The 56115-nt window shown below is 65.8% G+C and carries 54 protein-coding genes (2 of these 54 only partly in view); 25 read left to right on the top strand and 29 right to left on the bottom strand.

Annotation, left to right across the window (positions count from 1 at the left end; translation table 11 throughout):
• A protein-coding gene (locus AC13F7_RS15505; RefSeq protein ID WP_483001932.1) for an oxygenase MpaB family protein crosses the window boundary here: on the bottom strand, positions 1 to 534 show its 5' portion. 384 nt of this gene lie to the left of the window's left edge; only the first 534 of its 918 coding nucleotides appear in the window; the start codon lies at positions 532 to 534; its stop codon lies beyond the left edge, outside the window.
• Between the two features lie 317 nt (positions 535 to 851).
• Here AC13F7_RS15505 and AC13F7_RS15500 point away from each other — a divergent pair, with 317 nt between their 5' ends.
• On the top strand, positions 852 to 1466 hold the full coding sequence (locus AC13F7_RS15500; protein WP_183073795.1) for a hypothetical protein: 615 nt from the start codon (positions 852 to 854) through the stop codon (positions 1464 to 1466).
• Positions 1467 to 1505: 39 nt separating this feature from the next.
• On the opposite strand, the gene AC13F7_RS15495 is transcribed toward AC13F7_RS15500, so the two are convergent.
• The 11 genes from AC13F7_RS15495 to AC13F7_RS15445 form a co-directional block, all read right to left on the bottom strand.
• Positions 1506 to 1850, bottom strand: coding sequence for a hypothetical protein (locus AC13F7_RS15495; protein ID WP_483001930.1), 345 nt, complete (start codon positions 1848 to 1850; stop codon positions 1506 to 1508).
• Positions 1851 to 1878: 28 nt separating this feature from the next.
• Positions 1879 to 2652 carry a LytR/AlgR family response regulator transcription factor gene (locus tag AC13F7_RS15490; protein ID WP_483001928.1) on the bottom strand — a complete coding sequence of 258 codons (774 nt, stop codon included), beginning with the start codon at positions 2650 to 2652 and terminating at the stop codon, positions 1879 to 1881.
• Positions 2642 to 3901 carry a sensor histidine kinase gene (locus AC13F7_RS15485; protein ID WP_483001926.1) on the bottom strand — a complete coding sequence of 420 codons (1260 nt, stop codon included), beginning with the start codon at positions 3899 to 3901 and terminating at the stop codon, positions 2642 to 2644. The genes AC13F7_RS15490 and AC13F7_RS15485 overlap by 11 nt, the downstream gene beginning before the upstream one ends.
• A 111-nt stretch (positions 3902 to 4012) precedes the next feature.
• Positions 4013 to 5662: a M28 family metallopeptidase gene (locus AC13F7_RS15480; RefSeq protein WP_483001924.1), complete on the bottom strand. Its 1650-nt coding sequence runs from the start codon at positions 5660 to 5662 to the stop codon at positions 4013 to 4015.
• 91 nt (positions 5663 to 5753) lie between these two features.
• Complete coding sequence (locus AC13F7_RS15475) at positions 5754 to 7406, bottom strand: CsgG/HfaB family protein (RefSeq protein WP_483001922.1); 1653 nt, start codon at positions 7404 to 7406, stop codon at positions 5754 to 5756.
• 16 nt (positions 7407 to 7422) lie between these two features.
• Entirely contained in the window at positions 7423 to 8091 is a 669-nt protein-coding gene (locus tag AC13F7_RS15470; RefSeq protein WP_481469995.1) for a hypothetical protein, read from the bottom strand.
• A gap of 64 nt (positions 8092 to 8155) precedes the next feature.
• A complete protein-coding gene (locus AC13F7_RS15465; RefSeq protein WP_123731311.1) occupies positions 8156 to 9256 on the bottom strand; it encodes a hypothetical protein in 1101 nt (366 codons plus the stop codon).
• Positions 9247 to 10404 carry a hypothetical protein gene (locus tag AC13F7_RS15460; RefSeq protein WP_483002321.1) on the bottom strand — a complete coding sequence of 386 codons (1158 nt, stop codon included), beginning with the start codon at positions 10402 to 10404 and terminating at the stop codon, positions 9247 to 9249. Before AC13F7_RS15460 ends, AC13F7_RS15465 begins: the two co-directional genes overlap by 10 nt.
• A 133-nt stretch (positions 10405 to 10537) precedes the next feature.
• Positions 10538 to 11800 (bottom strand): RNA polymerase sigma factor, encoded by a 1263-nt coding sequence (locus AC13F7_RS15455; RefSeq protein WP_483001920.1) that lies wholly within the window; start codon positions 11798 to 11800, stop codon positions 10538 to 10540.
• 71 nt (positions 11801 to 11871) lie between these two features.
• A complete protein-coding gene (locus tag AC13F7_RS15450; protein ID WP_483001918.1) occupies positions 11872 to 12294 on the bottom strand; it encodes a VOC family protein in 423 nt (140 codons plus the stop codon).
• Between the two features lie 27 nt (positions 12295 to 12321).
• Entirely contained in the window at positions 12322 to 12741 is a 420-nt protein-coding gene (locus AC13F7_RS15445) for a YciI family protein (RefSeq protein ID WP_483001916.1), read from the bottom strand.
• 189 nt (positions 12742 to 12930) lie between these two features.
• Here AC13F7_RS15445 and AC13F7_RS15440 point away from each other — a divergent pair, with 189 nt between their 5' ends.
• Positions 12931 to 13305, top strand: a complete 375-nt coding sequence (locus tag AC13F7_RS15440) for a YciI family protein (protein ID WP_346472880.1) — start codon at positions 12931 to 12933, stop codon at positions 13303 to 13305.
• A gap of 6 nt (positions 13306 to 13311) precedes the next feature.
• On the opposite strand, the gene AC13F7_RS15435 is transcribed toward AC13F7_RS15440, so the two are convergent.
• Positions 13312 to 15390 carry an SMP-30/gluconolactonase/LRE family protein gene (locus AC13F7_RS15435; protein ID WP_483001914.1) on the bottom strand — a complete coding sequence of 693 codons (2079 nt, stop codon included), beginning with the start codon at positions 15388 to 15390 and terminating at the stop codon, positions 13312 to 13314.
• Between the two features lie 160 nt (positions 15391 to 15550).
• A complete protein-coding gene (locus AC13F7_RS15430; RefSeq protein WP_483001912.1) occupies positions 15551 to 16324 on the bottom strand; it encodes a lytic transglycosylase domain-containing protein in 774 nt (257 codons plus the stop codon).
• Between the two features lie 280 nt (positions 16325 to 16604).
• Here AC13F7_RS15430 and AC13F7_RS15425 point away from each other — a divergent pair, with 280 nt between their 5' ends.
• A complete protein-coding gene (locus tag AC13F7_RS15425; RefSeq protein ID WP_483001910.1) occupies positions 16605 to 18209 on the top strand; it encodes an EAL domain-containing protein in 1605 nt (534 codons plus the stop codon).
• Between the two features lie 9 nt (positions 18210 to 18218).
• Here the strand turns inward: AC13F7_RS15425 and AC13F7_RS15420 are convergent, their stop codons facing one another.
• Positions 18219 to 19193 (bottom strand): polysaccharide deacetylase family protein, encoded by a 975-nt coding sequence (locus AC13F7_RS15420; protein ID WP_483001908.1) that lies wholly within the window; start codon positions 19191 to 19193, stop codon positions 18219 to 18221.
• Positions 19194 to 19272: 79 nt separating this feature from the next.
• Complete coding sequence (locus tag AC13F7_RS15415; protein ID WP_483001906.1) at positions 19273 to 20475, bottom strand: MFS transporter; 1203 nt, start codon at positions 20473 to 20475, stop codon at positions 19273 to 19275.
• A gap of 307 nt (positions 20476 to 20782) precedes the next feature.
• On the opposite strand from AC13F7_RS15415, the gene AC13F7_RS15410 reads away from it, so the two are divergent.
• The 4 genes from AC13F7_RS15410 to AC13F7_RS15395 all read left to right on the top strand — a co-directional run bounded on the left by AC13F7_RS15410 (position 20783) and on the right by AC13F7_RS15395 (position 25235).
• Positions 20783 to 21685, top strand: coding sequence for a LysR family transcriptional regulator (locus AC13F7_RS15410; protein WP_483001904.1), 903 nt, complete (start codon positions 20783 to 20785; stop codon positions 21683 to 21685).
• 175 nt (positions 21686 to 21860) lie between these two features.
• Entirely contained in the window at positions 21861 to 23483 is a 1623-nt protein-coding gene (locus tag AC13F7_RS15405; RefSeq protein WP_483001902.1) for an ABC-F family ATP-binding cassette domain-containing protein, read from the top strand.
• A 115-nt stretch (positions 23484 to 23598) separates the two neighbouring features.
• The gene (locus tag AC13F7_RS15400) at positions 23599 to 23868 is read left to right on the top strand and encodes a helix-turn-helix domain-containing protein (RefSeq protein WP_123731323.1); all 270 of its coding nucleotides are present in this window, start codon (positions 23599 to 23601) and stop codon (positions 23866 to 23868) included.
• Positions 23865 to 25235, top strand: coding sequence for a HipA domain-containing protein (locus tag AC13F7_RS15395; RefSeq protein ID WP_483001900.1), 1371 nt, complete (start codon positions 23865 to 23867; stop codon positions 25233 to 25235). Before AC13F7_RS15400 ends, AC13F7_RS15395 begins: the two co-directional genes overlap by 4 nt.
• An 18-nt stretch (positions 25236 to 25253) precedes the next feature.
• Here AC13F7_RS15395 and AC13F7_RS15390 read toward each other — a convergent pair whose 3' ends face one another.
• The gene (locus AC13F7_RS15390; RefSeq protein ID WP_483001898.1) at positions 25254 to 26585 is read right to left on the bottom strand and encodes a GTP-binding protein; all 1332 of its coding nucleotides are present in this window, start codon (positions 26583 to 26585) and stop codon (positions 25254 to 25256) included.
• 70 nt (positions 26586 to 26655) lie between these two features.
• On the opposite strand from AC13F7_RS15390, the gene AC13F7_RS15385 reads away from it, so the two are divergent.
• Positions 26656 to 27027 carry a MerC domain-containing protein gene (locus AC13F7_RS15385; protein ID WP_483001896.1) on the top strand — a complete coding sequence of 124 codons (372 nt, stop codon included), beginning with the start codon at positions 26656 to 26658 and terminating at the stop codon, positions 27025 to 27027.
• A gap of 9 nt (positions 27028 to 27036) precedes the next feature.
• Here AC13F7_RS15385 and AC13F7_RS15380 read toward each other — a convergent pair whose 3' ends face one another.
• Positions 27037 to 27369: a hypothetical protein gene (locus tag AC13F7_RS15380; RefSeq protein ID WP_483001894.1), complete on the bottom strand. Its 333-nt coding sequence runs from the start codon at positions 27367 to 27369 to the stop codon at positions 27037 to 27039.
• 113 nt (positions 27370 to 27482) lie between these two features.
• Here AC13F7_RS15380 and AC13F7_RS15375 point away from each other — a divergent pair, with 113 nt between their 5' ends.
• Complete coding sequence (locus tag AC13F7_RS15375; RefSeq protein WP_346472892.1) at positions 27483 to 27914, top strand: hypothetical protein; 432 nt, start codon at positions 27483 to 27485, stop codon at positions 27912 to 27914.
• A 146-nt stretch (positions 27915 to 28060) separates the two neighbouring features.
• Here AC13F7_RS15375 and AC13F7_RS15370 read toward each other — a convergent pair whose 3' ends face one another.
• Complete coding sequence (locus tag AC13F7_RS15370; protein WP_483001892.1) at positions 28061 to 28546, bottom strand: REP-associated tyrosine transposase; 486 nt, start codon at positions 28544 to 28546, stop codon at positions 28061 to 28063.
• Between the two features lie 192 nt (positions 28547 to 28738).
• Between AC13F7_RS15370 and AC13F7_RS15365 the strand changes: the two genes are divergently transcribed.
• Positions 28739 to 29581, top strand: coding sequence for a class I SAM-dependent methyltransferase (locus AC13F7_RS15365; RefSeq protein ID WP_483001890.1), 843 nt, complete (start codon positions 28739 to 28741; stop codon positions 29579 to 29581).
• Positions 29582 to 29593: 12 nt separating this feature from the next.
• Here the strand turns inward: AC13F7_RS15365 and AC13F7_RS15360 are convergent, their stop codons facing one another.
• Positions 29594 to 29770, bottom strand: a complete 177-nt coding sequence (locus tag AC13F7_RS15360; RefSeq protein WP_483001888.1) for a hypothetical protein — start codon at positions 29768 to 29770, stop codon at positions 29594 to 29596.
• Between the two features lie 114 nt (positions 29771 to 29884).
• Entirely contained in the window at positions 29885 to 30697 is an 813-nt protein-coding gene (locus AC13F7_RS15355; RefSeq protein ID WP_483001886.1) for an alpha/beta fold hydrolase, read from the bottom strand.
• Positions 30698 to 31267: 570 nt separating this feature from the next.
• Here AC13F7_RS15355 and AC13F7_RS15350 point away from each other — a divergent pair.
• From AC13F7_RS15350 to AC13F7_RS15335, 4 genes are all read left to right on the top strand, one after another.
• A complete protein-coding gene (locus AC13F7_RS15350) occupies positions 31268 to 31663 on the top strand; it encodes a BlaI/MecI/CopY family transcriptional regulator (RefSeq protein ID WP_070426511.1) in 396 nt (131 codons plus the stop codon).
• Positions 31660 to 33216, top strand: coding sequence for an ankyrin repeat domain-containing protein (locus tag AC13F7_RS15345; RefSeq protein WP_483001884.1), 1557 nt, complete (start codon positions 31660 to 31662; stop codon positions 33214 to 33216). The genes AC13F7_RS15350 and AC13F7_RS15345 overlap by 4 nt, the downstream gene beginning before the upstream one ends.
• Positions 33217 to 33373: 157 nt before the next feature.
• Positions 33374 to 34954, top strand: coding sequence for a serine hydrolase domain-containing protein (locus AC13F7_RS15340; protein ID WP_483001882.1), 1581 nt, complete (start codon positions 33374 to 33376; stop codon positions 34952 to 34954).
• 155 nt (positions 34955 to 35109) lie between these two features.
• On the top strand, positions 35110 to 35829 hold the full coding sequence (locus AC13F7_RS15335) for an HNH endonuclease (RefSeq protein WP_483001880.1): 720 nt from the start codon (positions 35110 to 35112) through the stop codon (positions 35827 to 35829).
• Positions 35830 to 35912: 83 nt separating this feature from the next.
• On the opposite strand, the gene AC13F7_RS15330 is transcribed toward AC13F7_RS15335, so the two are convergent.
• A complete protein-coding gene (locus AC13F7_RS15330) occupies positions 35913 to 37052 on the bottom strand; it encodes a YncE family protein (protein WP_483001879.1) in 1140 nt (379 codons plus the stop codon).
• Between the two features lie 479 nt (positions 37053 to 37531).
• On the opposite strand from AC13F7_RS15330, the gene AC13F7_RS15325 reads away from it, so the two are divergent.
• Both AC13F7_RS15325 and AC13F7_RS15320 read left to right on the top strand, forming a co-directional pair.
• The gene (locus AC13F7_RS15325; RefSeq protein WP_483002319.1) at positions 37532 to 37873 is read left to right on the top strand and encodes an HNH endonuclease; all 342 of its coding nucleotides are present in this window, start codon (positions 37532 to 37534) and stop codon (positions 37871 to 37873) included.
• Positions 37874 to 38295: 422 nt separating this feature from the next.
• Positions 38296 to 38964 carry a sce7726 family protein gene (locus AC13F7_RS15320; RefSeq protein WP_483001877.1) on the top strand — a complete coding sequence of 223 codons (669 nt, stop codon included), beginning with the start codon at positions 38296 to 38298 and terminating at the stop codon, positions 38962 to 38964.
• On the opposite strand, the gene AC13F7_RS15315 is transcribed toward AC13F7_RS15320, so the two are convergent.
• From AC13F7_RS15315 to aceE, 4 genes are all read right to left on the bottom strand, one after another.
• Positions 38961 to 40025 (bottom strand): beta family protein, encoded by a 1065-nt coding sequence (locus AC13F7_RS15315; RefSeq protein ID WP_483001875.1) that lies wholly within the window; start codon positions 40023 to 40025, stop codon positions 38961 to 38963. The genes AC13F7_RS15320 and AC13F7_RS15315 overlap by 4 nt on opposite strands.
• 29 nt (positions 40026 to 40054) lie before the next feature.
• Entirely contained in the window at positions 40055 to 40471 is a 417-nt protein-coding gene (locus tag AC13F7_RS15310; RefSeq protein WP_483001873.1) for an ImmA/IrrE family metallo-endopeptidase, read from the bottom strand.
• Positions 40472 to 40561: 90 nt separating this feature from the next.
• Positions 40562 to 41158 (bottom strand): hypothetical protein, encoded by a 597-nt coding sequence (locus AC13F7_RS15305; protein ID WP_483001871.1) that lies wholly within the window; start codon positions 41156 to 41158, stop codon positions 40562 to 40564.
• A 381-nt stretch (positions 41159 to 41539) separates the two neighbouring features.
• A complete protein-coding gene (aceE, locus tag AC13F7_RS15300; protein WP_483001869.1) occupies positions 41540 to 44227 on the bottom strand; it encodes a pyruvate dehydrogenase (acetyl-transferring), homodimeric type in 2688 nt (895 codons plus the stop codon).
• Between the two features lie 469 nt (positions 44228 to 44696).
• On the opposite strand from aceE, the gene AC13F7_RS15295 reads away from it, so the two are divergent.
• The 3 genes from AC13F7_RS15295 to AC13F7_RS15285 all read left to right on the top strand — a co-directional run bounded on the left by AC13F7_RS15295 (position 44697) and on the right by AC13F7_RS15285 (position 46583).
• A complete protein-coding gene (locus tag AC13F7_RS15295) occupies positions 44697 to 45200 on the top strand; it encodes a PadR family transcriptional regulator (RefSeq protein ID WP_483001867.1) in 504 nt (167 codons plus the stop codon).
• Positions 45201 to 45290: 90 nt separating this feature from the next.
• The gene (locus tag AC13F7_RS15290) at positions 45291 to 46088 is read left to right on the top strand and encodes a siderophore-interacting protein (RefSeq protein WP_483001865.1); all 798 of its coding nucleotides are present in this window, start codon (positions 45291 to 45293) and stop codon (positions 46086 to 46088) included.
• Between the two features lie 57 nt (positions 46089 to 46145).
• The gene (locus AC13F7_RS15285) at positions 46146 to 46583 is read left to right on the top strand and encodes a hypothetical protein (RefSeq protein ID WP_483001863.1); all 438 of its coding nucleotides are present in this window, start codon (positions 46146 to 46148) and stop codon (positions 46581 to 46583) included.
• A 96-nt stretch (positions 46584 to 46679) separates the two neighbouring features.
• Here AC13F7_RS15285 and AC13F7_RS15280 read toward each other — a convergent pair whose 3' ends face one another.
• Together AC13F7_RS15280 and AC13F7_RS15275 are read right to left on the bottom strand one after the other, a co-directional pair.
• Positions 46680 to 47381, bottom strand: a complete 702-nt coding sequence (locus tag AC13F7_RS15280; protein ID WP_121042323.1) for a YceI family protein — start codon at positions 47379 to 47381, stop codon at positions 46680 to 46682.
• 85 nt (positions 47382 to 47466) lie between these two features.
• Entirely contained in the window at positions 47467 to 48057 is a 591-nt protein-coding gene (locus tag AC13F7_RS15275) for a malonic semialdehyde reductase (protein ID WP_319624238.1), read from the bottom strand.
• A 129-nt stretch (positions 48058 to 48186) separates the two neighbouring features.
• Here AC13F7_RS15275 and AC13F7_RS15270 point away from each other — a divergent pair, with 129 nt between their 5' ends.
• From AC13F7_RS15270 to AC13F7_RS15250, 5 genes are all read left to right on the top strand, one after another.
• Positions 48187 to 49158: a mitochondrial fission ELM1 family protein gene (locus AC13F7_RS15270; protein WP_483001861.1), complete on the top strand. Its 972-nt coding sequence runs from the start codon at positions 48187 to 48189 to the stop codon at positions 49156 to 49158.
• Positions 49159 to 49215: 57 nt separating this feature from the next.
• Entirely contained in the window at positions 49216 to 50079 is an 864-nt protein-coding gene (locus AC13F7_RS15265) for a DUF2145 domain-containing protein (protein ID WP_483001859.1), read from the top strand.
• A 35-nt stretch (positions 50080 to 50114) separates the two neighbouring features.
• Positions 50115 to 50618: a hypothetical protein gene (locus AC13F7_RS15260; protein ID WP_146027599.1), complete on the top strand. Its 504-nt coding sequence runs from the start codon at positions 50115 to 50117 to the stop codon at positions 50616 to 50618.
• A 42-nt stretch (positions 50619 to 50660) separates the two neighbouring features.
• On the top strand, positions 50661 to 51185 hold the full coding sequence (locus AC13F7_RS15255) for a hypothetical protein (protein ID WP_483001857.1): 525 nt from the start codon (positions 50661 to 50663) through the stop codon (positions 51183 to 51185).
• 76 nt (positions 51186 to 51261) lie between these two features.
• Complete coding sequence (locus AC13F7_RS15250) at positions 51262 to 51816, top strand: queuosine precursor transporter (RefSeq protein WP_483001855.1); 555 nt, start codon at positions 51262 to 51264, stop codon at positions 51814 to 51816.
• Between the two features lie 66 nt (positions 51817 to 51882).
• On the opposite strand, the gene glnE is transcribed toward AC13F7_RS15250, so the two are convergent.
• Positions 51883 to 54723, bottom strand: coding sequence for a bifunctional [glutamate--ammonia ligase]-adenylyl-L-tyrosine phosphorylase/[glutamate--ammonia-ligase] adenylyltransferase (glnE, locus tag AC13F7_RS15245; protein ID WP_483001853.1), 2841 nt, complete (start codon positions 54721 to 54723; stop codon positions 51883 to 51885).
• A 313-nt stretch (positions 54724 to 55036) separates the two neighbouring features.
• Between glnE and AC13F7_RS15240 the strand changes: the two genes are divergently transcribed.
• Positions 55037 to 56115, top strand: partial view of an acetyl-CoA hydrolase/transferase family protein gene (locus tag AC13F7_RS15240; RefSeq protein ID WP_070471520.1) — the 5' portion only. 436 nt of this gene lie beyond the right edge of the window; 1079 of the gene's 1515 nt are visible here — the first part of the coding sequence; its start codon is at positions 55037 to 55039; its stop codon lies beyond the right edge, outside the window.

Raw genomic sequence — 56115 nt, 5'->3', positions numbered from 1 at the left:
GTACTCGCGGTAATACTGATCGGCGACCGCCGTGGGCACATCGCGGCAATACCGCCGGCAGCCTTGCAGGAAGCCGTAGGCCTCGGTGACATGCACCCAGGTCAGCAGCGCGGGATCGTCGGCGGAATACGCGCGGCCGTCGGCTGTGTGCCCCCGCACCTGGGCGTGGATGCGGGTCACCTTGGCGATCAGCGCCTCGACTTCCGCCGTCGGTGCATAGGTAGTGCCGGCGACAAACGCGGTGGTGCGGCGCAGGCGGCCGACCAGGTCAGCACGGAAGTTGGAATGGTCGTATACACCGGCCAAAGCCAGGGGATGCAGGGTCTGCAGCATCAGGGCGCACAGGCCGCCGGCGAGCATCCCGGGGAATTCGGAGTGCACGCGCCAGGTGATGCTGTCCGGGCCGAACCAGCCGGGGTCGCCCAAAGGATGGTCGTAATCGATCCCGCTCTGGCCGCGGGGAAAAGCACCCAGCACCCAGCGGCGGATCGGGGCGGTGGCGGGGCGGGCAAGCGAACGCAACAGGGAGGACATCAGCAGTACCGAGGCGGAGCGGACCGGCGTTTCGCGCGGATGCGTCAATTCTGCGTGATACCTGCAGGGCTGGCGAGGACCTTGCCCAACAGGGGGCCGGCGATGTGCATGTGCAGCATGGAAAGGACCGTCTGGCGCCTATTTACCCCGCCATTTACGTGCCGCAGTGCGCAAATCCGCTGCGAGTTTGCCCATTCAGGCAGGAATGACGCCGGATCTTTGCGCTTTGCCCATTGCCAAGCGCGGTGAAAGTGCTAGAACTGGACGTGCCACAACGTCGTCCAATGCGCTGCCGCACGTTCCAGAAGGAGCTCGTCATGATCGCTTTGTTCAAAGGTTTGGGTCTGCTGTTGCAGGACAACGAGCTGTACAGCAGCCCGTTCGAAAAACAGGTCGCGCATTGGCGTAACAAGAGTGAACAGCAGATCCGCGAGGAAGTCGCGGTGCTCGCCAAGGCCAAAGGCCAGTGGTTGATGGCCTCGATCGTCGGCTGGCAGGCGTCCTCGCTGCTCATCCTCGGCCTGATCAGCAATTATCTGTGGAAGGATGACTTCCATATCACCTTCACCCGCGTGGTGATCGTGTTCGGCTCATGGGTGTCGATCCTGTTCGTGATCTGGTTCATGGCCAACATGTTCGATCACACCGCCGGCTTCGAGCGCTGGATGAAGGCCTTCAACAGCCGCGCCCGTATCACCTCCGATGCAGACACGGTGGAGTGTGTCGCCGAAGCGCTGGACATGGCCCATCACTACCCGGAGGTGCTGGACTACAAGCAGGCGGTGAGCGCCAAACGCGAGCTGCGCCACGAGGACATCCGCATCATGCGCGAGATCGGCCGGATGAAACAGCACACCGAACTGGTCGGCCAGCTCAACCATGTCGGCGAGCAGCCCAACGGTACCAACCTGCATCTGCAACCGGCGTTCTGACCCTATCGAAATGAGGGGGGAGCCACGATGCCACCGTGATCACTCACGGTGGCATTGTTCTTTCTGGACCGCGCTGACGCAGTGCTTGAAGCCGGCTGGCAGCCCGGCCATCTGCTCGGTCTTGCCCACCGCCACCGCCAACCGGTGCAGCGGGGGATAGGGGCAGTCGGTGTCCTTCTTGCAGCGCGCATCCAGCACCAGGTAATGGCAGTGGCCGCTGCTGCTGGCGATGCAGTCGAAGTTGGCCACGCCGTTGTCGACCGTGGTTTTGCTGTACAGCGTATCCACGCCGTTGGCGCGGATGCGAGTGACGGAGGTGTTGCTCGATTGCTGGCACGCCGCCAGCATCAACACGCAGACACTGGCGACAACGGTGATACGCATGGCAGGCTCCAGACGAAAAGAAGGTGTGTTACATCCCGCGGAACAGGCTCATGAAGGGCTGGCTGACGTTGAGCACTTCGGTGCGATGCTTCAATCGCAGCTGGCCGCGGCCGGTGTCATCGCGGGTGACCGCGGCGACTGCCTTCATGTTCACGATGGTGGAGCGGTGGATCTGGCGGAACCGTTGTGGATCGAGTGCGTCGAGCAGCTCGCGCAGCGAGGTCCGCAGCAGGCTTTCACCCTGCTCGGTGACCACCGTGGTGTATTTGCTGTCGGCACGGAAGTAGATCACGTCTTCGAGCATGATCAGCTGCGTGTCGCGTCCGTTGCTGGCGGTGATCCAGGCCAGTGGCGGGGCGCTTGAGGGCGCAGCGGGCTGATTGCCGAGGCGCTGCAGCAGCTGCTCGAGCATGCCGCTGTCCGGCCGGCCCAGCTGCATGCGGGCCAGGATCCGATCGCGGGTGGCCAGCAGGCGCTCATCGCTGACCGGCTTGAGCAGGTAGTCGATCGCGCCCTGCTCGAAGGCATCGATGGCGTACTGGTCATAGGCGGTGACGAACACCACCTGGGTGCGCGGGCTGATCTCCGGCAGCGCGCGGGCCACCTCGATGCCGGTGATGCCCGGCATGCGGATGTCGAGCAGGGCCAGGTCCGGTTTCAGCTCGGCCAGGCGCTCCAGCGCGCTGGCGCCGTCCTCACATTCGGCCACCAGCCGCAGTTCGGGCCACAACCGCTGCAGCTGTGCTACCAGCGACTGTCGCAGCAGGTCTTCGTCTTCGGCAATGAGGGCATCAAGCTGCATGGATCGCCTCGCGGGCATCGCGCGGCAGGGTGATGGTCGCTGCCACGCCGGTGGGGAAATTGGACACGATCGCCACGCCAGCGTACTCACCGCAGGTCAGGCGCAGCCGCTCGCGCAGGTTCTTCAGGCCGATCCCGGTACCACTGGTGCCCTGCCCGAAACCGAGTCCGTCATCGGCTACGGTGAGGGTGACATGGTCGTCGAAGGCGCGCGCGATGATCCACACCGTGCCACCGCCGGGCTTGGGTTCGAGCCCGTGTTTGATCGCGTTTTCAACCAGGGTCTGCAGCGCCATCGAGGGCAGCGGGAGGCTGATCAGCGCCGGGGGCACATCCACCTGCAGGGCCAGACGCGCGCCCATGCGGATCTTGAGGATTTCCAGGTAGGCCTGGGTGCGCTCCAGCTCCACGCCCAGCGTGGACATCGATTCATCCACGCTGGGCAGCGAGCTGCGCAAGTACTGGATCAGGTGCCCGAGCATCTGATCGGCGCGCGGCGGATCGGTGCGGGTCAGCACCTGCGCGTTGGCCAGCGTGTTGTAGAGAAAGTGCGGCTCCACCTGCGCATGCAGCAGGTTGAGCCTGGCCACCGAGAGCTCCTTCTCGGTGGCAGTCTGTTCGGCGGCAGCCTGTTCGTCGCGGCGCTGCTCGGCCACCCGGCGGGTGATCGCACGGCCGACCGCTTCGGCGTTCTCATGGTTGCTGCCTTCGTCGACGGCGAGCAGATCGGCCCATACCCCGGCATCTGGCTCGAACAGCAGGGTCACGCTGCTCGTGCCCTGCCCCGGTGTGACCGTGGCGAGCACGCTGTTGCGCTTGATCGCCAGCCGCGCAGGAAGGTTCCAGCGGGACGGCGGGCGGCCGTTGTAGGGATCCACGCGGCGCACGTACGCCCGCACCTGCAGGCTGCCCGGAGCGCTTTCGATGTCTTCCACGCGTGGCAGCTCGGCGATGGCGGCTTCCACCAGGGCAAAGGCCGGGCCGGCGTCCATCGGCACCTCGATCTGCCGACGCTGGCGGCTGGACAGGGTGGCCGCGTCCAGGCGCCCGGCGGCGTGCTGCACCCGGCGGATATGCGCAATGCAGCTGCCCAGGGCGGTCACCATCACGAACAGGGCCAGCAAGCCGAACACCCAGCCGGGGCCTTCGTCCATGCCGTGGAAGAAGCCACTCCAGACGAACCCCGCCACCACGATGGCGGCGGCCCAGGCCAACAGATTGCGGAAGATCAGGGAGAGGCTGGCGAACACGGCGGCGTCATCACATAGGGAGTGAGGCGAGCATAGCCCTGCCGCCACGGTGAACAAGCGGCATGCGACGAAGGCGGGGTTTGAGGGGATGAAGCCGGCCAGCGGCCGGCACTACTTCCGCTCGGCGGCGCTGGCGTCACGCGGGGCGCGGAACTGGGAGTCTTCACTCCAGTTCGGCCAGGCCCGCGAATTGGCCAGCTGGTTGCCCAGCGTGTACAGCACTTCCAGATCGCGCGAGGCACCGGCGAAGGTCCAGTCCGGCTGCCACTCGTCGCCCTGCTGGTGATAGCGCTTGGCGGTGTAGTCATCCGACGCCGCCTTGCCAGCGGCGACGCCGCCGTCCACCCAATCCTGGCCCGCCGAGTAGGACACCGCCGGCACGCCGCGCTTGGCGAACGGGAAGTGATCGGAGCGGAAGAACAGGCCGGCTTCCGGCTTCGGATCCGGGGTGTAGCGGATGTCCCAGCCCTTGGCGACGTCCTTGAGCTGGTCCAGCAGTTCCAGCTTGGCCGAGCCGTAGATGCCGAAATCACGCGACGGGCTGAAAGGCGCCATGCCATCCATGTTGATCAGCGCCACGGTCTTGCCGAGCGGATACAGCGGGTGGGTGGCGTAGTACTCCGAGCCGAGCAGGCCCTTTTCCTCGGCGGTGACCGCCAGGAAGAGCACCGAACGCTCCGGGCGTTTTGCCTTGGCGAAGCCGCGCGCCAGCTCGATCAGCGAGGCGGTGCCGCTGGCGTTGTCCAGCGCACCGTTGAAGATGGTGTCACCGTTCGCGTCCGGCTTGCCCACCCCGATGTGATCCCAGTGCGCGCTGTAGATCACGGTCTCGTCGGGATGCTTGCTGCCTTCCAGGCGCGCAGCCACGTTGTGCGAGGTGATCACCTCGGTCTTGACCGCGTACTTGGCCGAGAAAGTCTCGCCCTTCAGCTCGACTGGCTTGAAGTCACGGGTCTGCGCCTGCTTCTTGAGGGCCTCGAAATCCAGACCCGCGCGCTTGAACAGCGCCACCGCCAGATCGCGCTGGATCCAGCCTTCCAGCAGCGGATGCGCTTCGGCCGGGTTGTCGCGGACCACGTCGAACATGGTGTTGGTGTTGGAACCGGCCACGGTGGCCCAGCCATACGAGGCCGGTGCCGTCTCATGCACGATCAGCACGCCGAGCGCCCCCTGGCGCGCGCCTTCTTCGTACTTGTAGGTCCAGCGACCGTAGTAGGTCATGCCCTTGCCGTCGAAGTCGCCCTGGCCGGTTTCGAAGTCCGGATCGTTGATCAGCACGACCGCGATCTTGCCCTTCAGGTCCACGCCCTTGAAGTCGTCCCAGTTGCGCTCGCCCGCTTTGACGCCGTAGCCGAGGAAGACCAGCGGCGCGTTTTTGATATCTAATTCGCTGGCACCGTTCATGGCGGCGCGCACGGCGATTTCCTTGCCCTGACTCAGCGTCTGCGGCGTGCCCTTGCTGCTCAGTGAGAGGCTCGGGGTGCCCACGATGTCCCCCTTGAGCAGCGGCACGGCCTGGGTCCACAGGCGCTTGCCGTCCTTGAGGTCGCCGCCCGGCTGCAGGCCCGCTGCTGCGAACTGCTTGCTCAGGAAGGCGATGGTCTTTTCCTCACCGGCCGTGGCCGGCGAGCGGCCTTCGTAAGCATCGGAGGCCAGTTCCTTGACGTCGGCGGAGATTCGCGCGCCATCGAATTTGGGCGTTGCCGCCATCAGGGCGCCGGACACCGACAGGGCCAGCACGCTCAGTACTACTCGCTTCATCGCTCTCTCCACAACGGGACCAAACCTGGACCCAGAGTGTAGGCGAAGCCGCGCCGGGACAGGCGCCGGGACAGAGCCCGGCGCCGTCGTGTCACCAGTTCGGATCGTCTGCCGGCGCCGCCGGCTTGGCCGCCGCCGCAGGCTTGGCGGCACGGACCGGGGCCTTGCCGCTGCCCGATGCCGCCGCAGCGGTCGTGGCTGGCTTCACCGCACCCAATTGGGTGCGCAGTTCAATCGCCCCGGGGCGGAACCCTGCGGCACCAAGATCCGCACCTTCTTCGAGCGTCCCGTAGGAGGTCTGCGCCGCCACGCGATCGATGCGGATCGTGCAGCACGGGGTCTCATTGCGCCCCAGCGAGCGGCCGGTCTGCGGGTCCTTCAGGGCCTCGCCCAGCACCACCGCCTGCCAGCGCTGGCCGACCTGCAGCGCGTCACCGCCCTGGCTCAGCACCACCTGGTCACCGCTCAACGATACGACCGAGACCGGGAAAATCTCGGTGATGATCGCGGTCCCGATCTGGCCGGACAGCGAATCCATCATGGTGGCCGCCATGCCCTTGCCGTCCACCACGCGCGGCAGCGTGCTCGGGCCGGTCGACGCCAGCTGGTGATCGAAGCTGTCGGACATCACTACTTCACCGGTGGCCGCGTTGATCAACCGCAGGGTGATGCGGCCACCGCCGGAGTACGAACTCACCTGGCGGTCGGACATGCGCAGCTGACGCACGCTGCGCGGGTACTCGAAACGCTCGATGCTCGGGATCAGGATCAGATCTGTCGCCAGCTGCTGGCCAAGGCGTGCGGTGTCCTGCAGGCGCACGTTGCCGCTGTTGATGTGATCGATCTCGGCCTGCATTTCATCGCCGAACTCACGGTCGAGCACGATGAAACGTTTGGTCTGGGTCAGCGTGTCGGACAGGCGGGCGCGGATGGCACGCGCCACCTCTCCGCTGCTTACCCGGCCATCGCCGACGGCATAGGTACCCGACCGCACGTGCGGCAGGGCTACGACGATCTTCGGCCGCCCCTGCTCGTCCGGCGCGCGGTACTTGGCGATGTCGGCACGGATGCGGACCTTCCAGTAGCTGCGCATGGTGCGATGGCTGACGTCGGACTCGTACGAACTCGCCCCACGCTTGGCATCGACCTTCGCGCTTTCCCTGTAGCTTTCCTTGACGCTGGCGGAAGCCGAACCGCCCTGTCCACGCGCGTCGGCCTGCGCCTGTGCCGAGCCACTGGCCGACGCCGAGGCGGCGTACGTGAAGCCGGCATCGCTGGCCCGCACGCGTTCAATCACTTCTTCATCAAGTTGGCGGATCTCCTCCTGCGAGAGGATCTCGTAGCCCAGCACGGCCCCCTGCGACGCCGCGATCGCCTGCTGGGCGAAGGCATTGGCCTGGAGGCTGCCGGCGTGGTGACCGTCGACATCGACATCCAGACCCGCACGGAGCGTCTGCATCTGGCTGGCGACACGGACGCCATTGACCTGCGCCACGGCCGACTGCAGCGCGGCCAGCACCGCCAGTTCCGGCGTGCTGCCGATACCATCGGCTTCCCGCGCTACCTGGGTGGTGCCGCCGAAATCGGGCGTACCGCGCAGCGGTTCAGCGTCGGCATCCGCAGACGGCAGCACCTTGGATTCAGTCTTGCTGGCAACCTCGTCCACCGGCGCTTCCTGCTTGCCGCACGCGGCAAGCAGGGTAGCGGCGATGGCCAGGCTCAGCAGTCGGGTAGAGATCTGCATGCGTGGCCGTCCGGGATCAGTTCAGGCCGTCAAGCATCGAATCGGCATTGCCCGGCACCTTGATCTTGCTGGCGCGGGCGAACGTCAGCGCCGACTTGGAGGTGTCGTACAGGCCCTTCAGGTAGCCCGGCGATTCCTTGGCGACCCAGGCACCGGCGACCAGCTTGCGGCCGACGGTGGCCAGCTGCGCGGGACCCAGGTTCTTCATGCCGCTGGCGAAGTTGTTGGCTTCGCCACTCAGCTTCTGGCCTTCGGCAGCGGAGGCGAGCAGCGAGACCAGGCCGTCGGTGTAGTACTGCTTGGATTCGGCACTGAGTTCGGGCTGTGCGGCAACGCGCTCATCGATGGCCGCCTGGGCGGCTTCGCTGACCGAGACCGACTTCTTCATCTTGCTCACGTCCACTGCACCGGAGGACAGCGCCTGGCGCTCGGCTTCCAGCAGCTGCACCTGTTCGGCCAGGCCAAAGGCCTTGGCGAAGGAGGTCTGGGCAGCCAGCGAATGCGACTGCGAGGCGACGAAACGACGGACCAGGGCGTCCTGCGCGGCTTCATCCGGCGCGCCGGCGGCGCTGGCTTCGGTAGCGGTCGCGCCGCCGACCAGGCCCTTCAGCTTGCCCAGCTGGGCGTGCGCCGGGGCGGCGAAGGAAGCGGCGATGGCCAGTGCGATGACGGTGTTACGGATCATGGGAATAGTCCTGAGGAGGAGAAGAGTGTCTGTGTGGCGGCGCACCGTAATGCGCCGAAGGGCTTCAGCGAACGGCTTTGACGTTCAGCTCGTTGATCATCTGCTGCGCGGCCTGTTCGGCGGCTTCGCGCAGCGCATTGGTACGGGCGACGGTTTCGTTCGGGCCCAGGCCGGCGTACTGCACCGGGCCGACCGAAGAGACGGTGCGCGGGAAGCGGCCGGTCACGTCCAGCACTTTGCCGGTCACCGTGACGTACACGCGGGTATTGCCCGAGGCCGGATCGCGATCGCGCATGCCGATGTCGAGCGTGCCCACAGCGATGTACGGAATGTTCGCAGCGCGGATCCCGTTGGCGGTATCGCGCAGGGTCGCAGCGGACAGATCATTGCCAGTGCTGAAGTCCTTGCGGATGCGTTCGATGCTGAGCAGGCCGCGGCTTTCGCCTTCCACGTACTCGGCTTCAACCACTTCATAGCCGGCGCTGCTGAAGGCACCGGTCATCGCGGTGTTGACCTCGGCGGCGTTGGCCACCTTCCAGCTGATGGTGTCGCTGCGCGCGGTGGTGCTGCCACCGCTGGTCACCGACACCGAGGCGTTCTGGTTCACGCTGCCATTGGTGCTGACCGAGTTGCCGCGGAACGAGTCGCCCTCGCGGGTGTTCTCGTCGTAGCTGCGGCTGGCGTCCACGCGGCGGTATTCCTTGTCCTGGAACGACTGCACGGTGTCCTGCGAGCGCGCCATGAACAGGAAGGTCAGCAGCGAGCGCTCATTGCTGCGTGCGCCGGCTACGGCAGAGCCGGCATCCAGCTTGGTCTGCAGCAGCGTGGTATTGATCTCGGCGCGAACGCTGATCGTGTACGTTTTGGCTTTCTTGTCTTCGTTCTCCGACAGGGTCACGGTGGAGAGCACGAAGCGGTCGATCTCGCCGATGAACTCCGGGCGGCGGGACTCGAACAGGCGCAGCTTGGCCGCGCCGGATTCGGCGATGTAGGCCTCCAGCGCGTTGACCTTGGCCTTGTTCAGGGCCTGGGCACGGGTATCGGCGCTCAGGCGCAGACCATAGCTGGCCGAGCCCATGCCGCGGGAACTGGCGGTCTGCGCCGCGACCGGCGCGGTGACCATCAGTGCAATGAGAATCAGCAGTACAGCACGAATCAACGACATGACTTGATCAACTCCTGGAGGGCCTGGATCTGTTGTTGCAGGGGGCGTCCGCCCGGCTTCTGCTCATCCAGCCAGGCGCGCGAATCCGCCCGTTTGGCAGCAGCGCCAGCGAACGCATCAAAGCCGGCCAACACGGTTTCGTAGTTGGCCGACCACTGGTCCACCCGCCACTGCGTGACCGGCACCACCTTGGTGGCACCCTTGCGCAGGGGCTGGTCGAAATACACCTTGCCGGAGAACGGCTCGGTCACCTTTACCTGGAAGAACGCGCCGAACAGCATCGTCTTCATGGCGGCGGTTTCATTGACGACGCCGCTCTTCATCGCATCGAGCGTCAGCGTGACCACGTAATCGGGCTCGGGAATCTTGAGCTGATACACCTTTCCGTCGGCAAAGCGCGCGGCCATCGCACCGCCGATCGCTTCCCCGGTGGCCGGTGGCAACAGGCCGATGCCGGTATTGGATGACAGCGTCTTGGACAGCTCATGGGCCAGCGTGGCGCGCAGCGTGCCTTCCATCGCAGGGTCGGGCAGCTTGGCCCGGGCTGCATCGGACAAGGTCACCCCACCCACCTGCAGCCGCCGCATCGAGGCGTTGGGAAGCTGCGCGTTGGCCAGGGTCTGTGCGAGCACCTGCGGCAGTGCGGTGGCGGCAGTGCCATAGAGCAGATCGGCGATGATCGCGTCGAGATCCCCTTCGGACGGGCGGTCGTCCTGCAGGTCGATACGCTGCAGCGTCATCGGGTAGGAGGCGATGACCTGGCGCTCGCGGAAATCGAAGAACAGCGCCTGCAGTGCCACCTCCACCAGCACCTTGTACTGGTCGCCGATCGGTTCGACCGAGACCAGTTCACGGTCCAGCGCCGCGGCGAGCACGGTGGCGCTGGTGGTGCCATCCAGCTTGGCAAGCTGGTCGCTGATCAGCTGCAGGTGGGCGGGCGGCTGGCGGCGCAGGGCACCGGCGAGCTGCTGGTTCAATGCCTCGGCGCCGCGTTGGTCGATGACCCGGGTGCTATGCGGCGCCACCTTGCTGCGGGCAGCCTGCTCGCCGGTATAGGCGAAGCCAGCCCAGTACGCCTGCTGCGCCTTGTCGGCCGCATGCGCGAACGGGGTGATGAGGAACACGCACAGCAGCATCCACGCGCGCATCGCGCGTAGCGGTTTCTTCCCTGACGGCATCAGCCTTTGTCCCTGTGGTTGCTGACCGGGGGTCAGCCCCAGTCATGCTTGTGAAGGGCGCAACGATAGCCGCAACCATGCAGACCGACAAGATGAGATTGCGTCAGCCTTGTGCCAGAGCCTCCGCGCGGGCCTGCAACAGCGCGCGTTCGCGGCCGTTGGCGGTCAGCGCTGCTGCCCGCTCGAACGCCGCCCGTGCGTCGGCCGCACGGCCCAGCTGGGCCAGCAGGTCGCCCTGCACTGCGGCCAGCGGGGCATAGTCGCGCAGGCGCGGATCAGCGCTGAGCCTCTCAACCAGCGGCCAGGCCGCCGCCGCCCCTTCCGCCCGCGACACGGCAACCGCATGATTGAGGTCCACCACCGGCGAGGGCTGCACCTGCGCCAGCCGTGCGTAAAGCGCGGTCATCCGTGCCCAGTCGGTGTCTTCAGGAACGCGCGCCCGCGCGTGGCACTCCGCGATGGCCGCCTGCAATACATACGGATCGTCGCCTCCTCCCAGCGCCACCGCCTGCTGCAGCGCCGACTGCCCACGGGCGATCTGCAGCCAGTCCCAGCACGTGCGGTCCTGGTCGGGCAGCAGGATCGGTGTGCCGGTCGCATCCGTCCGCGCGGCGGTGCGAGATGCCTGCAGCTCCATCAACGCGAGCAGGCCCTGCACCTGCGGCCAGGTCGGCAGCCGGCTGGCCAGCACGCGCCCCAGCCGCAGCGCTTCGTCGCACAAGGCCGGGCGCATCCAGTCATCGCCGGCACTGGCCGCATAGCCCTCGTTGAAAATCAGGTAGACCACCTCCAGCACCGAGGCCAGGCGCTCCGGCAATGCAGCGTGGCGTGGCACGTCGAACGGCACCTGCTTCTGCGCCAGCATGCGCTTGGCACGCACGATGCGCTGGGCGATGGTCGGCTCCGGCGCGAGGAAGGCGCGCGCGATCTCATCGGTGGTGAGCCCTCCGAGCAGCCGCAGCGTCAATGCCACGCGCGCATCGGCAGCCAGCACCGGATGGCAGGCGACGAACATCAACCGCAGCAGGTCATCGCCGATATCGTCTTCCAGCGCGTCGCTGTCATCCGGCGGCGGCAATGGCAGCGGCTCCAGCTCGCTGCCGTACTGTGCATGCTGGCCGGCGACGCGCTGGTGCTGGCGCAGCACATCGATGGCGCGGTTGCGCGCAGTGGTCATCAGCCACGCTCCGGGATTGTCCGGCACACCCTGGCTGGGCCAGCGCTCCAGCGCGGCCAGCCAGGTGTCCTGGACCAGCTCTTCGGCACGGCCGACATCGCCGCCGAGCAGGCGGGTCAGGCGGGCGGTCAGCACTGGCGACTCCATGCGCCAGATCGTCTCCAGTCGTTGCGTCAGTGCCGTGTCCATGCGGCCGATCAGACCACCGGCGCGACGCAGGTACAAGCGGCCCGGCGGGGTGCCATCGCGCCCGTCCGGGCTCAGAACTGCTTCATGCAGTTGACCATCCACGGCTTGCCATAGCGGTCGATCAGAAAGCCCCAGCGATGGGCCCAGAAGGTTTCGGTGATCGGCATCTTGATCTCACCGCCGTCGGCCAGCGCGCTGAAGACGCGCTCGGCTTCCTCGATCGAGTCGACCTCGATGTTGATCGTGGTGCTGCCCTGCCCGTCCGATGAGGGACCGTCGGCGGCCATCAGGATCGCCGCCCCCACCTCCAGCTGGCTGTGCGCGACGTGGTCCAGGGTCTCCGGCGGCATCTCGCCACAGCCTTCCTGGCTTTCCATCGGTGGCATGTCGCGGTACTTCGTTTCCGCGGTGACCTTGCCGCCCAGCACCTGCGCATAAAAGGCCATCGCCTCATGGGTCTTGCCGTTGAAGCCAAGGAACGGAATCAGTTTCATGGGAATGCTCCAGGGATGTGGGATGGGTCAATCGTCGATGCCGATCTGGTCGCGCAGACGCTGTTCCTGCGCTTGCAACTCCGGGGTGAAGGCCGCGCCGAAATCCTCGGCACTGAGAATCGGGCGCAGTTCCACCACATCGCCGGCGGCGAACGGCGCGCGTTTGAGCCATTCGGTGGCCTCGTCCAGCGAACGGACCTGCCAGAGCCAGAACCCGCAGACCAGCTCGCGGGTTTCGGCGAACGGCCCGTCGATCACACGGGGCGGCTCGCTGCCGAAGGCCACCCGGCGGGCACGCGAGGTCGGGTGCAGGCCCTCGCCGGCCAGCATGATTCCGGCCTGGACCAGCTGCTCGTTGTAGGCGCCCATGGCGCGGATCTCCTGCTCGGTGGGCAGTTGACCGGCCTCGGTGGCCGCGGTTGCCTTGACCAGAACCATGACTTTCACGGGGTACTCCTGTGTGCCAGCCCGTCACCCGGGCCGTTCACTGGATACAACGTGCCAACGGGACGGAAATCGACACCCCCGGAAAGATTATTTTCGCCGTGGCTGAACAGGCCGTTCCTGCGGCGCTGCAACACCCTGCCTGCGGGAGCTGGGGCATGATGCGGCTTCCCAGCCCCTCCTGGTCCGCCCATGCAATTTCTTCTGCTGATCTATATCGACGAGGGTCTGCTGCAGGCCCTGCCAAGCGACGAGTACGACCGCCTGATGCACGACTGCCTGCAGCACGCGGACAGGCTGCAGGCCGAGGGCACCCTCGTGCTGGCGCAGAAACTCGAACCCGTGGACAGCGCACGCACGGTGCGCGTGCGTCAGGGACAGACCCGGATCACCGATGGCCCGTTTGCCGAGACCCACGAGCTGCTGGCCGGCTTCAATCTGATCAACGCGCCGGACCACGCCGAGGCGATGCGTATCGCCCAGCAGTTCCCGTGGTCGCGTTTCGGCAGCATCGAGGTGCGGCCGCTGGCCGACATGGACGCCGAGCGTGTGCGCGTCGGCGCCTGATCCCGCTCAGGGCAGCAGCGTGACCTTCAGATCGCGCGGGCCGATCGCTTCGTTGCCGCTGTAGTCGCGCGCACTGCCACGCAGGATGTAGTCGCCGGCTGGCAACGCATCGGGCTGCCAGCGCCCGGTTTCGACCAGCCCATCGCGCACGATGTTGGTGACCAGATAGCGGAACCGCGTGACCGCACTGCCATGCACGGTGATGCCGCTGTCCGGTGCGTAGGCCACGCGGGTGGCGCTGTCCTCGCGCGGCATCCGGTTGAACACGATGTTGAAGCGCGGCTGCTCGTACCCCGTCAGCGGCTGGCCCTGCGCATCCAGGACCTGATAACCCACCTGGTACAGCCCCAGCCGCCGCCGCGGCAGATTGCGGTCGACCTGGTCCCATGCCTCCACCACGATCTGCACGCCCGGGCCCTGGCGGGGAATCGCCACGCGGCCGTCGGCCCCGGCCCTGATCGGCTGGTCCCGGTCGTCCAGAACCGCCACCTCGGTGATGCGCGGCGCAAAGGCATCGGCATACCCGGTGAAGCCCAGCGCCACCGCGTTGCGTTCGAAGCCGCTGGCGCCCACGCTCAGGTGTACATGCGCCATGCGGTTGATGCTGCCCAGCGACTCGCCCGCAGCGAAGCGCGTGCCACGACGCACGCGGATGCGCTCGAGCTTGCCCTCCTCATCGAACACCTGTTGCCAGCGCGCATCGAACGGCTGGTCACGCGGATCACGGCCGACCTTCATGTGGATGTACTTGAGCCGCCCCAGCGACAGACCTTCGGCCTGGCCACCCACCGACCAAGCCGCGAACGGCGTATCGACCTTGCCGTCGGCAATCGCCAGCACCGGCTGGCCGACATCACCGCGGATATCGAAGCCGCCATGCAGGTGATGACGGCTCTCGCCCTTGAAGTCGCCGCGCACCTCGCCCAACGTGCCGACCACCTCATGCCAGCCATCCTGCGGGGCCAACGGCCAGCGGCCAGCGGTGTTGGGCAACGGTGCGTCCGGCGCCGGGCCGATCAGTGCCGGCGGCGCAGTGTCGCCCACTGCCAGCGCGCGCAGCCGGTGCACACGGTAGGACGCGGCATCGGCCAGGTACAGCCCACCCTCGGCATCCAGCGCGAGCGCGGTGGGCCGGGCGAAGCGCGGCTGCGGCGGTACGCCGGCCAAGGCCAGCTGATGACCCTGCGCCGAGATCTGCACCACTTTGCCGTTGATGTCGCTGGCGTAGATCACCCCATCGAGGGTCACCGCCAACGACAGCGGACCACTGAGCAGGCCGCCATCGGCGACGCGGGTGCTCAGCGTGCCATCTGGCGCAAGCTGGCGGATCGCGTTGTTGAACAGGTCGGCGATCAGCAGATTTCCCTGCGGATCCAGTGCCAGCGCGACCGGCGTATCCAGGCGGGTGGCCGCCCCCAAGCCATCGATCATGCCCGGGCGTTCGCCGCCCGCTACGGTATGCACCCGCCCATCGGGCTCGATGACGCGGATGCGGTCGTTGTAGGTATCGGCCACGTATACGCGGCCGCCCGCGTCCACCGCCACGCCCATCGGGCCATCGAAGCGCGCCTGCGCGGCTGGCCCATCGATGAAGCCCCGCTGGCCATCACCGGCCAGTGTGCTCACGGTGCCGTCCACCGCGATGCGGCGGATCACGTGGTTGCCGGTATCGGCGACGAAGACGTTGCCGCTGGCATCCAGCGCGATCCCGGAAGGCGTGTTGAACTGCGCCTGCAAGGCAGCGCCATCGCGCCAACCCTCGCCCTGCCCGGCCAGCGTGTCCACGCGACCATCGGGGTGCAGGCGGCGGATGCGGTTGTTGTCGCCGGCATCGGCGATATAGACCACGCCGTGCGCGTCCACGGCCAAGCCGTACGGATCGGCAAAGCGCGCCTGGGCGGCGGGGCCTTCCGTGCTGCCGCCCACGCCGTCGCCGGCGACGCTGTCGATGCGCGGTGACCAGCCCAGCACGGTGGGTATCGGTCCGGGCGGCGGCAGGGGCGGCGATGGCACGCGCAGGAACGTCCATGCCAGCAACGCAGCGGTGGGTGCGGCGATCATCCCTGCCCAAGCGTTGCGTCCCATTGCCATCCTTGTCGTTCGAAGGGCACGACGATAAGGGCTGCGTGCGCATCTGCAAACCCTGTGGGTCGAACGCGCGGACGTGCAGACCGCTCTGAACGCCGTCGGCCGCAGCGAGCAGCACGCGTTGCTCGGCGCAGGATGCTCACGCTGAAACGCAGCCCTACTTCGCCGGCGTCTCCACCTTGAACCCCATCGCCTCGCGATAGCGCACGTACAACGCGCTGACCTTCTCCACGTAGGCCAGCGTCTCGGCATAGGGCGGCACGCCCTTGTAGCGCGTCACCGCACCGATGCCGGCGTTGTAGGCCGCGGCGGCCAGCACACGGTCGCCCTTGTAGCGACGCAGCAGCGCCTTCATGTAACGCGCGCCGCCGCTGATCGACTGCTCGGCCGATAGCGGATCGGCCACGCCGTACTCGGTGGCGGTATCGGGCATCAGCTGCATCACGCCCTGCGCGCCTTTGGGCGAGATCGCACCGGCATCGAAATTGCTCTCGGCATGGGCGATCGCGCGCAGCCAGGCATCGTCCACACCGGTCGCCTTGGCCGCCGCCTTGAACTGCTTGGCGTGCCGGTTCAACTGCGGCGTGCCGACCTTGCCGAGGCCTTCGTGCGCCGGCTCACCCGGTGGGGTGGCAACGGTGAATTTCAGGAACACCCGCGAGCCGGGCAGGTTGCGCGTCGAGTAGACGAGGGCACCGTCCTGCTCGCGCTCGTACAGGGTGCCGCTGAAGATGCCCATGTTGCCCCACAGGTTGGGGGTCTGCACGGCGTTGTCGTCGATCTGCTGCGGGGTGCACTTGGAGCCTGGCTCCGGTGCAGTGGCCAGGCTGACCGTGTTGCTCTGCACGCAGCGGTAGACCGTGCGCGCCGACGCCAGTCCGGGCAGCAGCAACGACAACAGGGCCAACGCGGCAGGCAGGGTGGGATTCATCGGGCTCGGATCGGGGCACGGAAGGGTGCGGCGCGATCATCCGGCCGGGGCCGCGAACCGAAGGTGAATACCGGGCCGCCGGGCCGGCTGACGCCATGGTTCGCCCGTCACTGTCGGAATCAACACCTTGGCGGGGTGGCCTCCTGCACATCATGGCCCTTCCACGTCTGCGCTGTTTCAATCCTCACGCACTGGTGGTCATATAGCGGCTCGGGGCCGCGACCGCCCTGGCCCGCCGGGCTGCCATGGAACCCCCTTTCGACGAGGCATCGAGACCTGCTTGAACCGCGCCAGGATCATCGCCGTCACCATCCTGCTGGCCCTGCTCGGCGCCCTCGTGCCGATCGCCACCGTGTTCTATTTCACCTGGAGCCGCGCCAGCGAGTCCGAGCAGGTGCGGCTGCAGACCACCGCCGAGCGCACCCTGCAGCGCGCACACCGCGCCTACGAGGGCGCGCTGAACACCCTGCGCGAGCTCAACCGCAGCACCCTGGCGCCCTGCTCGCCCGCGCACCTGCAGCTGATGCGCGGGCTGGTGATGCGCACCCACTCGGCCGAGCAGATCGGCTACTTCGAGGACGGACGGCTGGCCTGCACCTCGTGGGGCCCGATGGACGCCGGAATCGTGCAGCCCGCGCCTGCCTATGTCACCGCCGAGGGCGCCGGCATCACGCTGGACATCCGTCCGCTGGCCGGCACCCCGCAGCAGCCATTGATGGCGCTCAGCTATGGCCACTACGACATCCTGATGGACCCGGCCCGGTTGATCGATGTGATCGTCGATCCCAACGTGCGGCTGGCCGTCGCCAGTCCCGACGGGCGGCTGATCGCCCAGCAGGACATCCAGGACCAGGCCTTGCTGCAGCGGCTGCTGCGTGAGCCGGCGAGCGGTACTGAAGGGCAGACGCTGTACGCCACCGCGCAGGACCAGGAGTGGCTGGCCGTCGCCACCGCCCCGCGCACCGACCTCGTAGCTGCGTTCCGCCACCAGATCGGCCAGTTCATCCCGCTCGGGGTGATCGGCGCGCTGGCGGCGATCGGTGGCGTGGTGTGGCTGTCGCGGCGACGGCTGTCGCTGCGCGGTGAGCTGGCCACTGCCGTCCGCAAGCGTGAGTTCTTCATGCACTACCAGCCGATCATCGAGCTGGACACAGGCATCTGCGTGGGCGCCGAATCGCTGGTGCGCTGGCGCCGTCCCGACGGCAGCCTGGTGCGGCCGGACCTGTTCATTCCGCTGGCTGAAGAAGCGGGGCTGATCGAGGCGCTGACCGATCAGGTCATCGACCACGTGATCACCGACATGCGTGCGTTGCTGGTGCAGGACCGCAGCGCGCACATCGCGATCAACCTGGCCGCCGAGGATGTCAGCAGCGGCCGCGCACTGAAGGTGCTCAGCGCCAAGCTGCATGGCACCGGCATCCATCCGCAGCAGATCTGGCTGGAGGCGACCGAGCGCGGTTTCATCGACATCCGCCGTGCGCGTACCCATCTGGCCAATGCGCGCCGCATCGGTCATTGCGTGGCAATCGACGATTTCGGCGTTGGCTATTCCAGCCTGCAGTACCTTCAGCAACTGCCACTGGATGCGTTGAAGATCGACAAGTCGTTCATCGATGCGATCGGGACCGACAGCGCCACCAGCCCGGTCACCTCGCACATCATCGACATGGCCAAGACGCTGGGGCTGTTCACTGTGGCCGAAGGCGTGGAAACGCCTGCGCAGCTCGCCTACCTGCAGGCGCGCCAAGTGGAATTCGGGCAGGGCTGGCTGTTCTCCAAGGCCCTGCCGCCGGACGAGTTCGTGGCGTTCCACCAGCAGCGCAAGCAGCAGTACGGGCAGGCGCCGGAAGACATGCAGAATCCGAACAACGATACGCCGGCCTGAGCCGATGCGTTACTCCGCCTCCAGACCGGCAAGCGTCATCACCCACGCTGGCACCGGCGGTTCACCCGCGTAGAACGCCTTCGGTTTGTTCTCGGCCATCGCCCAGCGCTGGATCCAGCTGATGCCGCCGGCGCCGTTGTAGCCGTCGGCGTGCTGGTAGGCCGGATCCTGCAGTGCCGTCTCCAGCGTGATGAAGCGGTAGCCGCGGCGGCGCGTGGCGGCCACCAGCTCCTCCACGCAGTCCGCGCTGAGCGCGTTGGCGTGGATCAGCCACACCTGTGCAGGCAACCGGCCCAGCAACTGCCGCCCCTGCTGCTCGTAGTAGTCCAGCTTGTTGAGCATGTAGGGCACATAGCCACGGCGCAGCTGGCGCAGGCGGGCCTCACGCGCGACCGGATCGGTCTGGGTGTCGCGCACGCGGTCGTAGGCGAACGCCCAGATCCACTCGCTGTTGTCGACGGTGACGGGGGCGATCTGGTAGCCATGCTGCTGCAGGAACACGCCCAGCGCAGCACGTTCTTCCGGGGACTGCCCGGCACGCAGATAGGGATGCCGGAACCAGCGCGGGGTCTGCCCGGTCTCGGCCAGCAACGGGCGCAGCGTCATCTCACCGCGCAGGATGTCCTGCTCGTAGGCGGCCAGCCCGATCGCGTGCAGATCGACATGGCCGAACGTGTGGTTGCCCAGCTCGAACCCGGCATCGCGCCAGTCGCGCAGCATCTGCACGCGCGCGGGTTGCACCCGTCCATCCACCTCGAGTTTGACCTCGTTGACGAAGCCCACCACCGGCACGTCGGCCCGCCTCAGGGCTGCGATCAACTGCGCATGGCGGGCGGCAAGCGCGGGCTCGGCGCGTTCGTCCAGACGCTGCCAGGGCAGGTCGTCGATGGTCAGCGCGATGCGCCGCTCCGGCTCGGCCGCGTGCGCGATACCGGCCAGGCACAGCAGTGCCAGCACGCCACTCCGAAGGACTCCCTTGTGCATCCGTCACTCCCATCGCGATACCCGGCCCCAGCATAGCGCCGGGTATCACGGTCCACCTTGCCGGGTGCGGCGGCTGGGCTCAGTGCGTGATCGGCGCCCAGGCGCGCGGCTGGCGCAGCACCACCATCAACGTGGCCAGCAGCAGCACCAGCAGGACCGCTGGCAGCCAGCGCTCACCGACGGTTTCCAGCATCACGCCGCCGAGAATGCCTGCCAGCGCGATGGCCAGATTCCAGCCGGTCACCACGAAGGACTGCGCGATGTCCCCGGCCTCGTCGGCACGGCGCGCCACGGCGGTCTGGAACAGCGTGGGAACGCCACCGAAGGAGATGCCCCACACCACCGTACCGATCACCAGCACCCACGGCGAGCCCGGCCACAGCACGAACGCCACGGCCGACAACGCAAACGCCACCGTGCTGGCGATCACCAGCGCGCGCAGCCACCGGTCGACCAGCAGCCCGGTGATCCAGATGCCGACCAGCGCGGCCACGCCGAACACCAGCAGCAGACGATCCAGCCACACCGCCGCGCCGGACAGCGCCGCAAACGGTTCGATGTAGGTGTAGAGCACGTTGTGCGCCAGCACGTACAGAAACATCGTCAGCAAGGCGGTGCGCATGCCGCGCAGACGCAGTACGTTGCCCAACGGCTGCTGGGCCGCCGCACCCGGGGCCGGCAACGGCGGCAGCGCCAGCCGCGCCCACACCAGCAGGGCGACGCTGAGCAGCGACATCAACCCGAACGCCCAGCGCCAACCGATGGTCTGGCCCAACAGCGTACCGGCCGGAATGCCCAGCGACAGCGCCAGCGGCGTGCCGACCATCGCCACGGCGATCGCGCGGCCCTGCAGCTGCGGCACCACCATGCGGCTGGCATAGCCCGCCACCAGCGACCACAGCAGACCCGCGCTGATGCCCGCGCAGAAACGTGCGACCAGCATCAGGCCGTAGTGGTGCGTCATCGCGGTGATGGTGTTGACCACCACGAAGCCGGCGATCGCGGTGAGCAGCAGCGGGCGGCGTGGCCAGCGTCGGGTCAAAGCGGTCATCGGCAGTGCGGCCACGAGCGAGCCCAAGGCGTAGATCGTGACCAGCTGGCCGACCAGTGCGCGGCTGACACCGAGATCGGCGCTCATCGGTGACAGCAGGCCGGCCGGCAATGCTTCGGTGAGGATGGTGATGAAGCCCGCGCAGGCCAGCGCCAGCAGGCCGCCGAAGGGCAATCGAGTGGCCGCGTTGGGCAGCGGCACGGCGGTGGGATCGACCGCGTGACCGCTCATGGATGCACCCGGGTGGGTATCGCATCCAGCGCGACAGTGGAACCGCTGACGTCAGGGAAGAAAGACATGGAGGCGCCGCAAGTGGGGGGAGCGCCACCGTAGGCGCTGAGCCGCCGGGGAAACAGCGGGTCAGCGCTCCGTACATTCCGGACCGACGAGGCCGCAATCGGGGAATTGCCCTCCCGGCAAGGTCTTCGGCCGGAACCAAGTACCAGCGCACCGCAGTGTTTCTGGCCAATGCCTCCGCCTCCCGCCCCTCATGGCCTGCCGACCGCTACAGTGCCCGCTTTCCCCCCTGCGACCGCCCATGTCAGCCTTGGACAACCTCGGCAACCTGCAGACCTTCGTGCAGGTCGCCGATACCCGCAGCTTCGTCGAGACCGGACGCATGCTCGGCATCTCCGCCTCGGCCGCCGGCAAGACCGTGTCGCGGCTGGAGCAGGCGCTGGGCGTGCGGCTGTTCCATCGCAGCACCCGCAGCGTCACCCTCACCGCCGAGGGTGAGCGCTTCCTGGTCCGCTGCCGGCGCATCCTCGATGAGCGCGATGCCGCGCGCGATGAGCTGATCCAGCAGACCGAAGCACCGACGGGTGTGCTGCGGGTCAGTCTGCCGCTGGTCGGCGACGTCTCGCTGCCGCTGCTGACCGAGTTCATGGCCGCCTATCCCGGCATCCGCCTGGAGCTGGATTTCGATGACCGGCTGGTGGATGTGATCGAAGAGGGCTTCGACGCCGTGCTGCGGGTCAGCGAGCCGACCGACTCACGCCTCAGCGCCCGGCAGCTCGGCGTGTTTCCGCGTTACCTGGTCGCCTCACCCGACTATCTGGCCCGCCGCGGTACGCCTCGCGTGCCCGAGGACCTGCTGCAGCACGACTGCCTGCACTACCGCTTCCCCAGCAGCGGCAAGCTGGAACCGTGGCCACTGCCGCAGACGCCGGGCGCCGCGCCGCTCGCACTGCCGGTGTCGATGGTCAGCAACACGATCGAAGCGCGGCTGGCCTTCGCGCTGGCCGGGCGCGGCATCGCCTACATCCCCGAGCACTCGGTGCGCGAGGCACTGGCCGACGGCCGCCTGCAGCGGGTGATGGCCGACCGCATCCATGCCTGCGGCACCTTCTACCTGCTGTGGCCCTCCGGCCGCCATGTGCTGCCCAAGCTGCGGGTCTTCATCGATTTCATCAGCGCCCGGCTGACCGGGGTGAACTGCTGAGCAGGCCGCGTTCATCGCCCTGGGGTCGCGCGGTTTTATACTGGCCGCGCGGCAGCCAGCCGCCTTTGTTGCCGAGGTAAGCCTACATGCGCCATTGATGCCGCCGTCGTCTGACGGCCCGTCTCCACCCATCTGTTCCGCAGGAGGGGAGTCCTTGGCATCCAATGGAGGTCGCATGACCGCATTCGCTCTCACGCTTGATCGCGTGACGCAGACTCTGCCCGACGGCCGGGTCCTGTTTTCCGAACTGTCCGCCGCGTTCGACGGCACCCCGACCGGCCTGGTCGGGCGCAACGGCGTGGGCAAAAGCCTGCTCGCGCGCCTGCTCAGTGGCGATCTCACGCCCAGCTCCGGCCGCATCCTGCGCAGCGGCCCGGTGCACCTGCTCACGCAGCACAGTGGCGTACCCGCAGGCCGTATCGCCGATCTGGCCGGTGTCGGCGCGGTGCTCGATGCCCTGCACCGCATCGAAGCCGGCAGCGTGGATCCGGACGACTTCACCCGCGTGGGTGAGCGCTGGGACCTCCGCGAGCAGTTGCAGGCGCAGTGGCAGCTGCTCGGCCTGCCCGCGCTGGATCCCCTGCGGCCCGCCGCCACGCTCAGCGGTGGCCAGGCGATGCAGGTCGCACTGGCCGGTGCGTTCCTGTCCGGTGCCGAGGGGCTGATCCTGGATGAACCCAGCAACCACCTCGACGCCGCCCACCGCACACGCCTGATCGAGGCGCTGCAGCGCTGGCACGGTGGCCTGATCGTGATCAGCCACGACCGCACGTTGCTGCGGCACATGGCGCGTATCGTCGAGCTGTCGCCAGGGGGGCTGCGCCAGTACGGCGGCAACTACGCTCTCTACGCCGAACAGAAACAGGACGAGCGGCGCAGTGCCCAGGCCCAGCTGACACTGCGCAAACGCGAGCGGCGCCAGCAACAGACCGAGCTGCGCGATCAGCGCGAGAAGATGGCGCATCGGCAAGCGCGCGCCACACGCGATGCACGCACCGCCAACCAGGCACCGATCCTGCTCGGTGGCATGAAGAACCGCAGCGAGCACACTGCCGGCCGCTGGCAGGCGCAGCAGAACGAGCGCCGCATCGAACTGGACGCGCGCGTGCGCGAGGCTGCCGGCGAGGTGGAGCAGGACATCGAGATCGCCCTGCTCGCTCCGGTGATCCATGAGCCCGGGCCCCAGCGTGTGGCCGAGCTCATCGCCGCCGAACTGCCGTGGGTGCCGGCGCCTTGGAACATGCTGGATCTCACCGTGCTGCGCGGCCAGCGGATCGGCGTACAGGGCCGCAACGGCAGCGGCAAATCCACCCTCCTGCGGCTGCTGGCCGGCACCTTGGTGCCGGTGTCGGGGCACGTCGAAGTGGCGGCCAGCGTCGCCCTGCTCGATCAGTCGCTCACGATGCTGCCCGATGACGCCTCGGCCCTGTCACTGCTGCAACGCGCGCATCCGGTGGCCGACGAAGGCACTCTTCGCACCCAGTTGGCCCTGCTCGGCCTGGATGCCGAGCGCAGCCTGCGGCCGTTGGGCACGCTCAGCGGTGGCGAACGCCTGAAGGCGGCGCTGGCGTCCGTGCTGTACGCGCAGACGCCGCCGCAATTGCTGCTGCTAGACGAACCCGGCAATCACCTCGACCTGCCCTCGCTGACCGCGCTGGAGCAGATGCTCAGCCAGTACCGCGGCACGCTGATGATCGTGTCGCACGATGCCGCGCTGCTGGAGGCGGTGGGATTGACTGACGTTCTGAGCGCGACGAGCGTCGGGTGGCAACTGACGGGCTGGTTTGAATCCTCATGATCGAGAGGATTATTCTCGTGTCGACACGCCTTTAATTGAAATCCTTACGTCAAAAAGGATTTTGGCGTACTCTCGCACCACTGCCGCAGAATCCACACGTCCGTAAGGATAATGCATGAAGGTCACGCTCAAGCACCATGAAGAACTCGGTCCCTTGGTCCGAGCCACGCGCAAGTGCCAGGGAATGCGCCAGGACGACACCGCCGAAGGCATCGGCGTCAGCGAGAACTTCCTTGCCAAGGTCGAGCGCGGCGGCGGCACTGTGCAGTGGCAGAAGCTGTTCCAGGTTCTAACGGAACTCGGCCTGCGCGTGGAGATCGATGTGCCCGACGCGGCCGTAGCACTGCTGCAGGAGCAGGACAGAATGCGCGGAGCGAAACGATGAATTCGTCATCCATCAACGCTGCCCAACCTGCGCTGGGTGACGTGTTCCTGGAAGGGATGCACTATCCAGAGCGCGCGTTGCTGGCCACCCTGGATGGCCAGCCCGTTGGCACCTTGCACGAGCATCGAAACCTATGGCGGTTCGAGTACGCGCCCACCTGGCGTGATCATCCAGAGAGCTTCGACCTCTCGCCTTGGCTGCCGCGCAGCCACAGCCCCCTTCTGGACGGCAGTACTTCGCGCCCCGTGCAATGGTACTTCGACAATCTGCTCCCAGAAGATCAGCAGCGCACACGCATGGCGCAGGACGCTGGACTCCGCGGCAGCGATGACTTCGCCCTGCTGACCCACTACGGTACTGAATCCGCGGGTGCGCTGACCCTGCTGCCCCCGCATGTAACCCTGGCGCCAGGGAGCCGGGCGCGATTGCCGGATGCCGAACTCTCCCAGCGCATCCAGAACCTGCCGCGCCACTCACTGGCCGGCGGCGCGGAAAAGCGAATGTCGTTGGCCGGCGCACAACACAAATTGGCCGTCATCGAAGACCAAGGCTTGCTGTACCAGCCTGTCGGCACGGAAACGTCCACCCATGTTCTGAAGCCGGACAGTACCGACCCTGATTATCCGCACACGGTCATCAACGAGTACTTCGTCATGCGGCTGGCCCGCGCGATGGGGCTGATGGTGCCCGAGGTGCAGCGACGCTATGTGCCCGAGCCGGTCTTTCTGATCGAACGGTTTGACCGTGTCACGGACGGCGGCAGCACACGCCGCGTGCATGCCATCGACGCCTGCCAACTGTTGAACCTCCAGCGCGGAGACAAATACAGTGCGGGAAGCCTTCGGACGTTGGGTGCGGCAATCCACTACTGCCGCGAGAGACTTAACACGCGCAGGCGACTGTTTGACTGGTTGGTGTTCAATGTGTTGACTGGCAACGACGATGCCCATCTGAAGAACCTGAGCTTTCTCGTCGGCACAGGTGGCACCGACCTTGCCCCACACTACGATCTGCTCAGCACCGTCGCGGGCCGCAGCCGCGCCTACAAAGAGGACAGTCCGAGCTGGCCGCAAGCGTCTACGCTTGCTTGGGATCTGCTCGGCGTGCAGCGTTTCGCCGATATCACGCCAGCCTTGCTGGTCGATGCCGGGGTACAGCTGGGCCTGCCGTCGCGCTTGGCGCAGCGGCGCCTTTCCGAGATGGTGTCCCGTGTCGTTCCGTTGGCTGAGGCGGTGAAGGCGGAGATCGAAACGGAAAACGCTCACTGGGCGGATGTCGCCGGGGTGACGCTGTACGGCGAGATGCGCATGGTGCGAACGATCATCGAAGTGGTCATCAAGGACATGGCAAGGCAACTGACCACCTGAACTCCTGCATCCGTTTGCTCATGCGCGCGCCCACGCCGGGAACGCATCCGGCAACAACTGCCACAACAGCGGCCCGGCGCGCAGCTCCTCATCATTGAGCAGGCAGGCATCAAGCTCGGCCCGCACCGCGTGCTCGTCCATCGCCACGCCGATCACCGCCAGTTCCTGGCGGCGGTCGCCCCACCAGGGATGCCACAGCCGGCGCATCGCCTGGTACTCACCGGCATCGCCGACCTGGTCCACGGTGGGCAGAGGCGCGGTCCAGCACGCGGCCTGTTGGCGGGCCCAGCCGATATCCGTGTAGGGCACGCGCGTAGGTGGCATCTCGGGCACAGTGTTCTCCAGGCCCGCTTCCATGCGCTCGCGCGAGGCGTACCAGACCCCCGCGACCGAGGTCTGCGTGGCCGCACCGACGCTGGAGAGCTCACCCACCGAGTCCATGCGGTTGGCCAGCCAGAAGAAGCCCTTGCTGCGGATCACGCTGCCCAGCCCGGTCTCCAGCAAGCGCGCAAAGCGTTGCGGATGGAACGGCCGGCGCGAGCGGTAGACGAAACTGGTGATGCCGTATTCCTCGGTCTCCGGTGTGTGCTGCCCGCGCAGTGCCTGCATCCAGCCCGGTGCCAACTGCGCTTTGACGAAGTCGTAGCGGCCGGTATCAAGCACCTCGTGCAGCGGCACGTTGCCGTGCTCGGACAGCACCAGCCGCGCGTCCCGGTTCATCGCGCGCAGCACGGCCAGCGTGGATTGCAGCGTGTCGTCGTCGATCAGATCGCACTTGCTCACCACGATCACGTTGGCGAACTCGATCTGCTCGGCGAGCAGATTCACCACGCCACGGTCATCCTCCTCACCCGCCTGCTGGCCACGATCGATCAAGCGATCGCTGGAGCCGAAATCGTGCAGGAACTGCGCGCCATCGACCACCGTCACCAGCGTGTCCAGCCGCGCGATGTCGCTGAGGCTGAAGCCCGCCTCATCGCGCACCGAGAAGGTTGCCGCGACCGGCATCGGCTCGGCGATCCCGGTCGACTCGATCAACAGATAGTCATAGCGTCCCTCCGCCGCAAGCCTGCGCACCTCGTGCAGCAGGTCATCGCGCAGCGTGCAGCAGATGCAGCCGTTGCTGAACTCCACCAGCGTCTCCTCGGTTCGGCTGAGCGCCGCGCCGCCATCACGGACCAGCTGCGCGTCGACATTGATCTCGCTCATGTCGTTGACGATCACCGCCACCCGGCGGCCCTCGCGGTTGCGCAGCAGCTGATTGAGCAGGGCGGTCTTGCCGGCACCGAGGAAGCCGGACAGCACCGTTACCGGCAGACGGGAATCATGAAGGGCAGCAGAGGCAGTCATGGCGCAGCAGGTCTGGAGGGGAATTGAAATGTTACTATATAACACTCACGAACCAAGACCCTTACGCCCCATGAAGCGATCATCTGCCCTGTTGGATGCCGGCGCCATTGCGCTGTCCGGCCTATGCCTGCTGCACTGCCTGGCCCTGCCGCTGCTGGCGGCGATGCTCCCGCTGATGGGCGTGTGGGCCGAAGCCGAGTGGGTGCATGCCCTGTTCGTGGCCATCGCCGCGCCGGTGACCGGCTTCGCGCTGTGGCGCGCGCACCGCCAACATCGCCTGCCCGTGCTGGCGATCACTGGTGCTTTGGCCGGGCTGTTGTTGCTGCTGGCCGGCGCCGTGGGCTGGCCGAGCCATGAGGCCGAGACCCCGATGACCGTGGTCGGCAGCCTGCTGTTGGCCAGCACGCATGTGTGGAATGCCTGGCGGCGGCACCGGCACTGAGCGGGCGGCTCAGTGCTTGAACATCATCCCGACCAGGAACAGCACCAGCGGCGCAGCGCTGAGTACCGCGCCGATGATGCCCAGCCACGGCCAGCGTTCCTGACGCACGCGCGAGCCCACCGTGGCGATCAGACCCACGGCGGCCGAGGCGAGTACGCCGATCGAGACACCGGTGGTGCTGGCGCCTGCGGTGACACCGTGGTTGGCCGCAGTGGCGATGTGCGCGGCAAAGGCACCTATGGGGAGGCCGAGGAAGCTGATCAGGCCGAGCAGCGGCAGCCGCTGGGCCGAGATCGGCGCCGTCGATGGTGAGCGGGGTGCCTGCGGGGAATCTGGCAGCACGGGGTGTCTCCTGAGAATCGCGTCACCGTACACCATCGCCCGCGACGCACACAGACGGGATCTTTTCATGCCGTGTTGGACAATGCCCTCAACATCCGCCGACAGGAACCGCCATGCGCTTGTTGCCCAGCTTGTTGCCCAGCCTGCTTCTCCTGTCCCCGCTCCTGCTGACCGGTTGCGGCAAGGACAACAGCGCCGGCGTGTTCTCTTCCGATCCAATGCTCGGCTGCTTCTCCACCCACGCGCGCAAGCCGGCGGAATTCCGCATCGAGCAGCAGCAGGGGCAGTACTACGTGTCCTTCAACCGCGATGAGCAATGGCAGCGCGATGCCACGCCGCTGCAGGAATCCAGCCGCGCCGAGATCGCGCAGTTCTTCCGCGACGATGCCGACCAGATCAACAAGGCCCTGGTGCGCCCCGGTGGCGGCTTCGGCATCTTCAAGTTCAACCCCGGTGCCACGCTCAAGGGCAAAGCCAAGGACAGCGACTACATGGCGCTGGTCCTGATCGGCGCCGGGCCGGTGTTCCCGGTGAAGTGCCCCTGATCGCCACGATGCGCCGCGCCCGCCTACCGGGCCACGGGTGCTGGCTGCGGCCCACCGCACGCCCGCACCCGTAGCCCGGTCCGCAACACCCATCCCCCGCTACCGCCTGCCGCATGCTTCCGCGGGCAGGCCCCCATCCCCTTACGTCAGGCGCCCTCCCCCGGCTCGCGGCGGCCGCGATGGATCGAACTGTATGGCCATTGCGTCGCATCCCTCACATGGCCATGCTTGACCGGGTTGTGGTGCACATAGGCCACATGCCGCTGCAGGTCCTCGGCATCGACGATCCGATGCTCGCGAAAGCCGTTGTGCCAGAGCGGACGCAGGCTGCGATCACGCCGGAGCTGCAGCCGTGGATCCGTCATCGGCAACTGGCGGTCGAAGATCGCCTGGATCTGCGCCCAGCGCCGATGGCCTTCCTCATCGCCTTCCGGCAGCGTCCACACGCCGTGCAGATGGTCCGGCAGCACCACGATCGCGTTGATCCGGAACGGCCGCGCCTGCTGTGCCACCCGGAACGCCAAGCGCAGGGTCTGCGCCTGTTCCACCAGCAGGCTGCTGCTGCGATCGCGCAGGTGCGCGCTGAAGAAGTAGGCAGTGCCGGTCGGCCAGAGGATGTGGTCGTAGGACATGGGCCAAGTATCCAAAGCCCACACGCCCCCCACGATCAGCGCACCCCTTGCGAGCCCCTCGGACACCAACGCATCGCTGGGTCGGATTCCCGCCACCACGGGGCCGGATGACGGCCCGCACGGCCTTCTCAGGTACGATGCCCACCCCTGACTGCCATACCGTCTGGCGCTCGCGCCGCGGCCTGAGATCCCGTGCCCCATTACACCGGCCCCCTGCTGACCCGCCCGCTCGCCGAGAGCCTGACCCGCGCCCGCGATGCCGGCACCGGCGAATGGACCGGCTCGCTCGACCTCGGCCGCTCCACCGGCACCGCCACGCTGGCGGCCGACCACTGGCAGTGGAAGGGTGAAACCTACGCCTATCCCGGCAAGACCAAGGACCGCACCCTGTACTACTGGGACGGCGAAGAATTCCTGGCGATCTCGCGCTTCGGCTCGGCGTTGATCAAGCTGGTGCCGACTGACTGGGACGCGCCGACGTTCGAGATCGACGGCATCAAGATGCTGCCCAGCGCGCAGGTGTCCCCGTTCGAGGATGCCCGCCGCAAGGTCGCGTTGATCGCGCCGGCCGGCAAGACCGTGCTGGATACCTGTGGCGGCCTGGGCTACTTCGCCGCGTGCTGCCTGGAAGGTGGGGTCACCCGTATTCGCTCGTTCGAGAAGAATCCGGATGTGCTGTGGCTGCGCACGCTCAATCCGTGGTCGCCCGATCCGGACGCGGAAAGCAGCGGCGGCCGGCTGGCGCTGAGCCAGGGGGATGTATCGCAGGAGATCGAAGCGCTGGAGACCGCCTCGGTCGACGCGATCCTGCATGATCCGCCGCGCTTCGGCATCGCCGGCGAACTGTATTCACAGGTGTTCTACGACCAGCTCGCACGCGTCATCCGCAAGGGCGGCCGGATGTTCCACTACACCGGTGCGCCGAACAAACTCACCAGCGGCCGCGATGTGCCGCGCGAGGTCGCCAAGCGTCTGGAAAAGGCAGGCTTCAAGGCCGAGCTGGCGATGGACGGCGTGCTCGCGGTCAAGCGCTGAGCAAGGGGCCGGTCAACTGCCGCGTGGCAGTTTGGCCGCCCACATGTTGTCGACCAGATTGGGATAGCGCCGCGCGTTTTCCTCGGCACGCTGACGTGCCGCATCCTTCTGCGCCTCGGAGAGCGGCTGCGACTTCTTCTTCCCGTTGGGACTGGGCTTCTTCCAGGGCGGTGTCTGGGACTGGCGCATGGGTGGTCTCGTGTGGACTGGCGCTGCATTCTCGCTCAGCGGGTGCAGCGTACAAGAACGCCCGACACGTCATCGCAACGTGCCGGGCGCGTACTGCGAAGAGCGAGCTGCGACTTACTTCTTCAGGAAGTCCAACAGTGCTTTGTTGAACGCATCGGCATGGCTGGCATTGCAGCCGTGCGGCGCGTCCTTCAGCACCACCACCTCACTGCCCGCGATGGCCGCATGAGTGCGCTTGCCCGAGCCCTCGAACGGGACCGTGCCATCGCTGTCACCGTGCAGCACCAAGGTCGGCACCGTCACCTTCTTGAGGTCGCTGCGGAAGTCGGTCGTACCGAAGGCCTTCATGCAGCCCAGCGCGGCGGTCTGGTCGGACTGCTGGCAGAGCTTGATAGCGGCCTGGCGCTCTTCCTCGCTGACCTTGAGCTCGCCGTTGGCGCTAAAGAAATCCTTGGTGAAGCCATCGAAGAACGTGTCGCGGCCCTTCTCCAGGCCTTCGCGCATTTCATCGGCCTTTTCCTGGGTCAGCGGGCCCTCGGGGTTGTCGCTGGTCTTGAGCATGTACGGCGGCACCGCCGAGGCGAACACCACGCTGTGCAGGCGCGACTCGCCGTGCTTGGCGACGTAGCGCGCCACTTCACCACCGCCCATCGAGAAGCCGACCAGGGTGGCGTCCTTCAGGTCCAGATCCTCGATCACGCCGGCCAGATCATCGGCGAGCGTATCGTACTCGTAGCCATCGGCCGGCTTGTCCGAGCGCCCGAAGCCGCGGCGGTCATAGGCCACCACGCGGTAGCCCGCCTCGCGCAGCGCGGGGACCTGGGCCTTCCACGACTCGGCCGACAGCGGCCAGCCGTGGATCAGGACGACCGGGCGGCCGGTACCACCGGAATCTTCAACGTGCAGGCGAACGCGGGAAGCAGCCATGGGAACTCCTTGGAGCGATGGGGAAGGAAGGTTCGATCCTAGGGAGACGGGGTTGGGTGAGCCGTGAAAGAAATCGCGGTGTCGCTGACGTGACGTGCACGGGGCTGACTGATGCCGGCCGGGGCGTTCAGCGGTGAGATGCTGGCATCACTCGGCAGCGATCTCAGCCTCTGAGACGGCTGCGGTCGATAGTTGCCATGGGGCACGTCGACGCTGGGAACCGGTACATGGACTGTCATGAGATCACGCCAGCGGCTGCGCATCGTGTGGAACCGAGCGCGTCCGGCACCTGCTGTGGGCTGGCACTTACCTTGTTGTTGCATGGCCTCGGCGCGCATCCTGCAGCCCATGCGGCATTGCGTGCTGCCCTGCGGCAGAGGCCGCTGAGCGAGTGCTGTGCCAGCTGCGCGCTGTTGCGTGGCTATGACGATCCACAGATAAGCGCCGGCGACGTAGCCTGCGCGGCGCCATCGTCCGCCATGCAGGCCGGCCATTACTAATTACATAGTTGACACGACCGATCCGTCGGGCGCACGATGCGGCCATCAACTAACGAACCAGTAGATAGCCATGGCCCGCCCCGTATCGCCTGCCCTGACCGACGCCGAACGCCGCATTCTGGAGGTGCTCTGGAAGAAGAAGGAGGCGTCCGTGCGCGAGGTCGCCGACGAGCTGTCCAAGAAGAAGCCCGTCGCCTATACGACCGTGCTGACCATGTTCAAGGTGCTGGACAAGAAAGGCCTGGTCCACCATCGCAGCGAGGGTCGCGCCTTCATCTACAGCGCCGCGATCACCCGCAGCGAGGCGCGCAAACAGGCGCTGGAGAATCTGCTCAAGTCCTTCTTCAACGATTCGCCCAGCGTGCTGGCCCAGCACCTGATCGATGAGCACGACATGGACGCTGACGAGCTCAAGGCGCTGCAGCAGCGCGTGGACGACGCATCTCCTTCGAGGACGCCCAAATGACCGTGCATTGGACCCAAGCCGTGGCGACGATGGCCGTGCAACACCTCTGGCAGAGCGCCCTGCTGTTCGCACTTGCGGCCTTGGTGCTGGGGCGCAGCCGGCTCAGTGCGGAAGCGCGCTCCTGGGCGCTCTGCGTGGCCTTTGTGCTGGCCGCGGCATCACCGCTGTTGGTCCTGCTGCCTCGCACCGCGCCGACGACTGTTGAGGTCGCGCAGCAGGCCGTACTGCCCTCGGCGACTGGGGCTCCAGTGCAGGTTGTCGCGCAGAAGCTGGACAGCATTACCAAGATACCCCCCGCCTCCACCACGCCGACGCTGCTGCAAGGCGCCGTAGTGATCTGGTTGCTCGGTACGCTCTGGGGCCTGAGCCGCCTAGGTCAAGGCGCCTGGCAAGCGCGTCGCCTGCATCGCTGCGCGCGGCAGTCGCCCCAGCACGAAGCACTGCTGGGTGAAGAACTGCCTGCGGGTGCCAGCGTTGCACTATCTGATATCGCTCCGGGCCCGATGGTGGTTGGCCTGTGGTCGCCGCGCATTCTGGTGCCGACCACGATGGCATCCACCCTGCCCCCGGCCGCGCTGCGTGATCTGCTGCTGCATGAAGCCGCGCATGTTCGTCGGCATGATCTGTGGATCGCGGCTGCACAGCGTGCACTGCTCGCCGTGTACTGGTGGAGCCCGTTCCTGCGCCTGCTGGGCCGTCGGCTGGATCTCGCCCGCGAGATGGCGTGCGATGAGCAGGCGGCCCTGCGCACCGGCAGTGGCCCCGGCTATGCCAATTCCCTGCTGGCCGGTATCGCGGGACTGATGACACAGCGGGGACGCAGCGCGCCACTGGCCGTCGGCATGTCCGCCACCCGATGTGGCTTGAGCCAGCGCATCGATGGGCTGCTCCGCCTGGACACGCGCTCGACGCGCAGGACAGCCCACTTCGGCTGGGGCGCGCTGTGTGCGGTTGGGCTGGTCGCGCATGTTGGTGTCACCGTGGCCGCTACGCCGCGGTTGGGCAACGCGATCATCGTTGCAGAGAACGAAGCCGCCACTACGTCGCGCACCGTCTCGCCGCACGCCGAGCAGCTGCTCAGCGCGGCCAGCAACGGCGACATCTCCCGCGTGCAGCAGCTGGTCAAGGCGGGTGTTGCCGTGGACACGCAGGTCAGTGGCGACGGCACCGCGCTGATCATCGCCGCCAAGCACGGCGAACTGGCGATGGTCGACGCCCTGCTCGTGCTCGGCGCGCAGCCCGACCTGGCCTCGCGCGGCGATGGCAATCCGCTGATCGCTGCGGCACGTCGCGGTCATCTGCCGGTCGTCGAGCGCCTGGTCGGCGCCGGGGCCGACGTCAACCGCATCGTCGCCTTGGACGAAACCCCGCTGATCAACGCAGCACGCTCCGGCGATGTAGAGACCGTGGCCTATCTGGTCGAGCACGGTGCCGACGTCAACCTGGGCGTGGTGGCCGATTTCGGGCAGTGGCGCTCACCGCTGAACCAGGCAAGAAACGATCGCGTCCGTGACTACCTCGCCCAGCGTGGTGCGGTCGCCGTCAGACGCTGACCGTCTGCGCTCCCCATCGGTGACGCTGATCGGTGCGATGGCCTCCGCCGCTATCGCCCGCCACGCCGTGCCCTCTTTCGCTGCACCGTATCGCCCCTCTCTGCGGCGTGCACGCGCACGCCTGTCTTTCGCGCATCGCCCCCTCATGAGGTATCGCATGGCTTATGCATCCACTCCGCAGGCACCAACCCTGTTGCGATCCAACCGCGCTCAGAGCGGCCTGCTGCGCGCGTCACTGTGTGCCGGGCTGCTACTGCTGCTTGCTGGCCCCGCATCGGCGGCGGACCGCGAAGACGCGGCGATCCGCACGGCGCTCGCCTCCGGCCTGCGCCCCACCGTGGTGCCGGCCGATACCGCGCTGCCGCACTGGTCGCTGCAGCAACGCATGGCCCAGCACCATGTGCCCGGTGTGGCCATCGCTGTTCTACGGGATGGCAAGCTCGTGCACAGCGTCGGCTACGGGAAGCGCGCGATGGGCACGCAAGCTGCCGTGAATGCCGACACGTTGTTCTCGGTCGGCTCGGTCAGCAAGGTGGTTACGGCCGCCACCTCACTGCGCTTGGTCGCCGGCGGCACCCTCGCGCTGGACCGGGACATCGCCACCTACCTGCGCAGCTGGAAAATCCCGGCTACCCCGTCGGTGCCGGCACCGCAGCTGACCCTGCGCATGTTGATGTCGCACACCGCCGGGCTGGGCGTGCACGGCTTCGCCGACTACCTGCCCGGCGAACCGTTGCCCACCTTGCTGCAGACATTGCACGGCATCGCTCCGGCCAAGAACAAACCCGTACGTCTGATCCATACACCCGGCGAACGGGGCGATTACTCTGGTGGCGGCGTGATGGTCGAACAACTCGTGCTCGAAGACGTGACCGGCCAGTCGCTGGACGCGCTCGCACGCATACAGGTGTTCGAGCCACTGGGCATGCAGCGCAGCCGGTTCACCGATCCACCGGCCACCACCGACAACATCGCCAAAGCGCATGACGGCGACGGCAAGCTCACCGCCCTGCCGCGCGGCTGGCAGTCCTTCCCGGAACAAGGCGCCTCCGGCCTGTGGACCAGTGCCAACGACCTGGCCGCGTTCGTTGCTGCTCTTACGGCCAGCTACCGTGGCCAAGGCAATTTCCTGCCGCGGCCCATTGCGACCGACATGATGACCGAGGTCTCGCCGAGCTGGCACGGCCTTGGCCCGCGCCTGGACGGTGCCGGGCAGAACCGGATCTTCCACCATGGCGGCTCCAACGACAGTTACCGGGCGTGGATCGAGGGGTATCTGGAGACGGGTGACGGCTTCGTCATTCTTACCAACGGTGAGAACGGTGCTGCGCTGGCGACGGAGATCCGCAATGCGCTGTCCGATGCGATCGGGCGTGGCGTGAATCCTGCCGTGCGCACGGTTGCACTGGACCTTCGTGAGCCTCGGTATGCGGACTATGCCGGGGTGTTCGAGCAGGACGAGCGCGTGCCGATGGCGCAGCGCCGTGCGTTGGCCGACATCTTCGACATCCCGGCGTTGGAGGTGAAGGTGGCTGGTGGGGAGGTGCGCGTGGGTGTGGCTGGGACGAAGCGCGATGGGCGCGTGCTGCCGGTGTCGCCGAATCGGTTTGTGTCACCGGATATCGATGGGCTGGAGATCGAGTTCCATCGGGATGCGTTCGGGGAGGTGGAGGCGCTGAGTGTGGTGTTTGGGGAGGGGCGGGGATATTACGTGCGGCGGAAGCTAGCAACGCAGTAGCCGCCGGATCGATCCCTATCTGTTTGGACAATCGCAACCACTCTCTTCATTGACCCAGTGTATTGCGATACGCTGGCTCTATCGAATCCAAGATTCGCATTAGAGTTGCTTGCGCCATGGTGGAGCACTGGACAGACAGTGAGCTGGAAGCAGCAGTGGATGCTTACCTCGATATGTTGACCGATGAGTTGAATGGCCGCCGCGTCGTCAAGGCACACGCCTACCGCGAGCTGTCTGAGAAGGTCGGGAGGAATGCCAAGGCGTGGGAGTTCCGCATGCAGAACATTTCCTATGTTCTAGATGGGCTCGACTTGCAATGGATCGACGGTCTTAAACCAGCCAAAAACGTGGGCCAGGACGTTGCGGCACGCTTGGTCAAGCTGATCGAGGTGCGGCCATTCCCACAGCAGAGCCGCGCGCCCACTCTGGATCAGGTGACTCAGGACGCTGAAACGGAAGGCGCATTCAATCCAGGGACCGCTTCCGACCAGCGAACGCGAGTGCTTGCGAGCATTGTTCGCCGACGCGGTCAGCCCGCATTTCGTGCGGCCTTGATCAAGGCATATGCCGGACGCTGTGCCGTCACCGGCTGTGACGTATTGGATGCACTCGAAGCCGCGCACATCTTTCCGTACTTGGATGGCGAGACAAACGCTGTAAGCAATGGGCTACTGCTCAGGGCTGACATCCATACATTGTTCGACCTGCGTCTGATTGCCGTTGACCCAGATGCGAGGACGGTCATTATCGCTCCCAGCTTGCGCGGCTCAGCCTATGCATCGCTGGAAGGCATTCCGTTGGCGACGACAGTGGCAGCCGTTGACGGTGCAAGCCTGCACGCGCTGGCTTACCACCGAGCGAAGTGCGATTGGTAATCGGCCAATCAATGGTCCGAAGGTAAAGAACCGCAGAAGCCGCCCGGTGGAATCCTCACCGGGCGGCGTCTGGCGATCATTGGTTACAGCGCAATCCGAGCAACAGACTCTTCGCTGCCCTTCGGCTCGCTGTCACCGTTCTTGACGGTCACGTACAGCACGTTCTTCTTGGCATCCAGGGCCAGGCTGTTCGGGTGCGTCGGCACCGCGTACGTCGCTACCTGCTTGTAGGTGTCGCTGTTGTACGCGGTCACGGTACCGCCATCGCGGTTGGTCACGTACAGACGCTTGCGCGGTGCATCCAGCAGAATGCCCAGCGGGCCGGCGTCGGTCGGGATGCTGGCCAGCTCCTTGCCGGTGGTGCGGTCCAGCACCAGCACGCGCTGGCCCGGATGCTTCGATTCGAAGCCCGAGCTGCTGGCCTGGTACTTGCGGATCATCTCCGAGCCCTGGTCGGTCACGAACAGGCGCTTGCCGGCCGGATCCAGCGCGATGTTCATAGGCTGCTCGGCACTGACCTTGAAGCGCTGCTCGACCTTGTCGCTGTCGGTGCCGACAGTGACGACCTCAGCCAGCAGGTTGGAGGTGTAGACGCGCTTGGCCTTGCCATCCAGCGCCAGACCCGGTGCCTTGGCATTGCCCAAGCCCGGAATGGTGTTGATGACCTTCAGGGACTGCGTGTCCACCACGAACAGCACGCTGCCCTCACCCGAGTGCCCGGTGACGTACAGGCGGTTGTTGGCGCCATCAACGACCAGCTCGCGCAGATCGTGGGTGTAGGCGGCCTTGCCATCCTTGCCGACCTTCTTTTCCATCAGTTGCACGATGCCGACCGATTTGTTGGTAGCGGTGTCGACCACGGTGACCGACGTATCGACCGTGTTACCGACGTACAGGCGGTTGTTGGCGTCGTCCAGCACCACGCCGAAAGCCTTGCGTTCCAGCGGGATGGCGGTTTCGACGGCCAGGGTTTCCGGGTTCAGGCGCAGGACCTGGGACGGACCAGCGGCATCACCGAAACCGCCCGAGGAGGCGACGAAGACGGCGTTCTGCTTGGGGCTGAAGGCCAGCTCATAGAGGCCTTGGGCGACGGCTTTGCGCTGGAGGGCGGTGGCGCTGGCGGATGCGGTGGCCGGCGCGTCAGCGAAGGCGGCGGGCACGCCAAGCGTTAGCGAAATGGCCAGGGCCAGGGTAGCAGAACGGATGAGGGTACGCGGGTACATGCGAGCTTCCTTGAATGGGCACGGGGGTGTCCTGGCTCGCGGGGCCGTCGTACAACGGCCGCCCCATGCTACTACCGCGCAAGGGAAGGCTGGCTATGGCACAGGAATGCTACCAGGCGGAGCAGGTCTGCGCGCGGTCCGTGCGCACTCCCAAGGCGTGGGAGTACCGCATGCAGAACATCTCCCATGTACTGGCCTAATACCAACAGGAGTGTATTGAGGGCCTAAAGCCTGCAAAAAACGTTGGGGCGAACGTCGCCGCGGTACTCATCAAGCTCCTGGAAGTTGAGCCGCGTACTTTCGTCTCCCGAGCCACCGTGAGACAGCTTGAGCAGCAGCGTCAGCTTGTCAGTGATTCCGGCTATTTCCCAGCAAACCTCGAAGACCAAAGAGATCGAGCGCTTAGGTCTATCGTGCAACGCAGAGGACAACGAGAGTTTCGGGCGGCCTTTCTGCACGCCTATGGAAGCAAGTGCGCAATGACCGGTTGCGGGGTGGTCCATGTCCTTGAGGCGGCCCATATACATCGTTATATGGGCAAGGAGACCAACCTGTTATCCAACGGCCTCTTGCTGCGGGCGGACGTGCACACCCTTTTTCCTCTTAATCTCGTCGGCGTCGAAGCATCCACCATGCGTATTTGCATTTGTCCATCGCTTGCTGGCACCAACTACGAAGAGCCGGCTAGAAGGCCGCTGACAAGTCCATCCGCCAAGAGACTCGTGGTGGACATGGGCCAACCTGAGAGGCACCGAGCGATGTGCAAGTGGCAGAGCTCAACCTGCGCCCCTTGGAACGACATTGACCGGAATCCCAGCTAAGGCGCCGCTGGACAGCGGTCTCAATCCACGAGACGATCGCGGTCCAAAATCGACGCCAACGATCCTTGGCTGAACTCTACGTATGCAATTGCAAGGCAAGCCAGATGGCTGCTCAAAAGGTAAGTGTCGCCGACTGCCGCCGCAATCATTCGTTCCGCTCAATGCCACACAAGCTCAGACACATCGATACTCCCTTCGAACGGCTCGCCAGGGTCATTTGGCTCATTCTTCGTTTGCAGCAGCACAGCGCTTTCGGGGAACTGCAGAGGCTGCCTGGGCCAAAGCGCGCTGCAGCATCGAGAGATGATCAACGAACTTCGACTTAGAGTGGACTTGTCACAGCCAAATGCGCTGCATTCATCCTATAGGATGCTCGGCGATTCACCGATGCCTCGTTTGTCGATTACGGCTAAAATTGTCCGATGACCTCCTCAACCGTACCGCCACTGTCTGAGGCAGACCTGAAGGCCCTTGCGATTGCTCGATTGCACAGGTCGGGCCGAATATCCTCAGAGGCAATCATTGCGAACGAATACAGGCTCGCAGACTCTGGCGTTCGAGCAGACCTTGCTGTGCTCGACAAGAAGTTCATCGGCATTGAGATAAAGAGCGAGCGTGACTCTCTGCGAAGACTTGCCACGCAAATCAAGGCTTACAAGCTGTACTTTGACCTGACAATTCTTTTGGTGGCGGAGAAGCACGCCGCTAACATTGACATTGACGTTACCGGCGTGGAACTTTGGACTGTTTCGAATCGCGGCAGGGTTAAGAGAGTTTGCAGACCAATGCGTGCAAGATCAAATTCGGTACCGGAGAGGCTTGTTGATCTTTTGCCCGCCCGGCAACGGAGGAAGATTCAAGATTCCACGCAGAGTGCAATGTTGGGCAGCCTAGTTGCAGAGGCGTTTAGGAAGTATTTCTATGATCGATTTTCTACGACATCTAGAAAGTTCTGGGATAGCTCTGAAATTTCTTCCATTGGCAGAGAATCACTTGGCACCCTGAGCGTATACAAGCCTTTGAGAAAGAAGGCTGCCGATCGGGCACAGGAGCGTGCCAGTATATTTAAAGAGTGGGAATCGACAAGTTAATCAACCCACTCATCCTCGGTATCGTAGAGCCCGGACGGATCCCCATAATGAAGCTGACGGTGCAGATGGATATTAATTCTGGCAGCTGTGGCACGGGGCGGAGAGGTTATAGCGTTCTCCTCACCGAGCGCAGTGCGTTCGATCATTTGCGTGCCCCAGATTCGGAGATCGGGATCCCATTGAGGCGAATTCATGACCTCTTTTGCCATTTCTTGATACTGGCGCAGCCTGGTCTTCGTATCATCGCTGGAGCGATAGAAGTACCACCAATTGTCATCGGCGTAGTCCACTCGGGGGGCTGGCGCCCCGCCGCCGCCGATCTGACGCTCTGCCCTCGCGCTGCCACGATCGCTATAGACAAGCGGAAAGCGCACTGCACCCTTGATTGAGTTGAACGCGAGCCGCTCAAAAATTTGCTGAGATTTGATCCCCACAAAGCCATCGGGGAAGGTTGACCCGGAGACGGAGAGGGTAGCCCGAGGAATGATCTTAGAAATATTGATCAGCCTATCTTTGATCGAAGTTGCAGAATTAAGCATCCCGGAATTTTGCTTTCCGAGATCGAGCACAAAGAGCACGTCAGGGCCTATCTTGGCCTGCGCCAATCTCTCTGCAATGAGCTCCGCGAAGGGCAGCGCACCAGATTCCACTATTACCCCCAGTCCCCTTCCGAACTTAGCCAACTCCTGCACCTGAGGGATGAACTCTTCAGGATGCGTAAGTTGAGCGCAAGGGATGAACTGACCACGGGAAGGATCCTCGAAGTACGCGCACCATTCGGCAAATCCATTCTTTGGATTGGCTAGACGACGCAGATCTCTGTGAACAGGCCGCGTTGCCTCATCGAAGTCCAATTCGGCCAATGCAAGGAAGCAGCCGCGCGGGCCGAACGCCGACTTGATACGCCCGATCGATTTGTCAAGCTCATGCGATGCCATCCAAGGCCGAAGTTTCATGATCGGCGCGATCAGATTCTTATCCTTATCCGGAAGCGTCTCAAGCGCCAGCATTTCGGCTGGACGAATCTCTACGATCGGTGCATACCTGATTTCGTCGAACATTGACTTTACCACGAGCTCTCCCTTTATCCTTAAAGAAAACCTAGCCTGATCTCCATTGCCACAGTTGACACCGAGAAAAGCTCTGCTAGCTCCGCGACCAAGTCTTCTCTCGGCACACCTGGCCTTGCCCGGACTTCGCTTCGGACGAGTTCAATTGGCATCAGAATATCGGCCGCGAGACGGTTAGCTTGAGCTTCTCTTTGGTCAGACAGTGAGGATCGATACAAGACATCGTCAGATATTCCGTCACCGATTTCCGCACGGTGAAGCAGGAAGTGGGCAAGCTCATGAGCCAAAGTAAAACGCTGCCTTGCGGGGGAATCGTGCCGGTTAACCTTGATCTGATAGGTACTACCAGCTGGGCGAATTTCCCCGGATATTCCAGCCGGCAGTGTTGAAGTTAGTACATTAAGCCCGAACGACTTTGCGAGCGCACCAATCTTCACGGGAACTCCCTGCTGGGCCTGTGTTATTAGGTTCCTTTGTTCTGAACTAAGTGAGATCCACTCGCTACTACTCATAAGTCACCATTCGGTTCAATCGTGAGACCGATCCAACTCGTCCAACTTGGCCGCCTCGGCATTAGATTCTCTACTCCATGCAGCGTAGGGCGCCTTGTTCTCCATGATCTCGACAACCAGTTCTCGAACTCTAGCGTGAATCTGGCTTGACACTTCGGCTCCTGCGAGGAACTCCTGCAGCCGTTCTACGGCAATCACGTTGGCTCGATCTGTTGCCACGGTCTTCGCAGTCTTCTTAAAGTGCTGATAACCGTAGATTGCTATGATTGCCACTGCCAACCCAATAATGGAGAGCAACAGACCAACTCCAGTAAGCAATACAGCAATCAAATCCGGGTATGAAATGCTATCGGGTAAGACTTCCAGCGTGTGGCCCTGAGTGATCCATACTGCTCCCCCACCACAGAAGCCACCAATCAGCCCGATCAGTGCCGCAAGCGCAATTGTCTTAAAAAGCGATCCACACATTTCGCCTCCAATAGAGTCCCCTTCCTGCGCTGGCTGCGCTGGCTGCGCTGGCTGCGCTGGCTGCGCTGGCTGCGCTGGCTGCGCTGGCTGCGCCATCATGTTGCCGCGGGTCCACAGCTCTGCCTTAAATCGAGTGTAAGGCATACCGTGAGGGGATCAAGCCAAGCCTGCCGATTTCCGTGCCGCTTGTCCTTCTATGCTTGGACCACACGTGCAGTTAGAGGGCAATCCGCCACTTTATTAAAGGCATTTACCAGGAGAGTTGGTGGACGACCTGTCTTTCACGGGCCTGATTAGTGGCAGCTCGGTCGTAAATTACCCTAACGCGCGTCGTTGGAGCTCTGAACGGTCTGAACTGGCTGCAGCTACCGCACTAAGTCATGTACGAGACTTCTAATGACGTTCCCGGCTTTTCGAGCATCCGTCTTACTACGTATACGCTCAGGCCCTAATGGAACACCGAGGCAGTATATGCCCCGGCGTTCTCGTCAGCTGAGACGCCCATCGTTGGTTGGGCGCAGTCAATCAAACCCCAACAGGATTAGCCTTCTCAGGATCAATCTTGTACTGCTTGATCGCCCTGGCCACATCCTTCCCGTTCATCTTCCCTTCCTTAGCCAGCGCCGCAATCGCGGCATGCGCGATGTAGTACCGGTCAACCTCGAAGAAGCGACGCAGGTTCGCACGGGTATCCGAGCGACCAAAGCCGTCCGTACCCAGCACCGTGTACGACATCGGCACGAACGCACGGATCTGGTCCGCATACGCACGCACATAGTCGGTCGCGGCAATCGCCGGGCCCTGGCGGCCTTCCAGCAGCTCGGTCACGTAGGCCTTGCGCGGTTCGGCTTCCGGGTGGAAGCGGTTGTAGCGCTCGGCATCGAAACCATCGCGACGCAGTTCGTTGATGCTCGGGCAGCTCCAGATATCGGCGGTGACGCCGAAGTCCTTGTCCAGCAGCTCGGCCGCAGCAATGGCCTCACGCAGGATGGTGCCCGAACCCAGCAGCTGCACGCGCAGCTCGCCCTTCTTCGGCTTGCCGGCGTCGGTGAGCAGGTACATGCCCTTGACGATGCCTTCGGCCGCGCCCTCCGGCATTTCCGGGTGGGTGTAGTTTTCGTTCATCAGGGTGATGTAGTAGTACTCATCAATCTGATCTTCCATCATGGCCTTGGTGCCGTGCTGCAGGATCACCGTCACTTCGAAGCCGAAGGTCGGGTCGTAGCTGCGCACGTTCGGGATGCCACCAGCCACGATATGGCTGAAGCCATCTTCGTGCTGCAGGCCTTCACCGTTCAGCGTGGTGCGGCCGGCGGTGCCGCCGAGCAGGAAGCCACGGGTACGCATGTCCGCAGCCTGCCAGGCGATGTCGCCCACGCGCTGGAAGCCGAACATCGAGTAGTAGATGTAGAACGGCAGCATCGGCACGTTGCTGACCGAGTAGCTGGTACCGGCGGCCATCCAGGAGCTGATCGCGCCCGGCTCGCTGATGCCCTGCTGCAGCACCTGGCCGCTCTGGTCTTCGCGGTAGAACATCAGCTGGTCCGCATCGACCGGCTTGTACTTCTGGCCGAACGGGGCGTAGATGCCGATCTGGCGGAACAGGCCTTCCATACCGAAGGTACGGGCTTCGTCGGCCACGATCGGCACGATGTGCGGGCCCAGTTCCTTGTCGCGCAGGGTGATGTTGAGGCTCTGCACGAAGGCCATGGTGGTGGAGTAGCTGCGCTCGCCGCTGCTCTTGAGCAGGCGCTCGTAGCTTTCCAGCTTCGGTGCGTTGAAGCTCTTGGTCGCCTTGCGGCGGCGCTGCGGCAGGTAGCCACCCAGGGCGGCACGGCGTTCCTGCAGGTACTTCACTTCCGGCGAATCCGGGCCCGGGTGGTAGAACGGCACCTGGCCATCGGCCAGCTGTGCATCCGTCACCGGGATGTTGAAGCGGTCGCGGAAGTGGCGAACGGCATCGTCATCCAACTTCTTGGTCTGGTGGGTCGGGTTCAGTGCTTCACCCGCGCTGCCCATGCCGTAGCCCTTGACCGTCTTGGCCAGGATCACGGTCGGCATGCCCTTGGTGTTCACGGCCTGGTGGTAGGCGGCGTAGACCTTGTGCGGATCGTGGCCACCACGGTTGAGGCGCCAGATATCGTCGTCGGACAGGCCTGCGACCATTGCAGCGGTTTCCGGGTACTTGCCGAAGAAATGCTCACGGGTATACGCGCCGCCGAAGGCCTTGCAGTTCTGGTATTCGCCGTCGACGGTTTCCATCATCAGCTTGCGCAGGACGCCGTTGGTGTCCTTGGCCAGCAGGGCATCCCAGTAACCGCCCCACAGCAGCTTGATGACGTTCCAGCCGCCGCCACGGAACACGCCTTCCAGTTCCTGGATGATCTTGCCGTTGCCACGCACCGGGCCGTCCAGGCGCTGCAGGTTGCAGTTGACCACGAAGATCAGGTTGTCCAGGCCCTCGCGGCCGGCCAGCGCGATCGCGCCGAGGGTTTCCGGCTCATCGCTCTCGCCGTCGCCGATGAAGCACCACACCTTGCGGTCGGACTTCTCGATCAGGCCACGGTTTTCCAGGTAACGCAGGAACTGCGCCTGGTAGATCGCGGCGAGCGGGCCCAGGCCCATCGACACGGTCGGGGTCTGCCAGTAATCGGGCATCAGCCACGGATGCGGGTAGCTGGAGAGGCCACCGCCGTCGACTTCCATGCGGAACTTGTCCAGCTGGGCTTCGTCGATGCGGCCTTCCAGGAAGGAACGCGCATAGATGCCCGGGGCGCTGTGGCCCTGGATGAAGAGCAGGTCGCCCGGGTGGTCTTCGCTCGGGGCGCGCCAGAAGTGGTTGAAGCCCACGTCATACAGCGTGGCGCCGGAGGCGAAGGAGGCGATGTGGCCGCCCAGGTCGCCCGGCTTGCGGTTGGCGCGCACGACGGTCGCCATCGCGTTCCAGCGGATGATGGAACGAATGCGCCATTCCAGTTCGGCGTTGCCCGGGCTCTTGGCCTCCAGGGTCGGCGCGATGGTGTTCACGTACTCGGTGGTGGGAGAGAACGGCAGGTAAGCACCCGAACGACGGGTCAGTTCCACCATGCCTTCCAACAGCTGATGCGCGCGCTCGGGGCCCTCGACATCAATAACGGCCTTCAGCGACTCGATCCATTCCTGGGTTTCCACAGGATTCGGGTCGTTGTTCAGCACCTCGTTCAACCAGTTCATTTGCGCTCCCATGACCGCACGCACGCGCGCGACTGTTTTAGATTTCTAGCCGCAAAGTGTAGCGCACCAAGGGGTTTGCTTACTTCGCTACGGTTGCGTATGGAACCATCGGGGCGTGTCCGGAAGGACAGCAGGCGACAGCGCGAGGGCCGCGCCGGAAGGTTCCACGCTGCATTTCAGCCTGCCCGGCGGCGATGACACCGGCGCGTCAGCAGGACACCGATGGACAGCGCAGCCGCTGCGGCGCAGGCGATTGGCGCGGATCGCGCGCGAAACAACCGCGTTCGAGGGCGCATCCGCGTGGATCATCGGTGCCGTTGGGAGTCGGCAACCTTGTGCAGTGTTCCACCACAAGCACGCACCGTCACAGCAGGAATTGACCTGAACGCATTCCTGCCATGCGTGCGCGAGCGCTGGTCGAAACGGAGTTTTCGATATATCGTTACGCTACTGCATTCGATATATCGAAATGACCTCTCCGCGCGACCTCGACCGCCCTGCCCGCCCGCTGACCGCCCGGCCGCTCAGCCGCGGTGATCTGCGCCTGCTGGTGCTGTCCCTGCTCGCCGACCAGCCGCGCCACGGCTATGAACTGATCCAGCTGATCAGCGACATGTTCGTGCGGGTCTACACGCCCAGCGCCGGCTCGATCTACCCGGTGCTGGCGCAGTTCGAGGCCGCCGGCTGGGTTGGCGCGGTCGAGGACGGTGGGCGCAAGCGCTACGCGCTCAGCGCGCTGGGCCAGACCGAGCTGGAGGCGCAGCGCGACGAGGTCGATGCCGCAGTGCACCGGGTACGCGACAGCGCGCGCACGATCACCAAGGCCAACCTGCCGCCGCCCGTGCGCGATGCGCTGCGCGAGCTCAAGCACGCGCTGGGCCTGTGCCATGGCCGCTGGCAGGACGACAACGCCGCGGCCGTGGCCGAGGCGCTGCGCGAGGCCGCCGCGCGGATCCGTGCGCAGGGCCGCTGACCTCCCTTCTACTTTTCAGACCCAGCCAGCCACCGCCCGCCAGGTCCTTCTTTCTCAACGCCGCGCTGCGGCACTGATCCAGGTATTCCCATGGCTCTGCATGAAAACCGACTGCTCCGTCATACCGTGAAGTTCCGCCCGCTGCAGGTGCTGCGCACCGAAGAGATCAGCCCGTGCATGCGCCGGGTGATCGTTGGTGGGCAGGCGCTGGAAGGCTTCGATTCGCCCTCCCCGGACGACCACGTCAAGCTGTTCTTCCCCAACGCCGAAGGCCAGTTCGTGGTCCCGACGATGACCCCGGAAGGCCCGCGCTACCCGGAAGGGCACACGCCCTCCCCCTCGCGCGATTACACCCCGCGCTGGTGGGATCTGGAGACCCACGAGCTGGCGCTCGACTTCGTCATGCACGGCGACGGCCTGGCCTCGACCTGGGCCGCCAACGCGCAGCCGGGCGATGCGATCGCCGTGGGCGGCCCGCGTGGCTCGCACATGACCGCCGATGACTTCGATACCTATGTGCTGATCGGCGATGAAACCGCGCTGCCGGCCATCGGCCGCTGGCTGGAGACGCTGCCGGACGGCGCGAATGCCGATGTCTACATCGAGATCCCCGAATCCGGCGACCGCCAGGAGCTGCCGGAGGACGACCGCATCCGTATCTCGTGGCTGGAGCGCAACGGCTTCGATTCCGCCACCAGCACCCTGCTGGAAGACGTGCTGACGGATTTCGAGGAACCGGACGGCGACACCTTCTACTGGATCGCGGCCGAATCGCGCCGGGCCCGGATGATGCGCAAGTACATCGAGGGTCACCTGGGCGTGCCCAAGGACTGGATCCGCTCTACCGGCTACTGGAAGGCGCACGGCAGCGAGCACCACGACGACTGAGCCCGCGACGGGCACCGGCCGCGAATGCGACAATCGCGTTTTGTGCCGGTGCCTTTCATGCAAGCCTCTCCTCTTTCGGCACTGACCGATCTGATCGACCGTGCCGAGCGCGCCGATCCCGCGCTGGATGCCGCCCTGGCGGCGCTGGCGCCTTCCGTGGGCGAGAACATCGCCCCGCTGCGCACCGCCCTGGTGCCGCTGGCCCGCGCGCAGGCCGCGCTGGTGCAGGCGAACATCGATATCGACCTGGTCGCCGATGAGCTGCGCCGTTACCAGAAGTACGCGATGCCCGGTAAGCCGAGCCTGCAGATCGTGCAGCTGCGCAAGCAGCAGGCCTCGGTGAAACAGGCCGCGTTGCTGGCCCGCCAGGCCTATGCGCAGGCCACCCATGCGTTCCTGCGGGAGAGCGGCTTGACCGCCCCGGCACGGCGCACGCCGACCGATTTCACCACGCTGTGGCTGGGCAAGGTAATCGCGCAAGTGGCGGCGGGTTGACCCGAAACGGTAGTGCCGGCCGCTGGCCGGCTCGCCCTAAAAGAAAGCCCGCCAATTGGCGGGCTTTCTGCCTTCTCACGACGAGTGAGGAGAAACTCAGGCCGCCGGCTTTTCGCCCGTGGCCTCGGTGGTGATGCGGATGTTCACTTCATCGCTGACGTTCGGGGCGTACGCGCCGACGCCGAAATCGCTGCGCTTGATGGTGGTGGTGGCATCGAAGCCCGCTGCCGGCACCTTGGCCATCGGGTGCTCGCCGCCGCCGTTGATGGTGACATCCAGGGTCACCGGCTTGGTGATGTCCTTGATGGTCAGATCGCCAGTGACGGTCAGCTTGTTGGTGCCGTTGGCTTCCACCTTGGTGCTCTTGAAGGTGGCGGCCGGGAACTTGGCGGCGTCGAAGAAATCGGCGCTCTTCAGGTGCTCGTCAAACTTGGCGGTGAAGCTGTTCAGGCCGGTCAGCGGCAGCTTCACTTCCACGGTGGACTTGGTCACGTCGGCCGCGTCATACACCAGGGTGCCTTCGGCGCTGCCGAAGTGGGCGGTCGGGTGGGAGAAGCCGAAGTGGCTCCACTGGACCAGCACGTCGGTGTGGGTCGGGTCGAGCTTGTAGGTGCCCGAAGCGATCTGGATCGCCTCGGCGGCCGGGGCGGCAGCCGCAGCGTCCGCAGCCGGGGCGGCGGTTTCGGTGGCGGCCGGTGCGTCAGCGGCCGGAGCAGCGGCTTCGTCGGCCGGCTTGGAGCAGGCGGCGATGGCCAGGGTCAGGGCGAGCGGCAGCAGCAGTTTGCGGGTCACGGTCATGTCAGGTCTCTCTCGTTTCGAAGGGAAAAGAAGCAAAGCTCACGCAGCCCATCCGCACGGACGGGCCACGATCCGGCGGTAACACTTATGCGATGCGGGCGGCTTCGTCGAAGGACAGGCGAGGCAGCCGCGGGAACAGGCCCGAGGCGTCACCGTACCCCAGGTTGACGAGGAAATTCGACTTGATCGCGGTGCCCTTGAAGAAGGCTTCGTCGACCTTGGCGTTGTCGAAGCCGGACATCGGGCCGGCATCCAGACCCAGCGCGCGGGCGGCCAGGATCAGGTAGGCGCCCTGCAGGCTGCCATTGCGGAATGCGCCTTCGGTACGGCCTTCACGCGGGCCGTCGAACCACGCCTTGGCGTCGGTGTGCGGGAACAGGAACGGCAGCTTCTCGTGGAAGTCTTCGTCGAAGGCGACGATCACCGTGACGGGGGCGGCCAGGGTCTTGTCGTGGTTGCCTTCGGACAGGGCCGGGGCGAGCTTGGCCTTGGCTTCCGGGGATTTCACGAACACGAAGCGCGCCGGGCTGCCGTTGGCGGCGGTCGGCCCCCACTTCAGCAGCTCGTACAGCGCCTGCAGCTGGCTGTCTTCCACCGGCTTATCAAGGAAGGCGTTCTGGGTGCGGGCGGTACGGAACAACTGATCGAGCGCAGCATCGTCAAGGACGTGGGACATGAAGCCTCCGGAAATAAGGGGAATCGTTCGCGCATCGGCTACCGTGGCAGGGCGACCGCGCGAACGGCGAAGGCTGGCAGTGTAGAGTGTCGCGACAGTTGCAACACCCAGCCTGACTGAAACGAATTAATGCCATACGTGAAACGATGGAGTCCACCCTGGACGATCACTGACGGCCGTGCCGGCAATGTGCGGCAGGCGGTGGCCCTGGCCACGGCAGTGAAGCTGGGGGCGCATCGCCCGCTGGTGCTCACCCCGCGTGCGCCCTGGCGTTGGCTGGCACCGCGGTGGTTACCGGGTGCGGCCAACGGCTACGGCGAGGCCTTCGCCACGCTCGCCGCCGAGGTACCCGAGCTGGCCATTGGCTGTGGCCGCCAGGCGGCCGGTGCGCTGCGCGAACTGCGCCGCCGTGGCACCAAGGTGGTCCAGATCCTCGACCCTCGCCTCAACCCGCGCCACTGGGACCTGCTGGTGGTCCCTGAGCATGACCGGCTGCGCGGCAGCAACGTGCTCACCCTGCTCGGTAGTCTCAATCCGGTCAACGATGACTGGCTGGCTTGTGGCCGTGCGGCATTCGCAGCGTTCAGCGCCCTGCCCGGCCCGCGCACCGCGCTGTTGGTGGGTGGGCCGACCCCGCACGCACCGTGGCACGAACCGGACATGGTGCAGGTGTTCCAGCAGCTCGCCTCACAACTACGCGCAGAGGGAGGCAGCCTGTTGGCCACCACCTCGCGACGCACGCCACCAGCCTTGGTCGGAGCGTTGCGCAGTGCGTTCGCCGATGTGCCGAATGTGATCTGGGGCGATGGCGGCGACGGCGTGAATCCCTATGCCGGGCTGCTCGGCTGGGCCAACCGTGTGGTGGTCTCGCCGGATTCGGTGAACCTGCTCTCTGAAGCGTGCGCGACGCGCATGCCGGTCGCCGTGGCACTGGCCGACCAAGCGCAGGGGCGGCTGGCGCACTTCCAGCACGCGCTGCGCGAACGGGGCCGGTTGCAACCGCGTTGGCTGGATTGGCAGACGCAGGGCCGCATCGAACCGCTGCGCGAGACCACGCGCGTTGCCGATGAAGTACGGGCGCGGTTGGGGATTCAGGCCTGACGCTGTCCCACAGCGCTATGATGCGGCCGCGGCCGGTGCCGCCGGAGACTGCGTGACATGGATGTACCTTTCGCTGCCCAGATCAAACGCCTGCGCCCGCTTTTGCTGTGTGGCGCCCTGCTTGGCGCTGCGCTGACCGCGCAGGCCGAACCGCAGTGCGAGGAGCGTCATCCCACCCCGCAATCGTTGGCGGCGATGTTCGATGTGGCATTGACCGCCGGGGAAACACTCAACGCGCTGGACGGCGTGGACGTGGTGATCATCGCCCGCGGTGGCCAGGACCTGAGCAAGTACGGTCTGCGCCATAGCCACCTGGCCTTCCTGTTGCGTGAGGCCGATGGAAACTGGCGCGCGGTGCACCTGCTCAACCACTGCAAATCACCGCAGTCCGAGCTGTTCCGGGAAGGACTGAGTACCTTCATCGGCGAAAGTGGCAGCCATACCGATCTGCGCATCGGGGTGCCGACGCCGGCGGTTCGCAAGGCGTTGATCGCGATGCTCACCCCGCCTGCCATCCAGGCGCGTGCGCTGCATGAGCCACGCTACAGCGTGGTTGCCTACCCGTTCCGCGACGAGTACCAGAATTCCAATCAGTGGGTGCTTGAGGTGCTGGCCGCTGCACTGGCGCATGAGGACGACGGGACATTGCTGATCAAGCGTGCCCAGGCGCAGGCCTGGCTGAAGGCGCGCGACTATCGCCCCAGCACGTTGCATATCGGTGTGGCCAAGCGGCTGGGCGCGCGCTTCTTCGTGCCAAATGCTGCGGTGACCGATCACCCAGCCAGCGAACGTATCTCGGGCAATTACTCGGTGGTGACCGTCGAATCCGTGTTTGATTTCCTTGCACAGCGTCACGCGCTGCAGCAGGAGCTCACCGTGGCCCACGTGCCGGTGGACGGCGCCGCGGCGCCGAAACCATGAGCGCATCATCCCCTTCCCTCTCCAGGACCTGCGTCATGACGAAATCTCTTCTCTGTGCGGGCCTGCTCGCTGTGTCTGCGCTTACCGTGCTCCCTGCATCGGCCGGCAATCTCAACGGCAATCAGGCCTCGGGCGTGAGCGCGGTGATCAGCGTCTACACCGTCTCGTTCATTGCAGCCTCACCGGTGTTGCTGGTGGCCAAGGGGTCGCAGAGTGTCCGCGAAGGTTCCAAGCGCACCAAGCCTGATACCGGCAAGGCCGTGCCGCTGCCACCGATGGCCGTGCAGCAGATTGATCGCCAGCCCGACGGGGGTTTCCACGTTGCGCTGCAGCGGCCTGACGCCCCCGATGCGACCGCGCTGATCGACTGGCCGGCACGCGCGGACAATCCGGCCGCGACGCTCAAGGTGGGCGACGTGCTGCATTTCGAGCCGACCGAGGTCGGTGCGGGTTGGACCGTCACGGCCGCTGACGGTGCGGCGTTGGCCTTCCTGCCGACGCCGGACGCGGCCGCCGGGCACTCCAGCGAGCGCTGGTAAGCGCCCGTAGCCTTCTCCCCTTTCTGTGAACGGAGTGATCAGATGAAACAGCTCTCACCGCGCGTCATCGCCCCGGCACTGGTCGTGGCACTGTTCGCCGCCAGCCTGCCGGCCCAGGCGCAGTATTCCGTCTACCGCCACCCGGTCGCCAGCAGCGTGGCCGTGACTTCGGTGGTGAGTCTGGTTGTCGTCACCGCGCCGATCTGGCTGACCTCGGCCGGGATCGGCAAGCTGCACGACGGATCGGTCCAACGCAGCCGGGCGCGCGTCGCCCGCGCGGAAAAGGCCGGCGCGCTGCCGCCGCTGACCGTGGAGCGGATCGAGCCCCAGGCCGATGGCGGCTTCCAGGTGGCGCTGAAAAACCCCGACGCACCAGACGACCTGGCACTACTGCAGTGGCCGGCCCGCAGCGACACGTCCGCGCCCGCGGTGGCAGTGGGCGATGTGCTGGCCTTCGAGCCGACGCCGGCCGGTGCCGGCTGGACCGTGACTGCGGTCGACGGCGCGGCCCTGGCCTTCCTGCCGACCACCGACGCTGCCGCCAGCAACCTGAGCGAACGCTGGTAGGCAAACCGTCCCGGGCTGGCCCTGGGGTGGCCAAGCCCGGATAATCCGCCGCTTCCCCCTATTCCCCCGGCTCGCCATGTCCGCGCGTCCTGCCATTGCCTTTGCCCCGTTGACCCCGCGCTCGCTGCTGCTGGCGGTGCTGGCCATGGGCGCGGTGGTGCTGGGCTCGAACGTGCTGGTGCAGTACCCGATCAACGATTGGCTGACCTGGGGCGCTTTCAGCTATCCGGTGGCGTTCCTGGTGAGCAACCTGATCAATCGCCGCTTCGGGCCGCAGGCCGCGCGCAAGGCGGCCTGGGCGGGCTTTGCGCTGGCGGTACTGCTGTCGATCTGGATCGCCACGCCGCGGATCGCGGTGGCCTCGTGCCTGGCCTTCATCGCCGCGCAGCTGCTGGACATCACCGTGTTCGACCGGCTGCGCCGTGGGCATTGGTGGCGCGCGCCGATGGTGGCGACCACCTGCAGCGCAACGCTGGATACGACGATTTTCTGGAGCATCGCCTTCGCCGGTTCCAGCCTGCCGTGGGTGAGCTGGGCGCTGGGCGATCTGGCGGTGAAGTTGATGATCGGCGTGTTCCTGCTGGCGCCGTTCCGCGCGTTGCTGTGGAAGATGGCACCGCGCCCGGTGTGACATTGGGCGCCGATCGTCCACTACCGGTGCCAGAGCACCGCGAGGCCATGCCCGGACAAACCGCCGTCAGCTCACAACGTCGATCCGCACCTGGAACGGCAGCCCCGCCGCATCGCTTGCCGCGGTGATCATCGCGCGCGCCGCTTCCAATGCCGGTGTCGGTGGCGCCAGCCGCGGGCGGCGGTCCAGCGTGCAGGCCAGGCCCACATCCAGCAGCGCCGCATGCGCCTCGTGCAGGCCATCGCGGGTGCCGCCGGGCAGCCAGGCGATGTCGGCCAGTGCATCGATCAGGCTGGGGGTATCGCGCGGCAGCACCACCTGCGGGTGCGTAACGGCGCTGTCGAGCACGCCGGTCTGCAGCAGGAATTCGAGATCGACAATGCCACCGGCGCCCTGCTTGAGATCGAGCCGTGCGGCATCGCTGCGGTCCAGTTCGGCACGCATGCGCGCCCGCATCTTGAGCACGTCGGTGTAGAGCACCGCGTTGTCGCGCGGGCGCGCCAGCGTCTGCGCACGCACCCGTTCGAAGTCGGCCAACAGCGAGTCATCGCCGGCGATGGCGCGGGCACGCACCAGTGCCTGGTGCTCCCAGGTCCAGGCGCGTTCGCGCTGGTATTCGGTGTAGCTGGCCAGTGAGGACACCAGCGCGCCTTTGCCGCCATCGGGGCGCAGCCGCACGTCGATGTCGTACAGCCGGCCGGCGGCGGTGACCGCGCCGAGCATCGCCATCACCTTCTGCGCCAGGCGCGCGTACCAACGGCCGGGATCCAGCGGGCGTGGGCCGTCGCTGCTGTCCTGATCGGCCGGGTGATCGTGCAGGAAGACCAGATCCAGGTCCGAGCCGAAGCCCAGCTCCAGTCCGCCCAGGCTGCCGTAACCGATGATGGCGAAACGTCCGCCGGGAATGCCGCCGTGCTGGCGCTGCATGTCGGCCTGTACCAGCGCGAGCACGGTGACGACGACAGCTTGGGCGAGTTCGGCCAGTTGACGGGTGGTATCGACCGCGCGCTGACGGCCATCCAGCGTGGCCATCGCCATGCGGAAGCTCAATGCCAGGCGCGTCTCGTTGAGCAGGCGCAGCGCGGCTTCGGGATCGTCGATCGCCAGCGCGACAGCGCACTCGGCCTGCATGCCCGCGGCATCCGGCATCGGGCCGGAGACGCGCACATCGAGCAGTTCGTCGAGCAACAAGGGATACGCCGCCAGACGCTCGGCCAGCAGTGCACTGCGTGCAAGCACGTCGACCAGGCGCGCCAATGCGCTGGGTTGTTCATCGAGCAGGGCCAGATAGCTGGTTCGGCGCAGGATCGCCTGCAGCAGACCGAGGACGCGCTTGAGTGCAGCATCCGGCTGCGGTGAGCGGGTGGCGGCGTGCAGCAGCGCAGGCAGCACGCGGTCCAGCCGCGCACGGGCGGCATCGGACAACGACTTCACGCCGGAGCTCTGCGCGAAATCACGCAGCGATTGATCAGCGCTGCCGGCATCGAAGAAGCCGGCTTCGGCCAGCACCTCGGCACTGCCGTTGTCGGGCAGCCCACGCCAGTAGCTGGCCAGCGCATCCGGCGCGGCCTGGCCACGGCGCGGTGCGAGCAGCGCGGCGAACTCGGTGCTGACGCGTTCGCGCTGCACATCCAGCGCGGCAACCAGCGCGTCCCAATCCTCGTAACCGAGTCCGCTGGCGATGCGCAGGCGGTCAGTGGTGTCGGTGGGCAACGCATGCGTCTGTGCGTCGCGCAGCATCTGCAGGCGGTTTTCCAAGCGACGCAGGAACCCGTAGGCATGCAGCAGGTCGGCGCCGTCCTGCTCGGCCATCTGGCCGGAGGCGACCAGCGCCGGCAGCGCGTGCAGCAGACGACGCTCGCGCAGTGGGGCTTCGCGGCCGCCCCGGATCAGCTGCAGGGCCTGCGCGAGGAATTCGATTTCGCGGATGCCGCCGGGGCCACGCTTGATGTCATCGTGCATCTCGCGGCGCGACACTTCGGCGGTGATCGCGGCCTTCATCTCGCGCAGGCCATCGAGCGCGGTGAAATCCAGATAGCGGCGGTAGACGAACGGGCGCAACGTCTGCAGCCACGCTTCACCCGCCGCGATATCACCGGCGACGGCACGCGCCTTGAGCCAGGCATAGCGCTCCCAGTCGCGGCCTTCGCGCTGGAAGTACTGGTCCATGCCGGCGAACGACAGCGCCACGCGACCGGCATTGCCGAAGGGACGCAGGCGCAGATCGACGCGGTGGCTGAAGCCATCCACGGTGGTGTCATCGAGCAACCGCGCGAGGCGCTGGCCAAGGCGTGCGAAGTATTCCTCAGCAGCGAGCGGGCGCGCGCCATCGGATTCGCCGCCTTGGGGGTAGGCGTAGACCAGATCCACGTCCGAACTGAAATTGAGTTCACCACCGCCCAACTTGCCCAGCCCAAACACGACCAGTTGCTGCGCGCTGCCGTCGGCGGCGCGGACCACGCCATGGCGGCCGGTAAATTCCTGCTCCAGCGCGGAGAGAGCCAACTGCAGGCACTCCTCCGCCAAGCGGGTGGCACCGGCAAGCGTGGCCGGCACGTCATCCTGCCCGGTCAGGTCGCGCCAGATCAGGCGGGTGGAGGCGGCGGTGCGGTAACGGCGCAGGCGCTGCTGCCATTCGCTGGGCTGCAGCGGATCCAGTTCCGGCAGGGGCAGCGGGGGGCAGCCGTCCTGGGTGAGATGCGACAACAGCGCCGGCTGGCGGCACAGGGTGTCGATGGCGAAGTCGCTGGTGACGGCCAGCGCGCGCAGGGTGTCGAGGACCGGCGCCGGGGGCGGCCAATGACCGCCATCGCCCAGCGACAGGGCCAGGCGCGCCAGGGCGCGATCAACCAGGGGAGCAAGGGCGTCGGGGACGCGCGCGGGCGCGGCAAGGTCGGAAATCGGCATGGGGGGATTATGCCCGGCGCGGGTCGCCCCGCAGCGCACGCCGCGTGTTCACCGGAGGCGAGACATAAAAAAGCCCGCTTGCAGCGAACTGCCAGCGGGCTCTGCTCCCTCCCCCACGTCGGGATGCAGGTCGATCTTCTAGGGTCGGCGACGAACTTGCACGCTGCACTGCAAAACAATACTTGCGGGTACAGAAGAAGGCCGAATACCTGAACAGGGAGGCAGTGGTGTGAAAACGCCATCCCACCAAGGTAGAACCCCTGCGCCTGCGTGGATCGCCGATAATGGGGATCCCCCCAGAAACGTTGTCGTCATGTCTGTCGATCGCATTGCAAACGCGCGTCTGCGTGACCGCGTTGTCTCCGCCGAAGCTGCCGCCGCCCTGATCCAACCGGGTGAAACCGTCGCCATGAGCGGCTTTACCGGTTCAGGTTATCCCAAGGCGGTGCCGGTCGCGCTGGCGCAGCGAATCGAGGCGGTGCACGCCCAGGGCCTGCCCTTCCAGATCAGCCTGATGACGGGCGCCTCGACCGCGCCGGAGCTGGATGGCGCGCTGGCCAAGGCCGATGGCATCGCGATGCGCATGCCCTTCCAGAGCGACCCGGATGCGCGCAACCGCATCAATGAGGGCAAGCTGGATTACATCGACATCCACCTGAGCCATGTGGCCCAGCACGTGTGGTTCGGCTTCTACGGCGATATCGACACCGCGGTGATCGAGGTCTCGGCGATCCGCGAGGACGGCTCGCTGGTGCCCTCCACCTCGGTCGGCAACAACAAGACCTGGCTGGACCTGGCCAAGAAGGTGATCGTCGAGGTCAACGAATGGCAGCCGGCCGGCGTGGACGGCATGCACGACATTTACTACGGCACCGCGCTGCCGCCGCACCGCAAGCCGATTCCGCTGGTGCACGCCAACGACCGCATCGGCGAGACCGCGCTGCGCTGCGACCCGGACAAGATCGTGGCCGTGGTGCGCACCAACGGCCCGGACCGCAACAGCCCCTTCAGCCCGATCGACACCACCAGCGAGCAGATCGCGCAGTACCTGATCGAGTTCCTCAAGCACGAGGTGGCCAAGGGCCGCCTGCCGGCCAACCTGCTGCCGCTGCAGAGCGGCGTGGGCAACATCCCGAACGCCGTGCTGGCCGGGCTGGCCAAGAGCGGCTTCCGCGATCTGAGCGCGTTCACCGAGGTGATCCAGGACGGCATGCTCGATCTGCTGCGCGATGGCGTGCTGAGCTACGCCTCGTGCACCGGCTTCGCGCTGAGCCCGCAGGCGAACGAGACCTTCAAGGAACACATCGATTTCTACCGCGAGCGCATCATCATGCGCACGCAGGAAATCTCGAACCATCCGGAGCTGGTGCGCCGCCTGGGCTGCATCGGCAT

This window comes from Stenotrophomonas sp. K-6, assembly GCF_056861555.1.
This window is presented reverse-complemented; position numbering and strand designations above follow the sequence as displayed.

Coding starts and splice junctions, on each gene's coding strand:
- AC13F7_RS15420 (WP_483001908.1), bottom strand. CDS start 19,193: ATGCACAAGGGAGTCCTTCGGAGTGGCGTGCTGGCACTGCTGTGCCTG.
- AC13F7_RS15430 (WP_483001912.1), bottom strand. CDS start 16,324: ATGAATCCCACCCTGCCTGCCGCGTTGGCCCTGTTGTCGTTGCTGCTG.
- AC13F7_RS15250 (WP_483001855.1), top strand. CDS start 51,262: ATGTCCGCGCGTCCTGCCATTGCCTTTGCCCCGTTGACCCCGCGCTCG.
- AC13F7_RS15465 (WP_123731311.1), bottom strand. CDS start 9,256: ATGTCGTTGATTCGTGCTGTACTGCTGATTCTCATTGCACTGATGGTC.
- AC13F7_RS15495 (WP_483001930.1), bottom strand. CDS start 1,850: ATGCGTATCACCGTTGTCGCCAGTGTCTGCGTGTTGATGCTGGCGGCG.
- glnE (WP_483001853.1), bottom strand. CDS start 54,723: ATGCCGATTTCCGACCTTGCCGCGCCCGCGCGCGTCCCCGACGCCCTT.
- AC13F7_RS15280 (WP_121042323.1), bottom strand. CDS start 47,381: ATGACCGTGACCCGCAAACTGCTGCTGCCGCTCGCCCTGACCCTGGCC.
- AC13F7_RS15275 (WP_319624238.1), bottom strand. CDS start 48,057: ATGTCCCACGTCCTTGACGATGCTGCGCTCGATCAGTTGTTCCGTACC.
- AC13F7_RS15390 (WP_483001898.1), bottom strand. CDS start 26,585: ATGACTGCCTCTGCTGCCCTTCATGATTCCCGTCTGCCGGTAACGGTG.
- AC13F7_RS15295 (WP_483001867.1), top strand. CDS start 44,697: ATGACCTCTCCGCGCGACCTCGACCGCCCTGCCCGCCCGCTGACCGCC.
- AC13F7_RS15410 (WP_483001904.1), top strand. CDS start 20,783: ATGTCAGCCTTGGACAACCTCGGCAACCTGCAGACCTTCGTGCAGGTC.
- AC13F7_RS15345 (WP_483001884.1), top strand. CDS start 31,660: ATGACCGTGCATTGGACCCAAGCCGTGGCGACGATGGCCGTGCAACAC.
- AC13F7_RS15315 (WP_483001875.1), bottom strand. CDS start 40,025: ATGTTCGACGAAATCAGGTATGCACCGATCGTAGAGATTCGTCCAGCC.
- AC13F7_RS15375 (WP_346472892.1), top strand. CDS start 27,483: ATGCGCTTGTTGCCCAGCTTGTTGCCCAGCCTGCTTCTCCTGTCCCCG.
- AC13F7_RS15260 (WP_146027599.1), top strand. CDS start 50,115: ATGACGAAATCTCTTCTCTGTGCGGGCCTGCTCGCTGTGTCTGCGCTT.
- AC13F7_RS15370 (WP_483001892.1), bottom strand. CDS start 28,546: ATGTCCTACGACCACATCCTCTGGCCGACCGGCACTGCCTACTTCTTC.
- AC13F7_RS15270 (WP_483001861.1), top strand. CDS start 48,187: ATGCCATACGTGAAACGATGGAGTCCACCCTGGACGATCACTGACGGC.
- AC13F7_RS15355 (WP_483001886.1), bottom strand. CDS start 30,697: ATGGCTGCTTCCCGCGTTCGCCTGCACGTTGAAGATTCCGGTGGTACC.
- AC13F7_RS15385 (WP_483001896.1), top strand. CDS start 26,656: ATGAAGCGATCATCTGCCCTGTTGGATGCCGGCGCCATTGCGCTGTCC.
- AC13F7_RS15290 (WP_483001865.1), top strand. CDS start 45,291: ATGGCTCTGCATGAAAACCGACTGCTCCGTCATACCGTGAAGTTCCGC.
- AC13F7_RS15455 (WP_483001920.1), bottom strand. CDS start 11,800: ATGGACACGGCACTGACGCAACGACTGGAGACGATCTGGCGCATGGAG.
- AC13F7_RS15340 (WP_483001882.1), top strand. CDS start 33,374: ATGGCTTATGCATCCACTCCGCAGGCACCAACCCTGTTGCGATCCAAC.
- AC13F7_RS15435 (WP_483001914.1), bottom strand. CDS start 15,390: ATGGGACGCAACGCTTGGGCAGGGATGATCGCCGCACCCACCGCTGCG.
- AC13F7_RS15400 (WP_123731323.1), top strand. CDS start 23,599: ATGAAGGTCACGCTCAAGCACCATGAAGAACTCGGTCCCTTGGTCCGA.
- AC13F7_RS15440 (WP_346472880.1), top strand. CDS start 12,931: ATGCAATTTCTTCTGCTGATCTATATCGACGAGGGTCTGCTGCAGGCC.
- AC13F7_RS15405 (WP_483001902.1), top strand. CDS start 21,861: ATGACCGCATTCGCTCTCACGCTTGATCGCGTGACGCAGACTCTGCCC.
- AC13F7_RS15450 (WP_483001918.1), bottom strand. CDS start 12,294: ATGAAACTGATTCCGTTCCTTGGCTTCAACGGCAAGACCCATGAGGCG.
- AC13F7_RS15480 (WP_483001924.1), bottom strand. CDS start 5,662: ATGAAGCGAGTAGTACTGAGCGTGCTGGCCCTGTCGGTGTCCGGCGCC.
- AC13F7_RS15285 (WP_483001863.1), top strand. CDS start 46,146: ATGCAAGCCTCTCCTCTTTCGGCACTGACCGATCTGATCGACCGTGCC.
- AC13F7_RS15330 (WP_483001879.1), bottom strand. CDS start 37,052: ATGTACCCGCGTACCCTCATCCGTTCTGCTACCCTGGCCCTGGCCATT.
- AC13F7_RS15470 (WP_481469995.1), bottom strand. CDS start 8,091: ATGATCCGTAACACCGTCATCGCACTGGCCATCGCCGCTTCCTTCGCC.
- AC13F7_RS15265 (WP_483001859.1), top strand. CDS start 49,216: ATGGATGTACCTTTCGCTGCCCAGATCAAACGCCTGCGCCCGCTTTTG.
- AC13F7_RS15460 (WP_483002321.1), bottom strand. CDS start 10,404: ATGCGCGCGTGGATGCTGCTGTGCGTGTTCCTCATCACCCCGTTCGCG.
- aceE (WP_483001869.1), bottom strand. CDS start 44,227: ATGAACTGGTTGAACGAGGTGCTGAACAACGACCCGAATCCTGTGGAA.
- AC13F7_RS15490 (WP_483001928.1), bottom strand. CDS start 2,652: ATGCAGCTTGATGCCCTCATTGCCGAAGACGAAGACCTGCTGCGACAG.
- AC13F7_RS15350 (WP_070426511.1), top strand. CDS start 31,268: ATGGCCCGCCCCGTATCGCCTGCCCTGACCGACGCCGAACGCCGCATT.
- AC13F7_RS15475 (WP_483001922.1), bottom strand. CDS start 7,406: ATGCAGATCTCTACCCGACTGCTGAGCCTGGCCATCGCCGCTACCCTG.
- AC13F7_RS15395 (WP_483001900.1), top strand. CDS start 23,865: ATGAATTCGTCATCCATCAACGCTGCCCAACCTGCGCTGGGTGACGTG.
- AC13F7_RS15320 (WP_483001877.1), top strand. CDS start 38,296: ATGACCTCCTCAACCGTACCGCCACTGTCTGAGGCAGACCTGAAGGCC.
- AC13F7_RS15305 (WP_483001871.1), bottom strand. CDS start 41,158: ATGCCTTACACTCGATTTAAGGCAGAGCTGTGGACCCGCGGCAACATG.
- AC13F7_RS15255 (WP_483001857.1), top strand. CDS start 50,661: ATGAAACAGCTCTCACCGCGCGTCATCGCCCCGGCACTGGTCGTGGCA.
- AC13F7_RS15415 (WP_483001906.1), bottom strand. CDS start 20,475: ATGAGCGGTCACGCGGTCGATCCCACCGCCGTGCCGCTGCCCAACGCG.
- AC13F7_RS15500 (WP_183073795.1), top strand. CDS start 852: ATGATCGCTTTGTTCAAAGGTTTGGGTCTGCTGTTGCAGGACAACGAG.
- AC13F7_RS15325 (WP_483002319.1), top strand. CDS start 37,532: ATGACCGGTTGCGGGGTGGTCCATGTCCTTGAGGCGGCCCATATACAT.
- AC13F7_RS15360 (WP_483001888.1), bottom strand. CDS start 29,770: ATGCGCCAGTCCCAGACACCGCCCTGGAAGAAGCCCAGTCCCAACGGG.